Below are 57671 nucleotides of genomic sequence, written 5' to 3'. Positions count from 1 at the left end.
TTCTTCTTCTCGTCGAGCTTGCGGAAGGTGCCCGCCTCGACGAGCTGGGTGGTGAGCCGATCCCATTCGGCGTCGGAACCGTCCGCCCAGACGACTCGATCCGGCTGAGTCAGTTCGGCGACCTCCTGAACCCAGGCGAGCAGTTCGCTGTGTTCGGTCGGCGCGGTGCCGTCGGATCCACGAAGACCGGGAATGGTCGCTGAGGTCATGAAAACTCTCCTGAAATGGGCGACGCCGCTGCCTCCGCCCTGGCCCATGGGCCCGTGACCAGCGCGAAAACACCTAGCGCCACCATTGGCGGGTGAGGCTTCCGCAACGGCCCGCCGTGCGCGCCGCCGGATCGAGGCGGTGCACATAGGGCGGAGCGGACGCCCAGGTTCCTGTCTAGAGATTAACGCGGTATTGCGCCCCCTATGGAAGCGGGTTGCCGATCAATAGGGGTGGACAAACTATTTTCCGGCGGTCGGGGTCCACTGGTCCAGTACCTGCCGGTCACGGGCACACGCGGCGAGTCGGCCGGGCTGTCCGGTGGTGGCCCGGCGCAATGCCACCTCCAGTTCGGCGACCCGCCGGTCCATCTCCACCATGCCGGCCGCCGCGGCCCGCACCATTTCGTCGGAAAGGTCGGATTCCGTCTCCACCAGCGCGGTTACCGCTCGCTGCTCGAGCTGGGCTTTCACATTCGCCACCGCGTCGGCGACCCAGTGTCGCAGATGATCGCGGTCGGCGAGCTGGCGGCGCGCCCGCACCACCCACGCGGCCGCGCCCGCCCCCAGCAGCAGGGTTACCGGCACGCTCGCGGCGTCCAATGCCGGTACCAGCGCGAGCGGCGACACCATCAGCCGTCCCAGACCCACCCCGGCCGAGGCGCCCAGCACGATCATCAGGTGATCTTCGACACCCCCGCGCCGGGGTTGCGGATCCGGACCGAGCGTGGGCGCGGGCTCGTACCGTGGTGCGGGGGTCCCCTCCGCGGGAGGGACGCTCGCCGGGTGCGCGGCGGCCGCCCGCGCCCGCAGTTCGGCCAGCCGGGCGGCGATATCCAGATCCACCGTCCAGGTCAGCTGCCCGACCGCCTGCCGCAGCCGCTCCGGGAAGTCGCGCCGGCCCGGGCGATCCATGCTGTCCAGTTCGGCCCGGGCCTCCGCGTGCAGCGCCCGGACCCGGGAGCCGACCTGGGTGAGCAGGTCCACGCGGGCCAGGTTGATCTGGGCCCGCAGGGTGGACACCGCCACCGCGCGCCCGCCGTCGCGATCGGCGAGCAGCCGGGCCCGTTCCGCCCGCAGCAGCTCCACCTCGGTACCAGACCGGAGCTGCGCTTCCTCCTGCACGATGCGGTCCCGCGTTCCGGCGACCACCTGGGCGAGGGCGGCCGCGCGGCGAGCGCCCGCGGTCGCGGTATCGGTGGTGAGCGCGACCAGCCGGGTGTGCAGCGCGGCCAGCCCGGAACGGTCGAGCAGCGTCGAATCGGCCCCGGGCCGCGCGGCCCGGGCCAACCGGGCCGATACCGGCACGATCTCGCAGTCCAGCTCCGCGGCGGCCAGCAGTTCGGCGCTGCGGTCGCGGACCAGGTGCCAGTCCCTGTGCGCGTCCGTGCCGTTCAGCACCAGCAGGACCCGGGCCCCCTCGGCACACAGCCGGCGCACCGTATCCAGCTCCGCCGCGCCGATCACCACACCGGCGTCGAGGATCAGCAGCACCACACTGCCCGGGGCGGCGCTCACCCACGGATCGGCCGTGGGCGAGCCGAGTTCGATCCGGGGCTCGATCCGGGTCAGTTCGGTGCGCAGCAGCGCGGTGTTCGCGTCGTCGGCGCCGATGAGCCGGACCCCGGCCGCGCCATCGGAGATTGGCATCGTGCGTAACAACGCCATACCCTGCGGATTCCAGCGCGCCACCACCTCGGCCACGGCGTCGGGCAGCGTATGCACCGCCGCGGTGTCCGCGGCCGCCGCGAGACCGGGCGGCCCCGCCGCCGGGCCCGGGTCAGAGTCCGACACTGCTCATCCGCTCCCACATCCGGACGTATCCGTTGTGGACCCGGATGGCCGCGCGACGCGCGCCCGGCGCCATATCCCCGGCCACCACCGCCCGCCACCGGATGGCGCGGGCCAGCGCGTCGTCGGCGTCCTCGGGTTCGGGGCGGGGATATCCCGCGGCCAGATGGGCGACCTCCGGGTCGACCAGCCCGCCGCACAGCGCCAGCCACCTGGCCTCGTCGGTGTCCAGGTATTCGGTGATCAGTGCCCGCGCCCGGCTGCTCCCGTGCGGCACGGCACGCGCCGCCAGCCGGGTCAGTTCGTCGATCAGCACACCCGCCCGCCGTGCTATCGCCTGCCGATAGCGCTGACCGAGCAGCTGGGCCACCGGGTCTACCCCGCTGACGGTGTGCAGGATCTGCAGCACGGTCTGCGGGGCGAGATCCGGGTCGCGTTCCAGGGCGGCCAGTCCACAGGCCAGCCCGTACAGATCCCAGCGTTCGAGCAGTTCCGTGCGTTCGGCGGTATCGGGGCCCACCGTCGGCGAGACGAAGGCCTCGGCGGAGAGGGCCGCCACGATGCCGGACTGCGCCAGCCGGCGCAGCAGCGCCAGATCGGTTTCCTGGAAGGCACCGGAAACGGTCCGCGCGGCCAGCGAACCCACCATGGGGAACGCGGGCAGCCGGAACTCCCGGCCGAACTGCCGGGCCGCGCCCACCGCGTCCGCCCAGCCGGTGCCGATCGCGTCGGCCTTGTTCACCACCAGAATCGTGCGTTCCGGACGCAGCGACCCGAGCAATCGCCGGTCACCCGGCGAGGGGGTGCTGGCCAGTACGTAGACGACGATATCGGCGTCGAGCACCGGATCGGGGAAGCCCGGTTCGTCGACGGGCGCGGTCTCCACCGCCTGCTGCAGTCCCAGTGCCCGGGCCACGGTGGTGCGTCCCGCCCGGGCGCGCCCGGCGACCTGCGCGCGCGGCAGGGTCCGCCAGCGCTGCACCGCCACCTCGATACCGTTCGCGATACCCGCGTCGGCCCCGTCGCCCATCCGGAGCGTGGAGATCAGCCGGTCCAGCGGATCCCCGGCCCCGGCATCCCGCAAATACCGGTCCGATCCCTCGACTGCCGACATGCGCCACACCCCCTTCTTCCGGTGCGCATTCTGTCAGAACCGGGGCCGCTACGCCCGGGTGCGGACCGCGTCCGCCCTACCAACGGGTAGCCCCCTACCGGTCCGTTGCGGCCCGGAACCGGCCATGCTGGACAATAGGGCTGTGAACGACGCTGTGCACCCCGGCTCCGAGTCCGTTCCGGTCGCCCTCTCGGAAAACTCCGGCGATACCGGAGACCGGCGGCGACGGCATGCCGGCTCCCGGCTCTACCCCCGGGTCACCAGCTTCCGGTCCCGGCGCGGCGCACTCACTCCCAACCAGCAGAAATCCTGGGATCGCAGCTGGCCGGTGCTCGGCCGGGAGGTCGCCGACGAACCGCTCGACGCCGCGGCGTGGTTCGGCCGCTCGGCACCCCTGGTCATCGAGATCGGGTGCGGTACCGGAACGGCGACCGCCGCCATGGCGCTGGCCGAACCACAGTTGAACCTGATCGGTATCGAGGTCTACCAGCCCGGCCTGGCCCAGCTCGTGCAGCGGATCGAACGCGAGGAGATCGGCAATATCCGGCTGCTGCGCGGCGATGCCGTGGATGTGCTGGAGAACATGATTGCTCCCGGATCGCTGACCGGTGTGCGCGTATTCTTCCCGGACCCGTGGCCCAAGGCACGCCACCACAAGCGCCGGCTGCTGCAACCGGCCACCCTCGCGCTCGTCGCCGATCGGCTACGGCCCGGCGGAATCCTGCACGTGGCGACCGACCACGCCGGGTACGCCGAGCACATCGCCGAGGTCGGCGCGGCCGAGCCCCTGCTCATCGGCGTGAACGGGACCGTGGGGGGAGCCGGTACCGCGCGCCGCGACACCGCGCCGATCGGTTTCGAGCGGCCGGTCACCAAATTCGAGAGCAAGGCACACACCGCTGGTAGTGCGATCAACGAGTTCATATGGGGCAAGATCGAATGATGAGCGTCAGTGAGATGGCCCCGGCCGGCGACGAGGTTGCCGGAAGTCTGCACGAATCCGGCGACGAGTCGGTAGGGCCGGATACGGACGGTCTGCGGCGGGTCCTGCTGGTCTGGGACGCGCCGAACCTGGATATGGGGCTGGGCGCCATCCTGGGTGGGCGGCCCACCGCCGCCTATCGGCCTCGCTTCGACGCGCTCGGCCGGTGGCTGCTGGCCCGCACCACCGAGCTCTCCGTCGGCGAGAAGAACCGGCTGGAGCCCGAGGCGACCGTATTCACCAATATCGCCCCCGGCACCGCGGATGTGGTCCGGCCGTGGGTCGAGGCGCTACGTAATGTCGGTTACGCCGTTTTCGCCAAACCGAAGATCGACGAGGATTCCGATGTCGATTCGGACATGCTCGGCCATATCGCCCAGCGCACCCGGGGCGCCGGGCTGGCCGGGATCATCGTGGCCTCGGCCGACGGTCAGGCCTTCCGGGAGCCGCTGGAGCAACTCGCCGCCGACGGCATCCCGGTTCAGGTGCTCGGCTTCCGCGAGCACGCGAGTTGGGCAGTAACATCCGATACTCTCGAATTCGTCGACCTCGAGGACATCCCGGGAGTTTTCCGTGAACCGCTGCCGCGGGTGAGCCTCGACTCGCTGCCCGACGAGGGTGCCTGGCTGCAGCCGTTCCGGCCGCTGTCGGCGCTGCTCACCTCTCGCCCCGCACAAGGAGTCGCTTAAGTGTTCACCCGCTGGGGCGATCTGGTCTATCGGTTGCGATTCGCCGTCATCGGAGTTGTCGTCGCCGGGATGCTGGGCCTTGGGGCCTACGGTCTCGGCTTGGCCGACCATCTGAGCTCCAGCGGTCTGTTCGATCCGAATTCCGAATCGGTGACGGCCGCCGAACTGTCCGACGAGGCGTTCGGCCGCGATCACAATGCCGATGTGCTGGTGCTCTACACCGCCCCCGAGGGCCAGACCGTCGACAGCGATCCGGCCTTCCGGGACAAGATCGTCGACAGCCTGAACCGGTTGCCCCGGGAACATCCGGACCGGATCGCCAAGGTGAACGGCGCCTACTGGAAGACCGAGACCGGCGAAGCCCAGCCCGCGGTATTCGGCTCCCAGGACAAGACGAAGACCTTCGCCTCCATCGCGATCGTCGGCGACAACGACACCGATATGGTCCGCAACTATCGCGCGGTCAAGGACGTCTTCGACATCGAGGGCGTGAACGTGCAGGTCGCGGGCCTGCAGCCGGTAGCGGGCACCCTTAACGACACCATGGCCCACGACCAGCACCGGATGGAGATCCTGGCCATCCCCGCCGTGGGCATCTTGCTGTTCTTCATCTTCGGCGGCGTGGTGGCGGCGGCGCTGCCACTGATCATCGGCGGCCTGACCATCATCAGCGCCAACGGCATCATCATGATGCTGACGAAGGTCACCGAGGTGAACACGTTCGTGGGCGCGGTGGTCTCCATGATCGGCCTGGGTCTGGCCATCGACTACGGCCTGTTCATCGTCAGCCGGTTCCGCGAGGAATTGGCCGAGGGGTACGACACCCGTGCCGCGGTCCGACGCTCGGTGGTCACCGCCGGACGTACGGTTGTCTTCTCCGCGACCATGATCATCGCGAGCCTCGGCGGCCTGCTGCTGTTCCCACAGGGCTTCCTGAAATCCATGGCCTACGGCACCATCGCGACCGTCGCGCTGGCCGCCCTGGCCTCGATCACCCTGCTGCCCGCCATGCTGAGTGTGCTGGGCAAACGGGTGGACATGCTCAGCTTCAAGCAGATCCGCAAGACCAAATCAGCCGAGGAGGTGGAGGCCAGCTTCTGGGGCCGCGCCACCACCTGGGTCATGCAGCATCCGCTCAAGATCGCCATTCCGATCTGTGTGCTGCTCCTGCTGCTGATCATCCCGGTGAAGAACCTGGCCTTCGGCGGTATGAGCGAACGCTATCTGCCGCCGGACAACGACACCCGCGTCGCGCAGGAGGATTTCGACAAGACCTTCCCGCTACGCCAGTCCGACCCCATCCAGCTGGTGTTCGTCGGCGAGGACACCCGGGCCATCGCGAAGGTGGTGCGCGAGGCCGACAAGGCGCCGGGCCTGGCCGACGCGTCCGGTTTCTCGGTGCCGTCGGAGTCCACAACCCATTCCGGGGTCTTCCGCAGCAGCGCGACACTCCTCGATTCCGAGGACTACCGGCCGACCGTGGAGTATCTGCGGGCGATCGAAGCACCCGACGGCGTGACCGTGTACGTCGGCGGGCAGCCGACCCTGCAGGGCGACAGTATCGACGCGCTGCTGGACCGGATGCCGTTGATGATCGCCATGGTGCTGCTGGTCACCACGGTGCTGATGTTCCTCACCTTCGGCTCCCTGGTGCTGCCCATCAAGGCCGCGCTGATGAGCGCGCTCGGCCTCGGCTCCACCCTGGGCATCCTGACCTGGATCTTCGTCGACGGCCACGGTGCCGGGCTGCTGAACTTCACGCCGCAGCCGATCATGTCGCCGGTGCTGGTGCTGATCATCGCGATCATCTACGGCTTGTCGACCGACTACGAGGTGTTCCTGCTCTCGCGCATGGTCGAGGCCCGGGCGATGGGCGCCTCGACCACCGAGGCGGTGCGGATCGGCACCGCGCACACCGGACGGATCATCACCGCCGCGGCGTTGATCCTGCTGGTGGTGACCGGCGCGTTCGCCTTCTCCGATCTCGTGATGATGCAGTACATCGCCTACGGCATGATCGCCGCGCTGATCATCGACGCCACCATCCTGCGCATGCTGCTCGTACCGGCGACCATGAAGCTGCTCGGCGACGACTGCTGGTGGGCCCCGGCCTGGATGAAGCGGATCCAGCAGAAGATCGGCCTGGGCGAACCGATCCTGGACGATGAGCGTCCTGGCGGCGGCGATGTGGTCGACCTGGTCAAGACCACCCCGGTCACCGATCCGGTCACCATGCAGATGCCGGCGCTCGGCACCGAGAAGCAGCGCAAGACCCCGGTGCTCAAACGCACCCGCGAGGAGATCGAGGCCGCCGCGCCCACCGCGCATATGCAGGCGGTGCCCAAGGGGCCCCGCAAGGCCGGGGGCAAACAGCCGCCCGCCGCCCCGTCGGCACCCAAACAGCAGATGCCCACCCCGCCGGACCCGACCCGCCCGCGCGCCAATCCACCCGCCGACGGCCCGGCCGAACCCGGCCGCGGCACCGCCGAGGATTCCGGCCGCGGGCCACGACCCGCGGCGGCGCAGCCGCCCGCGGAGAGCCCGGCGACGCCGAACCGGACCCCGCAGCAGCCGGGCGCGGAGCCCGGCCCGACACCGTCGTCCGGCCCGGTCCCGGGCCGTCTCCCGAGCCGGGCTCCCGAACCCGGCCGCGGTCCGGGTGGCCCTGCCGCCGAGCCGGGCCGTACTCCCGGCCCGCGCAACGACTTCCGGCCGCTGCCCGGCCGTACCCCCGGCGGTCGGCCCGGGCCGGGCCGTCCCCAGCCGAATCAGCCCGGCCCGGAGCAGCCCACCCCGCCGCCGAACGCGCAGCGCACTCCGCCCGATCCGGGTGGTCCGGCCGGCTCGCCCCGGCCCGGTTTCGCCACCCCGAACCTGCGCGGTCTGTTCGCCTCCGAACCGACCGAGGACGGCGAGACCCAGGACGCCGGTGGCCGCACCGTCTACCCGAGCCCCGCCGATGCTCCCCCGGCACCGCCCACCCCGCAGCAGGCCCGGACCACCGGCGGCGCGGGCCGCCCCCGGCCGGACAGTTCACCGCGGCTCCCCGGACAGCCCGGCGGTGCCGCCCGCCCGCCCGCCCCGCCGCGTCCCGCGGCGCCCGAGGGGCGGCCGCCCGGTCGTCCCGGTCCCGGACAGCCGGGCGGATGGGCAGGCGACGGAAATCGTCCGGCACCCGGCCAGGGGCCGGCGCGACCGCCCGCACCGCCACGCCGCCCCGGACCGGACGGACAGCCGGGTCCGGCGGACGCGCGCCCGCGGCAGGACCAGGGTTCGCAGCCGCGGCCGATTCCCCGGGCTCCCGAACCCGGCAGCCCGGGCCCGGCCGCCCGACCCGCCTCGGGTCTGCCCGAACTCCCGCGCCGGGTACCGGGCGCTCAGCCCCCGGCGGTACCCGGCCTCTACCCCGCGCCGGAACCGCCTACCCGGCCCGCCGAACGTCCGGCCCCCACCGGATCGCGGCCCGACAGCCTGGCGCAGCAGTCCGCCGGCGGGGCCGGCCCGCAGCAGAACGCGGACCCGCGCGAACGCAACAGCATCGAATCGTGGATGGCGGGGCTGCGGTCCGCGCGGCGCCGGCAGGCCGGGATGCCGGCCGACGACTCGGGCCGCCACCAGCAGAACGAGGGCCGTTCGGTCAGCGTCAACGAACTGCTGCGCCGGCGCGAGCAGGATTGACGCCGCCGGGCAGCCGGCTCAATGCCCGAGCAACCGGCGCCAATGGGCAGCGAAAGGTTGTTTTGCGGTGACCGAGCCGAACCGGACCCGGCCGTGTACCAGCAGATGCAGCGGTCCGATCGGCGGACCGCTGCGCACTTTGTTGTTCACGCTGGACCCGACCAGTTCGAGGCCGTCCAGGTCGACCGTGGCCTCCTGCGGCACCACCAGGGTGAGGGAACTGGCGTAGTCGTCGACCTGGATCTCCACCACCTGGGTGGTCATGATCGCCTGGGTGAAATCCAGAGTCACCCCGGACAGCCAGCTGTTGACCCGCAGCATCGGGGCGACCTGCCAGTTGCCCCGGCGGTACAACCCCGACATCCGTGGCCGGATGACCCCGCCCTGCACCATCCCCGACAGTCCCGCGCGGGCGGCGTCCCCGGGTCGCGGTAGCGGTACCGGCTTACCGTGACCGGTCCGCTCGGTGGTGGGTTCGCCGATCAACCGGACCCCGGGCAGGTCGACGAGCACCGAGTTCAGCTCGCCGCGGGTCTTGGCGACCAGCGCGGTGTCCATCCGCTCGGTGAACTCACCCAGGGAGAGCATGCCCAGACCCACCGCGCGCTGCAGGAGCTGCCCGACATGTTCCCGTTCGGCGTCGGATACACGCAGGTCCCGGTTGCCCACCTGGCTACCGGAACCCGCACCGTCGAATACCGGATCGGGGCCGTTCATAGGACCGAGATTACCCAGCACAGCCCGGATCCCGCATCAGGGCATTCCCGGATGCGGGGGTGGCAGGCACCACGTCAGCCCTGCTCATCTCCGGTTTCCCGGCGGCTGGCGGAGATGCTCGGCCCGGGGTTCGCACCGTCCCCACGCGGCTGCGGATCGGCGGTCCGGGCCAGCGCCAGCCGGCGTTGCGCTTCGGCGAGCAGAGCCCCGATATCGAAACGGCCCAGTACCTGGGGACCGCTCACGGAATGCTCGCCGTCCTCCGCTGAATCCGGTTCGGCCACATAGATCCCTTTACGATCGGGTGCCGGTTCGCCGAGCAACTCCTCGGGGTCCGCGGCGAGCAGTGAGCGGATCGCGGTGTTCAGCACCGCGACCAGCGGTACCGCGAGCAGACCGCCCGCGATACCGCCCAGCACCACACCCGCGGCGATCGCGAGTACCACCGCCAGCGGATGGATCCGTACGGCACGCCCGAGCAACAACGGTTGCAGCACATGCCCCTCCAGCTGCATCACCGCGACGATGATGCCGAGGACGATGAGCGCGGTCACGAAACCCTTGGTCACCAGTGCGATGAAAACCGCCACGAAACCGGCCAGAAACGCACCGATGATCGGGATGAACGCGCTGATGAACACCAGCGAGCCCAGCGGCAGCGCGAGCGGCACACCGAGCAGGGCCAGCCCGGCGCCGATCCCGATCGCGTCCACCGCGGCGACCACGACGGTGGCCCGCACGAAGCCCACCAGCGAACCGAACCCGAGTTCCCCGGCGGTGCGCACCCGTTCCCGATGCTCGGTCGGCACGACGCGGGTGACGAAACGCCAGATCTGGTCACCGCTGTAGAGCAGGAAGATGAGGATGAAGAGGGTGAGGAAGGTGCCGGTCAGGATGTGACCGATCATGGTCGCGGTGGTCAGCGCGCCGCTGGTCAGCGTGTCCTGGTTGGACTGGATGGCCCGGACGGTGGCATCGCCGGCATTGCGGATCTGGTCGTCGCTCAGGTGCATCGGACCGTTGATGGCCCAGTCCTGGACCTTGTGGATGCTGTTGGTGAACTCGTCGGACAACTGCGGCACACCCACCACGAACTGCTCCACCACGAAGGTCACCACGCCGGCGACCAGCCCGAGCGAACCGACCAGCGCGACGAAAACCCCGAGCCCGCGCGGCACCCCGCGGCGCTGCATCCAGTCCACCAGCGGCGCCAGCAGCGCGGCCGCCAGCATGGCGATGGCCAGCGGGATCACCACCGTGTCGAGTCGCCGCACCGCCGCCGCCAGCACCGCGACCAGGGCGAAGATCACCAGCAGCCGCCAGGCCCATTCGGCGGTCTGCCGGACGATGGGGTGAACGGCGTCTGCGGCAGATGGTTTCGGCTCGGTCACTCCGCCGAGCCTAGTGAGGGCAGCGGGCGAAGCCCACCAACAGGCCGCGCACGGCCGGAGCGGAGGCGGAGGTGCGCGTACCTGCGCAACCCGGGAGGACTGGACGGTCGGCACCGGGCGCTAGATTGGTACACGTGTCAGCGCCATTGGAAGCGGTCAAACAGACCATGCATACGCGCTGGCCCCTGTACCTCACCTCGATGCTGCTCGCGAATGCTTTCGGCGCCGTATTGGTGTGGGCGTTCATCCAGTACGGACTGCCGGTTCCCGAAGGGGAGGAGCCCGGTACCCGGCAGGTGGGACTGCTGGTCCCGGCCATCGTCTTCCTCACCGGCGGTTTCCTCAGTGTGGCGGCCTCGGCCCTGATGCTCCGGCCGGTGATGCGCTGGCAGGTGCGCGGCGGTCCGCCCAGCCGGCAGGAACAGATGGCCGCCCTGCACGCGCCGCTGCGGCAGGCGATTCTGCATCTGGCCCTGTGGATTCTCGGCGGCGGGGTGCTGGGCGCGGCGATCATCTCCGAGACCCCGGCCCTGGCCGGTACCGTGATCATCACCGAATGTATGGCCGCGACCATCGTGTTCGGTTTCACCTACATGCTCGGTGAACGGATTCTGCGCCCGGTGGCGGCCGAGGCACTCACCGCCGGACGTTTCGACCACACCCTGACTCCCGGTGTCGGTACGCGGATGGCAATGACCTGGGGGCTGGGCACCTTCGCCCCGACCATCGCCATCGTGCTGCTGTGTGTCACCCAGATCTCGTCGGATGTGAAGTTCTCCGCGCAGTCGCTGGCGGTATCGATCCTGCTGCTGTGCGGGGTGGTGATCATGCAGGCGCTGGCCCTGTCCATGCTCACCGCGTCCAGCATCTCCGACCCGGTCCGCCAGCTCAGCCAGGCCATCGACCAGGTGCAGAACGGTGCCCGCGATGTGCAGGTGGAGGTTTTCGACGGAAGCGAGATCGGCCTGCTGCAGGTCGGTTTCAACCGGATGATGGAGGAGGCGGCCACCCGGCAGCGGCTGCAGGAACTGTTCGGCCAGCATGTGGGCGCCGAAGTGGCCCAGCGCGCGCTGGACTACGGCACCGAACTCGGCGGGGAAACCCGATTCGTGGCAGTCCTGTTCGTGGACATGGTCGGCTCCACCGCGACCGCCGCGGAACATCCGCCCACCGAAGTGGTGAGCCTGCTCAACGAATTCTTCCGGGTGGTGGTGGATGTGATCGACCACCACCACGGGTTCGTCAATAAATTCGTCGGCGACGCCGCGCTCGCGATTTTCGGCGCGCCGCTGGACCGCCCGGACGCACCGACGGCCGCGCTGGCCGCCGCCCGCGATCTGCGCGAGGCATTGCGCGCGGTCGCCGGACTGGATATCGGTATCGGAGTTTCCGCGGGCCTGGCGGTCGCGGGGAATATCGGTGCCGCCAACCGCTTCGAATACACCGTTATCGGCGATCCGGTGAACGAGGCGTCCCGGCTCACCGAACTCGCCAAGGACCACCCCGGCCGGGTACTCGCCTCCGGTTCGGCGCTGTATTTCGCCGAGGACGGCGAGCAGCGGCACTGGACGGCCGGCGAAGAAGTGCAACTACGCGGCCGCCGCCGCAAGACGAGGCTGTCCTGGCCGAGCGAAACCGTGGACTAGGCGTACCTCCGCATTCGCTCCGGCCGTGCGCTCCGTGCGTACCTCCGCATTCGCTCCGGCCGTGCGCGTCACCATACCGACCGACCGCCCACCACACCGACCCGAGCCGACCTCGCCCGCTCACGGCGGTATCGGACCAGGCAGCGGACTTCTGCGGGAGGTGTCCATTAGGCTGGGCCCGTGACGGCCAACGGTGATGCAGCGGGCACCGCTGCTGTGCCCGGGGCCGGGGCATCGGAACACATCGAGAATCGCCGCCGCAAATTCCGCTGGCTCAAATGGCTGGCCGTTTCGATCGTGCTTCTCCTGCTGATAGGTGAAGCGTTTTATCTGTGGCCGCGATTACACGAGTCGTGGCAAAAACTCACCGAAATCCATTGGGGCTGGGTCGCGCTGTGTATCGCGGCGCAAATGCTGTCCATGACCGGGTTCGGCCACGTCCAGAAACAACTGCTGCGCGCGGGCGGCGTCGAGGTGAGCCAGCATCGGTCGGCAGCGGTCGTCTACGGCGCCACCGCCATGTCGGTGACCCTGCCCGCCGGCCAGGTGTTCTCCACGGCGTTCACCTATCGGCAGACCCGGCGCTGGGGCGCCAGCCCGGTGGTCGCGTCCTGGCAGCTGGTCTTCTCCGGTGTGGTCTCCGCCGCGGGGCTGGCCCTGATCGGCGTACTCGGCACCGTGCTCGCGGGTGACCGGGTGGGTCCGGTGAATCTGATCGTCTCGGTGGCCGCGGTGGTGGCGCTGGTCTGGGCGGGGAACTACGCCTCGCGGCATCCGGGCACGCTCGAGAAGCTGCTGCACCGCGCGCTGCTGCTGGTGAACCGGGCACGCAAACGGTCCGCGGAGACCGGTATCGACAAGATCCGGGAAATGCTCGACCAGGTCGAATCGGTGAAACTGGGCACCCGGGACGGCGCGTGGGTCATCAGTTGGGCGGTGATCCACCGGCTCGCCGATATCGCCTGCCTGGGCGCTGCCTGCTATGCCATCGGCGGCGACCCCCGGTGGGCGGGGCTGCTCATCGCGTTCGCGGCGGGTAAGGCCGTCGGTTCGATCCCGTTCGCGCCGGGTGGGATCGTCTACGTGGACGCGACCCTGATCTACGGTCTCACCGCGGCCGCCGGGCTGCCCGCGGCCCAGGCGGTTGCCGCCGCGTTCGTGTACCGGCTGGTGAGTTTCGTGCTGATCGCGATCATCGGCTGGATCGTCTTCGCGTTCCTGTTCCGCACCCGCAATGCCGAGGACGACGAGTACGAGATGGAATTCTCCCAGCGCAACGCTTGAGCCGGCAGCGCACACCGTGGCCGCGGCGCCGACGCCGCGACTAGGCTGCTCGGAGTGAAATGGATCGTTGCGATCGGTGCCGACTTCGTCCTGGTGGTGCTGTTCTGCGCCCTCGGCCGCCGCAGTCACGACGAGGCCGTGCTCACCGGCCTGCTGCACACGGCGTGGCCGTTCGTGGCCGGGCTGGCCGTGGGCTGGGTCGCGGCGGTGCTGCTGGAGCGCCGCCGGACCGGTACCGAACCGCCCGACGGCTCGCGCCTGTGGCCTGCCGGTGTGGTGATCTGGTTGTGCACCCTGGTGATCGGCATGCTGCTGCGGGTGGTCGCCGGTCAGGGCACCGCCTTCAGTTTTATCGTGGTGGCGGCGCTGGTGCTGGCGTTCTTCCTGCTGGGCTGGCGCGGAGCCGTCGCGGCGATCAGGTGATCACCCGGCCGCCGCTCATTCGTCCGGCTTGGCCAGCGCCTGCAACATCCGCTCGCCCATCCGGACGACCATATCGCCGCTGTCGACATCGGCGATATGGATGGCGAACGACAGATCACCCATGCTCGCGATCAGCCAGCCGTCGTCGCCGGCCTTCGCCGAGAACCCGGTGACGTCGCGGAATCCGCGCAGTCGCGCCATCTGCGGCGCGTTCATCCCGTCCCGCATCGCCGCGCGCAGGGCCGCGTCGACAGGCCCCGGCAGCGGGCCCATGGGTGCGTCGGTCTCGCTGGGCCGGCCCCGTTCGAGCATCGGCGGGCGAGCCGTACCGTTGGTGATGGCCGCCGCCGCGATCGCCATGCCGAACGGGCTGACCAGCAGCGCGTCCGTGCCACCGCCCTGGCGAACCGGTTCCGCGCCGCCCGCCCCCGCCGGGCGCCCGGTCACTTCCTCGAGCCCGGGGACCCGGAAGTCCACGCCGACGCCGAGCATGGCGGCCGCCTCGATCACCTCCTGGTCGGTGACGTCCTCGGGTGCTTTGCCCTTGGCCGCCCCGGCCGCCTTCTTGAACAACTCGATGGCGCCGCCCACCGGGTACAGCCCGGTGAACGCGACCGGACCCTGTGCGCTCGAATAGTTGTTCTGTGCCGCCGCCACCACGGCTCCGGTGGAGGGCTGGGTGACCACGATGGAGGCGGGCGAACCCACGCTGACCACCGCGTCCTCGGCGGCACGCTGCAACCGCTGGTCCATGGTGCCCGCGATATCCGGACCGGCCGGACCCTGGCTGCCCGCCAGTTGTTTGACGAAGCGGCCGTTCTCGAACAGTTGCACACCCCAACCGGAATGCTGGTCCTGGCTCTGTTCCCAGACCTTCTTCATGGCGTCGAGGATCGGCGAGAAGATCCGGCGATCGGTGACGATGAGCCGCGGCTCCTGTTTCATCACCACGCCCGGGATCGGCGCCATCCGCGGTTCCAGAATCGCGAAATCGCCCTCGCGCAGGCTGACCGCCGTGATCGGCTTTCCGCCGGCGGCGGCCAGGTCGTCGCGGAGCGAGGCGCCGGTGATCAGGGGCGCCACCGGTTCGATGGCACGGGCCAGCGCGTCGGTGGAGGCCACCGGATCCGGCATCCGCGACGGATCGAGTTCGACGACATTGATGATCTGCTGGGTCATCAACGGTTTACCGATATTGTCGACGACCTTCGGCGGCGGGTCCGGGGTGGTGCGCACCAGCCGCACGGTGCGGTTCTGGCTGAGCTCGGGCATGACCACGGCCGGATCCCAAGAGATCCGCCAGCCGTTCGCGAGTTTGCGGACGGTGCCCTCCAGCCCGTAGGACCAGTTCTTCTGCTCGCCGAAGCTCCACTGCACATCGAGACTGAAGATGCCGGATTCGGCATCGAGTCCGATGAATTGCGCCTTCTCGTAGTCGACGGTGCCCGATTCGAGCCCCTCGAACATTTGCTGAAGGGTTGCTGAAGCTGCGGAGGGGTAGGAGGTCAACTCCGCCGCGGCGGCGTAGTCGTGCTCGTCGAGTCGTTCGGTGAATTGGTCGACGACCGCTTCGGGTCCGGTCGCCTCGGTCCCGGACCCGCACGATCCCATCGCAATTGCCAGCGCCGCCACCCCCATAAGGGCTATTGCGCCCCGGAAGCGAAAGCGGCGGGATCCCCTCACGTCCATGTCGCCCACTCTTCACTCTTGTCACACCGGTAACAAGACCACCGTACCTGAAAAATGCCTGCTTGCGAGTGATCGCAAACCCGAAACCATACCTTGTCCCACCGTGTGCAGTTGCGGCCGAGCCCAACTCGTCGCACGGCGGACCATGATCAATTATCGGGGCGCCCGAGAACACCCGGCGACGCTACGCTACCGATCGATCAGAAGCGGTGCGCCGTTACCCCGCAAGTCCGCATTCATCTAAGAGATACCCCGCCACGGTAGCTCAGAATCATCCGCCCGCGCGGGAGGTGTCGGTAGGGTTGCTGTCATGTCCGATGCCGCCGTCCCGCAAACCTCGAGCAGCCCGATTCTGGTCCTCAACGGGCCCAACTTGAATATGCTCGGCACTCGGCAACCCGAGATATACGGGTCGGAAACCCTCGACGATGTAATCGAATTGTGTCGTCGGGCCGCAGCGGCGCACGGGTGGGAGATAGCCCATTTCCAGTCGAATTCCGAGGGCGCGCTGATCGACCGGATCCACGAGGCGCGCGGCACGGTGTCGGCCATCGTGATAAATCCCGGCGGCCTGACCCACACCTCGGTGGCGCTGCGCGATGCGCTGGTCGTTCCGGAGGTGCCGATCGTCGAGGTGCACATCAGCAATGTGCACGCCCGCGAGGAGTTCCGCCGGCACTCCTACATCTCCCCCATCGCCGACGCGGTCGTCGCCGGGATGGGTATCCAGGGCTATGCCGCCGCGATCGAATACCTGCTGACCCGGCGGTCCTGACGCCCGGTTGCCGGCCGCTGCCTCATCTCGCGCTCTCGATCCGGAAAACCGGGAAGCCCGGGGCGATTTCGGCGAGTTCGGCGTCGGTGGAGTCCTTGGTGATGCCCTCGAAGAAGCGGCCGACCTCCCAGCCCCAGCGCTCGAGGTAGAGCCGCAGCAGCGGCACCTTGTCCGCGTCGGCGACCTCGATCCCGGTGAAGGCCTCGGTGCGCCGGCCCAGCCGCAGCTCGCCGGTACCGGCGACCCGCAGATTGCGCACCCACTGCGTGTGGCCGCGCGGTGCCACGAGATAACGCTGTCCGTCGGCGGCGGTCATCAGGTTCACCATGGTGGTCCGCCACTCCCCGGACTTGCGCCCGCGCACCGCCAACAACCGGGAACCGGCGACGCTGATCCCGAGCTTGGGCAGCAAGTTGGCGAGCCGGTTGAAGATCGGGTCGAAACCGGTGGGGGCGAGGTAACGGGTCGCGGCGGTCATCGTTTTCTCCTTTGTGAGCGATGCTCTCTGTTGTGAACAACAATCACACCTTTCGGCATCAATGTCAAGAGCAGTGCTCTCGTTTACACGAATCCGCAGGTAGAGTCCATACCGAAGCGCGCAGATGCGACGGTTCGGGCGGCAATTTCCGGCCGGACGGCCGAACCGGCTCCCGGCAGCACCTTTTTCTGAGACGGTGGTCGGGCCCGGCTGTTCCCACGCGGACATCGGGCGCGTGTGCCGGAACGAACGACGGAGGAGAGTGGCGTGCGGGCCGCAGTTTTCCACGGAACCGAACCCCGATTGGTGATCGAGGACATCCCGGTGCCGGTCCCCCGGCGCGGCGAGGTCCTGTTGCGGGTCACCGCCTGCGGGGTCTGCCACACCGACCTGCACGTCCTGCGCTCCGAGGTGAAATTCCCCGCGCCCGCGGTACTCGGCCACGAGGTATCCGGCGTGGTCGAACAACTCGGCGAAGGCGTGGAAACCGTCGCGGTCGGCGACAACGTGGTCTGCAGCTTCATCATGCCCTGCGGCGACTGTCGTCACTGTGTCCGCGGCGCCGAGGACCTGTGCGAGAAATTCTTCGCCCACAACCGGCTCAACGGCACCCTCTACGACGGCACGACCCGTCTCGCCCGTGCCGACGGAACCCCGCTGGCCATGTACTCGATGGGCGGACTCGCCGAATACTGCGTGGTGCCCGCCTCCGATGTCTTCGCCGTACCCGCGGATGTCGGCCTCGAGGCCGTATCGATCCTGGGTTGTAGCTCCTTCACCGCGCTCGGCGCCGTGCACACCGCCGAACTCGCACTCGGCGACCGGATCGCGGTGGTCGCGGCCGGTGGCGTGGGGTCGTCGATCGTGCAGTTCGCGGCGGCGGCCGGGGTCGCCCGGATCATCGCGATCGATATCAGCGACGACAAACTGGCCGCAGTCGCGAAACTCGGTGCCACCCATACGATCAACTCCCGCACCGAGGACGCCGCGGCCCGGGTCCGGGAGCTGACCGAAGGGCACGGGGTAGACGTGGCGTTCGAGGCGCTGGGCAGCGCCGCGACGTTCGCGACGGCCCTGGACGTACTGGACGACGGCGGCCGGGCGGTGGTGGTGGGCATCGCGCCCGCCGGCGCCACCGGCGCGGTGGACCTGGCCCGCCTGGTGCGCCGCAAACTGCAGATCCGCGGCTCCTACGGCGCGAAGGCGCGCACCGATATGCCCGCGCTACTGCGGATGGTCGCGGCGAATACGGTCCGACCGCAGGAGGTCATCACCCGCCGCTACTCGCTGGACCGGGCCGACGAGGCCTACGGCGCGCTGGCCCGCGGCGAGATCGTCGGGCGGGCGATCATCGAAATGGACTGACAGCCGCGCGTATCGATGCGAAAATTCACCGCCGAACGAGTAACGTCGAGCCATGCCGACGGAGGTCCGCAACAACACCGCACTGGAACGCTTCGAGATCACGGTCGAGGGCGAGGTCGCGGGATATACCGAATATCAGGACACCGTCGGCGAGCGCGCATTCGTGCACACCGAGGTCGACCCGCGATTCGACGGCCCGGATTACGCCCGGATCCTCGTCGAGTCCGCCTTGCATGCCACCCACGCCGAAGGGCTGGGTGTGTTACCCATGTGCCGGGTGGTCCAGCACTTCATCGAGACCAGACCGCAATACCTGTCGCTGGTACCGCACTGGGCCCGCGACCGCCTGGGGCTGCCACAGTAGGGTCGCGCCGCTGAGTCCGCAGGGGGTTCGCGGAGGGGGTTTCAGTAGGCGGCCACGGCGCCGTCGAGGGCCTGCTGCAGGTCGGTGCGGACCAGCCGGGCGATTTCCGCGGGCCGGGTCGGCAGCTCGGTTCGCGGCATACCGAAGTAGAAGCTCGCCGACTTCGCCTGCTCCTTGGTCGGCTCGACCGCCGGGTCGGTGCGTGGGCCGTAACTCAGGCCGAGACCGACCAGTGCGGGCCGGGCACCGAGTTTGGTGGTCCGGAACGCGATATGCCCGATACCCGTTCCGACCGCCTGCACCTGCGCCGGGTCGACATCGTTGCAGGTGCCCTCCGGGAAGATCGCCAGGCTGTCCCCATGGGCCAGGCGTTCGGCGCAGATATCCATCATCCGCTGCCCCGCCGCGTTCACCGCGCGCAGCCCGTGGTCGCTCCCACGGAACACCGGGATACCGCCCATCATGTCGATGCGGCGGCGCAAGGTGGCCTCCTCGAACAGCTCGTCCTTGGCCAGCACCCGGGTGCGGCCGATGATCGGCCGTAGTTCACTGCGCCAGGCGGCGGCCGCGAGGGTGTAGGGATCCAGCCGCGACAGGTGGTTCACCGCGATCAGCAACGGGGTCCGGGAGCGGATGAGGGCACCGATCGCCTCGCGCGCTCCGGCCGCGTAGCCGATCCGCGGCCGGTAGCGCCGCCCGAGCAGGGCGTAGGCACCCATCGCCTGCAGGCGGTTCTGCCGGTGTTCGCGGTAGAAGGCGTACACATCGTCGCTGTTGTCCAGGAGCACCTCGGGGGGACGCATACGGCTGACTCTACGAGGCTGTCGCGGTATGTCCAGATGGCGCGGAAACGGCGCCCGAGCGAACTTCGCGCGAAGTGAACAGTTGATCAGAGCGGCACAGTCGCGCAATAACTGCGATGATGGCCAGGTGGCGCAGGCAGATGACCCCGATGATCGCAAGACCCGGGGCGGCCGCGGTGACGGGCACGAGCCCGAACCTGGTCGTCGCGGCAACCGGCAGAGTGAGCAGACGGTGCGGGCCGGGACACTACTCGTTTCCTCGACCGACCTGGCCGAGCCCACGTTCCGCCGCACGGTGGTCTACATCATCGAGCACAACGACGCGGGAACGCTCGGGGTGGTGTTGAACCGGCACAGCGACACCCCGGTGCACGATGTGCTGCCGCAGTGGGCGGAGCTGTCGGCCCCGCCGCAGACCCTGTTCGTGGGCGGACCCGTCAAACGGGATGCCGCGCTGTGCCTGGGCACCTTGCGGGTGGGCGCGTCCATCGACGGGGCGCCGGGGCTGCGCCGGGTGGACGGCCGGGTGGTGCTGGTCGATCTGGATGCCGAACCGGACCGGATCGGCCCGCTGGTCGAGGGTGTCCGGATCTTCGCCGGGTACGCGGGCTGGACCTTCGGCCAATTGGACAGCGAACTGGCCAACGACGACTGGATCGTCGTATCCGCCCTGCCCAGTGATCCGATCGCCGGGCGGCGCGCCGATATGTGGGCGCAAGTGCTGCGCCGGCAGCCGTTGCCGCTGTCACTGCTGGCCACCCATCCGATCGAGGTCGAACGCAACTAGCGCGCCGAGAACCCCGCCGGCGAACCGGCGGGAATCGGCACGGGCGGCGTCGGATCGGTGGCCGGGTCGTGTCCGCCGACCCGGATATCGCCGGCGTCGGCGGCGATCAGGGTGCTCGGGATCTGCACGATGCTGGTCTCGGCGGCGCCGTTGGGGCCGAGCAGAGAGTAGATGGCGCCCTCGGGGACGGTGATGTCGACACCGTCGAGCACCACTTCGTCCCCGTAGGACTTGCCCAGGCCGGCCGCGCGGATGGCCGGGCTGCGTCCGTTGTTCATGGTCTTCGTCAAATATCGAGTTCTTCCACGGGTGGACGATCGGCGACCCCGGAAATCCGCCGGTAGAGCTGGTCCGGAATCTTGTCCCGCAATTCCTCCAGGGTGTCCACGACCGTGAAAACATAGTCACCCCAGTCGTGCTCGATACCGAGCAGGCGGCGCCAGTTCTTCAGGTCGCGCAGCCAGTTCGCCGATTCGGGATAGTCCGACCAATTCGAATACTGCTCGTGCAGCGCGTATTTCCCCTTGCGACCCCGGAACACCCGGATGTGTTCCATCCGCTCCTCGCCCACGTCCCGATGTTCACCGAGCAGGGCGCCCTGGAAGCGCACCTGCCGGGCACCGTTGTGGCCGACCCGGAGCACGATTTCCTCGTACCCCTCGACCTTGCCCTCCTCCAATTCGATGAAGCGCTTGAGCGCGGTGACCACCGCGCCGGACAGATTGCCGCCGACCAACTCCTGCGCGCGCTGGAACAGTGGCAGGTCGTCGTCGGCGACGTAGATGGTCTTATTCGGCATGAGCCAACTATACGTAGACATATACGTATAGGCAATAACCGACGCGCTCCCGGTTCGCAGCACCCCGGAGTGGGGCCGATCACCCCAATTGACGGCTATCTATTGAACGTGCCGTTATTTAGCGGTACGGTAGGTGATGTTCCAATAAAGCACTCCAGCGAGTGCGACCGCCCCAGATCCCCCCACCGGGGCGCGACCGAGTGAGGACCCTCCGATGAACACGAACCCCGCACAGCGCACCCGCCGCCTCGCCGCGCGAATCGCCGCGATCGCGGTCATCGCCCTCACCCCACTGGCCGTCACCGCCGGCTCCGCCCTCGCCGACGCCGGCCAGGCGACCCAGATCAGCGATTCCGGCGACAGCTTCGGCGATAGCGACAGCTGGAACGGCAACGGGGATTTCGGCTGGGACGACAACGGCCAGTACGGCTACGTCGATCACAACCAGCAGAACTACGACGGGTACGAAGACCACCTCAACAGTGGCGGCAACCAGTACCCCGACCGCGATTCGCACAACGACAACGGCGGCTACGACCAGCCGGCGGATTGGGACCGGGCGAATCACGGCGGCGGCTCCCAGAGCCCGGCCGCCTGGAACACACCCAACCCCTACATCCCGGCACCGGCGCCGAGCCTGCTGCCGGCGGTCCACCTGCCGGGCCTGCCGCAGCTGCCGTTCGCGCTGCCGGGCCTGCCGCCTCTCGCCTGAGCCGACGGCACCTATTGGGACGCCACCAAGTTGCCGTTGGATAGCGGTGCGTTATTCGGTGGATCGTTGTTGCCAAACCATAGCGAGTTCCCGCGCCGACGCGTCCGGCTCGAACACCGGCCATGGAGTGTTCGGACGGACCGGCCGAATCGGCCCGCGGCACCGGGCCACGGTCGTGGCCGGGCGCTGACCCCGGGGTCACCACGGGCGAAGTCGCTGAAGCAGCCGGGACACCGCGGGGCGGAACCCTGGACGCGACGCCGGCCATGGGACACCGCGCTCGCGGGCGAAACGCAGGGCGTCGGCCGTGGTCCCGTCCTTCGGCCGGTTCCGCGCCCATTCGACGAACCGCTCGGTGAAATCCGGGCCGGTGGCGTACACCAGGTCGGGATGGCGGGCCGCGACTTCCCGGGCCCGTTTGTGCAGCAGTGCGTGTGCCACCGCGCCCACCACGGCCGGATCGAAACCCGCCGGAACCGGCTCCCCCGCCACCAGGGCACGCACCAGGGCCGCCTGCCGATCGGCCAATCCGGGCACCTGCGCGTCCGTCACCGCAATCCCGCCCGGGCGGCCGTGGTGACCGGCGCACGGGCCGCGGCGTCGGCTATCGCGTCCAGCTCGTCGAGCAGCTCGTGGGCAGGCGGATAGTTACCGTCCCGTTCGAGCATGAGCGGAACCGGGTGATCGTGTACGAACTCGGCGACCAGCGCGAGCACCTCCGCGGGTATCGGATGCAGATGGGTGTCGTGGTAGCGACCGCCGGATTCGTGGCCGCCGGCGATATGGCAGTAGGCGATCCGCTCGGTGGGCAGGCGCCGCAGTTCGGTGCGCGGGTCACGGCCCCGGTTGCGCGCGTTCGCGTACATATTGGCGATATCGAGCAGCAGATACACCCCGGTGCGTTCGACGATCTCGGTCAGGAACTCCGCTTCGCTGAATTCGTCGTCGGGCCAGTCGAACAGCGCCGCGATGTTCTCCACCGCGAGCGGCACGTCCACACCGGCCCGGGTCCGGGTGATATTCGCGGACAGTACATCGAGCGCTTCCCGGCTGCGCGGCACCGGCAGCAGCTGACCGGCCTCGAGTCCACCCGCCCGCACGAAGGCGATGTGCTCACTCACCAGCGGCGCCGATACCGCCCGCGCGCAGGCGGCCAGATGTTCGATGCGGCGCCCGTCCACCGGTTCGGCACCGCCCAGCGACAGCGAGATGCCATGCGGGACAACAGCGGTACCCCGGTCGCGCAGCGCCGCCAGTTCCACCGGTACCTCGACCCCACCGCGGGCGCCCGAACGTAGCGATTCCGCGATGACCTCACAGAAATCGAGCCCGTCCAGCCGGTCGATCACACCGCAGATCTCCGGTCGCCAGCCGATCCCGAGCGCGGTTTCCGGTAGCGGGCCGGTCACCGGTCAGCCACCGCAGCCGCCCCCGCCACAACCCCCACCGCCACCGCAGCTGCTACCACCACCGCAGCTGCTGCCACCGCCCGTGTCGCCCGCACCGGAATCTCCCCCGGATACACCTTCCGCGCTGTACCCGGACATGGCGGTGTTCAGCGCCGGATCGAGCAGCACCAGCGCCTGCACTCCGAACAGCGCGACCGCCAACCCGGCGGCCCCGGGTCCGTAGGTCTGGTACGACGGCGAGTTCGCCGGGCGCAGATAGCGGTTGCCGCCGGTGGCCTCGGCCAACGCCGCCCGGCCCGCGGGCGTGACCCGCACCGGGGCCGCCACCCGCCATCCGGCAATTCCCAGCGCGATCAGCACGAGCAGGAGGAAGAGCACCGGCTTGCCGTTGACCAGGCCGGTGACCAGCCGGGCCACCCCGAACAGGCCGACGACCAGAATCGGCAGTGCGGCCTCCCGCAACTGCCCGGTGTACCGGCGGTTGGCCAGATAGCCGCGATCGACGAGTGTCTCACGCATCCGGTCCAGTTCGGGCCGGAGCCGAGCGGTCATCAGGGTGATGCCCGCCGTCGACTCGCCGAGCCGGTCGCGGACCGCGACGGTGAACGGATCCAGCGCGACCGTGGCTGCGGCGTTCCCGGCCGGACTACCACCGGCGTCGATGAGATCGTGACCGCGCAACAGTGCGACCGAAGCCATCACCGCCCGCCGATCGCTGGTCAGCAGACCGAGTTCGGGTGCGGTCAGAGCACCGGGCGGAGCCGACGCGGGCGCGTGCACGATCCGGTACCGCAGCCGCCGTCCGATCACCACGGCGACAACCGCGATCGGTAGGTAGAGCAGCAGGAACGCGGGACCGGAGACACCCCAGGTCTCTCCCGCGAACAGCTGCCATTCCGCCGCCGACCATCCGACAGTGCGCATAACCCACCTCCGGCTCCGCACAATATTGAAACCAGTATCCGGACCGGATCCCGGTCACGCCACGACGATTCGACACTTGTTCGTCCCGCCTACGGCGGGCCGGCTCGGGACCCCGGTGACCCCCGGGCCTTCCTCCGCCGGGCGGTCCGGACACGGGGCGGGCCCCGACCATCGATGCCGGCCATCCGTATTCGGACCACCGCGGGATCTCCGGACACGGCGGTGTAATACCGGGGAGTGCAGGTCCGCGTGCCTAGGGTCGGGACCATGACAACTGCCCGATTGAGATCGACCGTACGAAAGTCCGGCTCGCGCTTGGGGCCGGGCAGCTTCGTTCGCGGCCGCCGCCGGCCCACCGTCCTCGGCATGCTGGCATTCGCGCTGGTGGCGGGCCTCGCGCTCGTTTCCGCACCCGCGCACGCCGAACCCACCGGCCCGGATGTCTCGTCCTGGCAACACGGCGGTGGACGGCCCATCGACTGGTTCTCCGTCCGCGCGGCGGGTCACCGTTTCGCCATGGTCAAGGCCACCGAAGGCCTGGACTACGTCAACCCGTTCTTCGTTCAGGACAGTCTGCAGATGCGGTTGGCCGGGATGGCGCGCGGTACCTACCACTACGCCCGCCCGGAACTCCCGCCGGAACCGCAGGCGGCCCTCTACGCGACGATCGTCCTCGGCCAGAACGGCCCGCTGGACCTGCCGCCGGTACTGGATATCGAGCATTCCGGCGGGCTGGCGCCGGGCGCGCTGATCGATTGGACCCACCGCTACCTCAATACCGTGCAGACCCTCACCGGGCGTGTGCCGATCGTCTACACCTACCCGCGGTTCTGGCAGACCGCGATGGCCGACAGCGACCAGTTCCACCGCTACCCGCTGTGGATCGCCGACTATCGGGACCGCGCCGAACCGGAGGTACCCGGGCGCTGGCCCGCGTGGACCTTCTGGCAGCAGACCGACTCCGGCTCGATCCCGGGTATCCACGGCAACACCGATATCAACGTGTACAGCGGCGCACAGGGCGATTTCGCCCGCTTCGCCCGGATGGGCGGGCTCACCGGCAGCGGATAGCCCCGTACGCCGCGTACTCCGAGGCCAACACCCCAACCGAGCTGTGGCCGAACGCCCCGACATACGGACGCGCACGGCCGGAGCGAACGCGGAGGTACGCACGGAGCGCACGGCCGGAGCGAACGCGGAGGTACGCCTATACGCCGATCCGGCCGCCCCCGGACTTCCAGACCGCCACCACGGCCGGGCGCGGCTGGGTCGTTCCGCCGTCCGGCCAGTGCGAGGCCGGGTTCTCCACCGAGGCATCGTCGGTTTCGCCCGGATGCTGAACACACACCATGACCCGCTCCTCGGTGATCACCGGACCGCAGGTCTCGGCACCGATCGGAACCGACAGGAACTGTTTGGTCTCGCCACGCCGGTCACCGTCGAGCACCACCGCGAACAGTCCGTCGTTGGCGTCGAGGGCATTGCCGTCGGTGCTGATCCACAGGTTGCCGTACGGATCGAAGGCAAGGTTGTCGGGGCAGGAGATGGGGCTGACCTCGGTTTTGTCGTATCCCGCGAAATAGGTGTCGGCGGCGGCCGGGTCACCGCAGACCAGCAGCAGGGTCCAGGTGAACGAGGTGCCGGCGTGATCGTCGGTGAGCTCGAGTACCTGGCCGTTCTTGTTCTTGTTGCGCGGGTTGGCCTCGTCGACTCCGGCTTTGCCGTCGGTACCGCGCTTGTCGTTGTTGGTCAGCGCGACATAGACCTTGCCGGTCTTCGGGTTGGCCTCGAAGTCCTCGGGACGGTCCATCTTGGTGGCGCCCACCTTGTCACCGGCGAGTCGGGTGAACACCGCGACCTCTTCGGCGGTCATCCCGTCCACCAGCGATTCGCCGCGGCCGTCCGCGGCCGTGCGCAGGATCGGGATCCACTGCCCGGTGCCGGTGAAACCCTGATCGGAGGGGACGGTGCCCGAGCCGTCGATCCGGTCCGGGTGGTCACCGGTGAGTTTCGCGACGTAGAGGGTGCCGGCGTCCAGGATGGTCATATTGTGGCGGCGGCTCGCGGCGCCGGTACCGGGCTCGACCTTGCGCGAGGAGACGAACTTGTACATGTAGTCGAATCGCTCGTCGTCACCGGTGTAGGCGACGACGGTGCCGTCGGCGGCGACGTGGATGTTCGCCGCCTCGTGCTTGAACCGGCCCAGTGCGGTGTGCTTGACCGGGGTGGAGGCGGGATCCCACGGGTCCACTTCGACCACCCAGCCGAAGCGGTGGGATTCGTTGGGTTCGGCGGCGATATCGAATCGCTTGTCGAACTTCTCCCAGTAGTGCGGAGCGTCGGATTCGCCGATGCCGTAGCGCTTCAGCCGCGCCGCCGCCACCGGATCGGCGGATTTGCCGATGAAGTAGGCGTTGAAGTTCTCCTCGCCGGACAACACCGTGCCCCACGGGGTCACCCCGCCGGAGCAGTTGTTGACCGTACCGAGGACCTTCGTGCCGGTGGGGTCGGCGGAGGTCTTCAGCAGCGGGCTGCCGGCCGCGGGTCCGGTGAGCCGGAACTCGGTGGTCGCGGTGATCCGCCGGTTGTACTTCCCGAACGCGGGCTGCAACCGGCCGCTCCCGGGATCGCCGTGTACCTCGACCACGGAAAGACCGTGCGCGGCCATGGCGATCTCGACCTGCTCCCGGGTGATCGCCTCGGGCTTGTATCCGGGGAACATGAACTGTTCGGTCGTGTACTCGTGGTTCACCACGAGCAGGTACTTGCCCGGCTGTCCCTCGATCGGCAGCAGTCCGGCGAAATCGTTGTTGTAGCCGAACTGCTTCAGCTGCGCGGCCGGGGTCTGGCCGAAGAAATCGAATTCGGGCGCGTCCTCGAACAGCGGATCGCCCCACCGGATGACGACACCCTGTTCGTAACCCTCCGGGACGACGAGCGCGTCCTCGGTGTTCGGCGCGACCGGCGCGAACCCGGTCCCCGTGCCCCCGGAATTCGCGGCCGGACCGACCTCGGTCCCGTCGCCGCAGGCGGCGAGCGCGCTCGCCGCGCCGATCGCGACCACCGCGGCCGCACTGCCCTGCAGCAGGCGCCGCCGGGAGATCCCCGCGACGATATCCCCGAAGTAGGTGTTCGACGAGGTGTTGGGCACCTCGTGGAAGCAGGCGTTTCCGCATTTGTACTGACAGGTGACGCGAGCCCGCGATCCCGCGGGTTCGTGGGCGACAAAGAGCGCTAGAGGTTTCACAGTGGACTCCTGTTCCGGGCTGAACGCACGCACGCTAGCCCACCCAGGCGAGTCTCAGGAGACCGACGGATTAACGACCGGCCAACACAGGGACCTGGGAAAGCCCAGGCCACCGTGTCGACCGTCACCGTTACGCGACTATGTTGACCAACCGGCCGGGGACCACGATCAGTTTGCGCGGGGCCTTGCCGTCGAGCAGGGCGGCGATCTTCTCGTCGGCCAGCGCGGCCGCTTCGATCGCGGACCGGTCGGCCTCCGGATCGACCTGGATCCGGCTCCGGACCTTCCCGTTGACCTGGATCGGGTACTCCACCGTTTCCGCGGTCAGCAACGCCGGGTCGGCCACCGGGAACGGCCCGTGGGCCAGCGAGTGGGTGTGCCCCAGCCGCTCCCACAGCTCCTCGGTCATATGCGGGGCCAGCGGGGCCAGCATGAGCACCACCGGTTCCACCGCCGAACGCGGCGCGCCGCCGGGGTAGGCCTTGGTCAGGTGGTTGGTCAGTTCGATCAGTTTGGCGCCCGCGGTGTTGTCGCGCATGGCCGCCAGATCCTCGTCGACGCCGGCGATGGTCCGGTGCAGCAGCCGCAGCGTCTCGTCGGCGGGATTGCCCTCGGTGACCCGGGTCGTACCGGTCTCCTCGTCCACCACCAGCCGCCACACCCGCTGCAGGAACCGGTGCGCGCCGATGACGTCCTTGGTCGCCCACGGCCGGGAGGTGTCCAGCGGGCCCATCGACATCTCGTAGAAGCGGAACGTGTCGGCCCCGTACAAATCACAGATCTCGTCGGGGGCGATCGCGTTCTTCAGCGATTTGCCGATCTTGCCGTATTCCTGCTGCACCTCGACCTCGGTGCCGGTGGCGTCGGTCCAGTAGAACCGGCCGTCGCGTTCGGTCACCTCGGCGGCGGGCACGTAGGCGCCGCGCGCGTCGGTATAGGCGAAGGCCTGGATGTAGCCCTGGTTGAACAGCCGGCGATACGGTTCGCTGCCGCTCACCTCACCCAGATCGAACAGGACCTTCTGCCAGAACCGCGCGTACAGCAGATGCAGCACCGCGTGCTCCACCCCGCCGACATACAGGTCGACCCCACCCGGATCATCGGCGCCGTGCTCGGCGGGCCGCGGGCCCAGCCAGTAGGTTTCGTTCTCCTTCGCGCAGAACTCCGCGGAGTTGGTCGGGTCGGCGTAGCGCAGCTGGTACCAGGAGCTACCCGCCCAGTTGGGCATCACATTGGTGTCCCGGCGGTACCTGCGCGGGCCGTCGCCCAGATCCAGCTCGACCTCCACCCAGTCGGTGGCCTTGGCCAGCGGCGGGGACGGCTCCGAGTTCGCGTCGTCGGGGTCGAAGGTGACGGGCGCGAAATCGTCGAGTTCGGGCAGCCGCACCGGCAGCATCGATTCCGGCAGCGCGTGCGGCGCGCCGGCCTCGTCGTAGACGATCGGGAACGGTTCACCCCAGTACCGCTGCCGCGCGAACAGCCAGTCCCGCAGCTTGTACTGGACGGTGCCCGCACCGTGGCCGTCGGCCTCCAGCCGGGCGATCACGGTGGCTTTGGCATCGGCGATGTTCAGGCCGTCCAGGTAATCGGAGTTGATCGCCGGCCCGTCACCCGCGTAGGCCTCGCCGTCGAAATCCGCGGGCGGTTGCACGGTCCGGATGATCGGCAGGCCGAAGGCCGTCGCGAAATCCCAGTCGCGCTGATCCTGGCCGGGCACCGCCATGATCGCGCCGGTGCCGTAACCGCTCAGCACGTAGTCGGCGATGAAGATCGGGATCTGCGCGCCGTTGACCGGGTTGGTGGCATAGGCACCCAGGAAGACGCCGGTCTTGTCCTTGTTCTCCTGGCGCTCCAGATCCGATTTCGCGGCAATGGATTTTCGGTAGGCCGCCACGGCTTCGGCCGGCGTGGCACTACCGGCCGTCCAGCGCGAATCGGTGCCGTCGGGCCAGGCGGCGGCGACCAACCGGTCCACCGTCTCGTGCTCGGGGGCCAGGACCATATAGGTCGCGCCGAACAGGGTATCGGGGCGCGTGGTGAAAACCTCCACATCGCCTGCCGCGGTAGCGAACTCGACCCGCGCGCCGCGCGAGCGCCCGATCCAGTTTCGCTGCATGGCCTTGACGTTCTCCGGCCAGTCCACCCGGTCCAGATCGTCGATCAACCGGTCGGAGTAGGCGGTGATCCGCATCATCCACTGCCACAGGCGTTTACGGAACACCGGGAAGTTGCCGCGTTCGCTGCGGCCGTCGGCGGTGACCTCCTCGTTGGACAGCACCGTACCCAGCCCCGGGCACCAGTTCACCACCGAATCGGTCTGGTAGACCAGCCGGTACGAGTCGAGCAGGGCATTGCGTTCGGCGGCGGGCATACTCGCCCAGTCCTTACCGTCCGGGGCCGGGCGGGCCCCCGTGGCGAACTGCTGTGCCAGCTCCGCGATCGGACGGGCGCGGCCGATCTCCTGGTCGTACCAGGCGTTGTAGATACGCAGGAAGATCCACTGCGTCCACCTGTAGTACTCGGGGTCGGTGGTCGCGAACGAACGCCGCCGGTCGTGCCCCAGGCCCAGCCGGTCCAGCTGCCGCTGCATGGTGGCGATATTGGATTCGGTGGTGTCGCGCGGATGCGCACCCGTCTGCACCGCGTACTGCTCGGCGGGCAGACCGAACGCGTCGTACCCCAGCGCGTGCAGCACATTGCGGCCCCGCATCCGGTGGTAGCGGGCGAACACATCGGTGGCGATATAGCCCAGCGGATGGCCCACGTGCAGCCCCGCTCCCGACGGGTACGGGAACATGTCCTGGACGAACAGCTTGTCGGCCGGGACCTCGCCCGCCAGCGGACCGACCGGGTTCGGGGCGAAGAAGGTGCCGCGCTCGTTCCACCGCCGCTGCCACCGGCGCTCGATCTCCCCGGCGAGCTCGGCGGTGTACCGATGGGCGGGCGTATCACCGGCGCGACCCTGGGGTGCGCCGTGGTCTACCGAGCTCGGCCCGGCCGTCTCGGTTGCGCGGGAGTCCTGCACGGTCCTGCCTTCTCTAGCTGCTGGTGGAAAAATCCGTCTCGATAGCCTAAGACTTACGCCCTGACAAGCCCAAAAGGGTAGGGAGGCGAGCCCGCCTCCGGAATGAGATCACAATTTTTCTACCTACCCCGGACGGTCGACATCCGTGGTCGGGGCCCGCCCCCGGTTCTGGACCGACGGAGCGAAGGAGCGGAGGAGGGAAGAATCGGGGTCACAGGGCCCCGACCCGACCCACCGCAGGCGGGGCCAATCAACAGAGCTAGGCTCGGCTGGTGTTCGTTGTCGCAATTCTCCTGTTCGTCCTGGCCGTGGTGGCCCTGACGACGGGTGTGCTCGGCCTCATCGGCCGTCTGCCCGGCAACCGCTATATCGGTGTCCACACCGAGGCCGCGCTGCGGGACGAGACCGCGTTCCGGACCGCCAACAGGGTGGCCGCGCCCCCGCTGATCATCTCTGCCGCGTTGCTGTCCGCGGGCGGCCTGGTGGTCATGGCCGCCGGCGGCTTCACCGGCGTACTGGTGGCAGTGGGTGTGCTGGTCATCGCGCTGTTCACCCTCGGTGCGGGGGCGAACGCCGGCGCCCGGGCGGCCGAGGCCGTCGCGCCGCCGCCGGAACCGGCCGGGGGCTGCGGTGGGTCCTGTGGCAGCTGCTCGCTCAAGGAGATGTGCGAACCGGCGGCCGGCTCCCAGCCGGTCTGAACCGGTCAACCCAGCCAGTCCAGTACCGACGCGGCCGTCCAGGACTGCTGCATACTGCCCAGCGGTTCCCCGGTGAACGGTTCGTAGTACTCGGCGAAACTGCCGTCGCTGGCCTGACGCAGAGCTTCGGCCCGAAGCATGAACGAGCGTTCCGCCCAGCCGCGGTGGGCGAAAACCCAGGAGAACAGCCAGCTCATCACCGGCCACACCGGGCCGCGCCAGTATTCGCGCGGCCGGAAATCCTTCGACACCGGCGAAGTGGAGGGCGGGAGCGCGTAGCGCAGATCCGGGTGACCGCAGAAGCGCGGCCCCTCGAACAGGCGCAGCAGGTTGCGTTCGGTGGCCCGCGGCAGGCCGCCGCTGATCAGCGGTGCGAACATGGCCAGCGTCTCGGTGGTGATCCAGCGCTGCAGGCGGGTGTCGTAGTCGCGCGCCGCGCCGGTGCGGGCATCGGTGGTCGCGACCACCCCGGCGCGGAACCGGTCGGCCCAGCCGAAGAGTTCGCGGATATCCGATTTGGCCTGGTGGTACTCCTCACCGATCTGTCCGAGCACCTCACAGGCCAGGGCGAAGATCGCGGTCACGAACACATCCTCGACCGCGAAGTCCATCGCCGCGCTGAGGGCGTCGTCGTCGTAGCGGGCGCGGCGCATCTGCTCCACCAGCCACAGATACCGGTCGTATTCGCGATCGGTGGGCCGCTGGGTGGGGTCGGCGACGACGAGGACGTCCTCGCGCCGGTAGGGCGGCAGATCACCGGGCACCACATGCTCGTAGGCCCGGTCCCAGCGCGGAGAGTTGTCCATCCCCGATTCCCAGCCGTGGTAGAGCGTGATGCGCCCGCTGCCCAGCGGGTCGCGGGCGTGCGCCAGCCAGCGATGCCAGCGCACCAGATCGGCCCAGCGCCGGTTGAGGAATTCTTCGGCGACCGCGCGCGTACTGCGGCCGTGCCGGCGCGAATGGTCCAGGATCCGCTGGACGGCGATGGCGTGGACCGGCGGCTGGGTGATCCCGGAGGTGTCCGGGCCGTCGGGCGCGTTGGCGGCCAGCAGCCGGCATTCCCAGCGGGCCGGGCCGGGGAAGTAGCCGTCCACGCCGTTGGCGAAGACGATATGGGGGATCATGCCGTTCTTCCACTGCGCCGAGAGCAGGGTGTCGAGTTCGATCACCGCGCGTTCCACGCTCAGCGGCGCCAGCCCCACCGCCACGAATGCCGCGTCCCAGCTCCACATGTGCGGATACAGGCGGGGCGCGGCGCTGGTCATGGTTCCCAAATCGTTGCCGCGCAGCAGATAGGCCGCGCGGGCGGCGAGCTGCGTGGGAGTGAAACCTGGGTGTGCCATCTCTATATCTTGCTGGTTCGGACCGGATACGCGCTGCATCGGTGCGTGTGAACGCAATATCTACCGAGCCCCGGTTTCGCTCCGGTGTGCGGCATATTTCGGATGCGCTACACGAACTTGCCGAACCCTCGCGCCACTCCCCGGCGGGGGTGCGGTGTGTGGCACGCTGTCCGGCGGACCGCCCGGCAGGCAGCGGACCGGTGGGCGCGGTGGACGACGATACCGAGGAGTGGCGATATGCAGCAGGAAGCCGACCGCGCACCGGACGAGCAGCGGGTAGCGCTGGTCACCGGCGCCGGACGTGGCCTGGGCGCGGCGGTCGCCCGGGAGCTGGCGCCGGACCACCGGCTGTTGCTGGGCGCGCGTACCCCGGCCGGTCTGGAATCGATTCTGGCCGAACTGCCCGGGGCCACCGGATGGCCGGTGGAGCTCACCGACTACGCGGCGGTAGCGGCCGCGACGGAGCCGATCGACCGGCTGGACGTACTGGTCCACAACGCGGGTACCGCCGATCTGGGCACCATCGCGGAATCCTCGGTGCGGCAGTGGCGCGAAACACTCGAGGCCAACCTGATCGCCGTCGCGGAACTGACCCGCCTGCTGCTACCGGCCCTGCGGGCGGCGGGCGGCCATGTGGTGCTCGTCAATTCGGGTGCGGGTCTGCGTGCCAACGCCGGCTGGGCCTCGTATGCGGCCAGTAAGTTCGGTCTGCGGGCGTTCGGCGACGCACTGCGGCTGGAGGAGCCGGCGCTACGGGTGACCTCGATTCATCCGGGCCGTATCGATACCGATATGCAGCGCGCGATCGTGGCCGGAGAGGGCCGGGCCTACGAACCCGAGCAGTTCCTGCGCCCGGAGACGGTCGCGCGCGCTATCCGGACCGCGATCGATACACCACGCGACGCCCACCCCACCGAGATCGTGCTGCGGCCCTGGTGACCGTAGCTGTGCGCCGGCCCGACCGCCTCGTCGCGCGCCCCATGACCTCCGGCGACGCGCGGCCGGTCGCCGCGTGGCGTTACGACGGCCCGTGGGCTGTATACGACCCGGCGCCCGCCTGATCGAGCGGCACGACGAGGCGACTGTCGAGACGGATACGCCCGGGGCGGGTATTCCCGCGCGAAACCCGCTGTACGCCAATATTCTCGACGTCATGGGATCAGGGGAGAACAGCAGTACCTCGTCGAATCGCCGCTCGATCGTCGTGGGCTCCGCCCTGGCCGCCGCGGGCCTCGGTCTCGGCGCCGGTGTGGCAGTCGGTAAGTCGAGCGGACACGAAAGCGATACGGCGGCGGCCGAGGGATCGTTCACCGTGGTGGACCGCCGCGGCAGTCAACGCCTCTTGCTCTCGACGACGAAGCCGCCGATCGTTCTCGGCGGTAGGACCTTTCCGGCGCATGAGCGGCAGGGCCCGGACGCCACTTATCTGATCTTCAACGACGAGAAAGGTGACGAGAAGGGCGGCATCATAGCCTCGAGCGAAGGTGCCCAGATATCCCTCGACTACCCCAACGGCGATGCCGTTCATCTGCGCGCCCAGTGGGAGGGCAAGGTGGGCGGCACCGTCCTGGCCATGCGGCAGATGGGGGATCCGGACGCACCACTCGAGGAGGCACGGCATCCAAACGGTGTCCTGCTGTCCACCCATACCGAGCAGGGCACGAGCCTGATGCTGTGCGATCCCCAGGGCCGCCCGCGGATTCGGTTACAGGTGGCGACGGACGGAACTCCGTCGATCGCGATACTCGACGAGCAGGGATCGATCGTCCGGGAACTCTGACGCGAGAGATCGGCGGGCGCGCAGTGGCGCCCGCCGACGCACTTTCCGGCAGCGGTCGCTCAGTGCTCGTCGTAGTGTCCGTCGTGGGCGGCGTGCCGATGCCCGTCGTGGATGTAGTCGACATGATCGCCGTGCGGCACCGCGACATGACCGCAGCCCTCACCGTGGACATGGTTGTGCGAGGCGACCTCGGTGTGTCCCTGGCTCTCACACTCGTCGAAGTGCCCCTCGTGGGCTCGGTGCAGGTGTCCGTCGTGGACATAGTCGACGTGATCACCGTGCGGGACCGCGACATGACCGCAGTCCGGCCCGTGTACATGCGTGTGGTCGGTATGCTGATCGTGTGCCGTTGTCATCGGTGTTCCCTCTTTTCTCGAAGCGGTTGCTCTGCTCGAAACGGTCACCTGGAACTACGCACATAATTACATTACCAAGTGCGCATCAATGCAGGTAGCTACTTATGCGCTGAGCCCCGAAAATGCGGCGGTTCGCGGGAGCGTCCCCCTCCACTTCCCGCTATAGCAAACCTTGATATCTACCCGAATCATCCGATCTTCAAACAGGTTTCGGGAATTTTTCGCGCGGTTTCTATGTCTTTCGGATACCAACCGCGTAACGTCGATGGAGTTCGAAACCGCCGGGCGGCAGCGTTTATGCCCGGCGGCAATAGCTGCGCGACAGTTCTGGCTGGTTAATCCACTGGCAACACCGTGATGAAGATCGGACACGAGACCTCATGATGATCCGCAAGATCGTTGCGGCCCTGGTGCCGCTGCTCGCCACCACTACCGTGGGCGCGGCAGTCGTGCACGCAGAACCCGCGACCCCCGAGATCGGCTACCGCGCCGAGCTCATCGGTAACAGAGTGGTCACCACCCTGACCAACGGCACCTTCGAGGTCGCCGGCGAAACCGTCGAGATCCTGGACAACTCCGGCACCACCGTGGTGGCGCTGCCGCTCGCGGTACGCGAGGGCGCCACCGAGTACCCGCTCCCGCACGCGGTGCGTGACGAGGGCCGGGTGCTCGAGCTGACAGCAGTCAAGGATGTCGCCGCGGCCCGGCCCGCCGCGCAGCCGGTGGCCTCACCGCAGGAGAACTACGCGGCGCAGAGCAACTTCGCCTCCCAGTTCGGTCTCGCCACCGCCATCGGCGGCTTCATCGGTACCGCACTCGGCGCGGTTGTCGGACTGGCCACATGGGCCGGCGGGCCGGTGACCGGCATACCTGGAATCGTCACCGCAGCCGCTCTCGGTGGCATCATCGGGACCATCGTCGTCGGCGGACCGACGCTGATCATCGCGGGCATCGATCTGATCAACACCCTGGCCGCCGCCCCCGGCACCACGCAGTGGGCGCCGCGTCAGCAGGTCCAGCCGGCGAACTGAACCCACCCCGGCGGATCGGTGAACACGGGTCGGTGACCCGATCCGCTCGGCATACGAAACCTCTCGGGCCCGGTCTGCCATGGCAGGCCGGGCCCGGTTTGCTGTGCCGGTGGTCAGGCGATACCGCTGACCGGCTCCGGGTTGATCTCATCGCGCCAGGCGGTGGCCTCGCGAACCTGGGACAGGTCGTAGTCCGGGCCGGTGATGCCGACCGTGAACAGGGTGGCTCCGGCCTTCAGATAGTCCGGCGCCTTCTCGGTGCCCGGCCAGGCCACCGAGCGCTCGATCCGGCCGGTTTCGGTACCCACCCGCGCGCAGTGTTCGTCGAGCACCTGGCTCTTGTGGGTGAACACGTCCAGCTCGCCGAAGCTGTGCCAGATATGCGCGTACTCGGCCACCAGGCGCAGCGTCTTCTTCTCCCCGCCGCCGCCGATGAGCACCGGGATCTCGCGCACCGGCTGCGGGTTGAGCTTCGCCAACCGGCCGGTGATGCGGGGCAGGTATTCCTTGAGCAGGTTCAGGCGGCTGCCGGCGGTGCCGAAGTCGTATCCGTACTCGTCGTAGTCACGCTCGAACCAGCCCGAGCCGATGCCCAGGATGAGCCGACCGTTACTGATCCGGTCCACGGTGCGGGCCATATCGGCGAGCAGATCCGGATTGCGGTAGCCGCCGCCGGTGACCAGCGCACCGATCTCCACCCGTTCGGTCTGTTCGGCGAACGCGCCGAGCATGGTCCAGCATTCGTAATGCGCCCCATCGGGGTCCCCGTACAGCGGAAAGAAGTGGTCCCAGTTGAAGACGATGTCCACACCCGCGTCCTCGGCCCGCAACACGGCGTCGCGGATGAGTCCGTAATCGGGCGCATGCTGGGGCTGGAGTTGGACTCCGATCCGAACTGGTCGGCTCATCTTGTTTGACTCCTCGTCGTCGGGTGATCTCCCGGCCCCGAGGCTACCGGGGCCGGGGAGCCCGGGCCGGGCGGAAACAGCGGGGAAGCGGACCGATCATCGACGCGGATCGATACGGGCGCCTGTTCCGGTCGCGCATGGATTGCGTAACGGATGAATACAGCCCCTTTTCCGGGCCGCTCCGTCGGTAGCATTTCGGGCGGCGTCTCGTTGTCACGACCCGCTACCGGTCGGCGAATCACGCACAGAAGGAGGCTCCGCCATGCCTGTGTGCACGACCCGCGACAAGGTGAACATCTATTACAAGGATTGGGGTAGTGGTCGCCCGGTCGTATTCATCCACGGCTGGCCGTTGAACGCCGACGCCTGGGAAGACCAGATGAAGTTCGTCGCCGATAACGGTTACCGCGGTATCGCCCACGACCGGCGCGGGCACGGGCGCTCGGACCAGCCGTGGCACGGCTACGATTTCGACACCTTCGCCGACGACCTGAACGATCTACTGACGAGTCTCGATGTCCAGGACGCGACGCTGGTGGCACACAGTATGGGCGGCGGTGAGCTCGCCCGCTATATAGGCCGGCACGGGACCGGGCGGGTGCACTCCGCGGTGCTGCTCTCGGCCATCCCGCCGCTGATGAGCAAGACCGAGAGCAACCCCGAAGGGGTGCCGGACGAGGTTTTCGACCAGATCAAATCCGGAATCCTCACCGAACGTTCGCAATTCTGGAAGGACACAGCGGAAGGGTTCTTCAGCGCGAATCGCCCGGGCAATAAAGTGACCCAGGGAAATCGCGACGCCTTCTGGTTCATGGGTATGCACGAGAGCATCCAGGCCGGCGTGAAATGTGTCGACGCGTTCGCGTACACCGATTTCACCGAAGATCTGAAGAAGTTCGATATTCCCACTCTGATCGTGCACGGAGACGACGATCAGGTGGTGCCGATCGATGCGACCGCACGCAAATCGGCGGAGCTGATCCGGGATTCGACGCTGAAGGTGTACGAGGGCGGCTCGCACGGTATCGCACTCGTCCCGGGGGACAAGGAAAAGTTCAACGCCGACCTGCTGGAGTTCCTCGACCGCTGACGGCACCGGGCACGGACCGCGTGCCGTCTCCGCCGACCGGGCGCGCGATCGACGGTGCTGTCCCGAGGCGTGTAACGCCCAACCGTTGTATCGGCCGTCGCGGAGATGGAAGAACCCGTGGATCCCGGGGTACCGGGAAACCACAGGGCTCTTCCGCTATTGCCTGCCGAGTCCGGGAGCGGCGGGTTCGCTACCGCCACCGGACCGGGTGACCGGTTCTGGAGGGGGTCAGCCCCGGACGAGCGACATGAGACTGTCCAGCGATCCGGCCGACGGCAGTGCGAGCGCACGCTCGGCGACCGTCCCCGCCTGCACCGTGGAGAGGTGACCTTCGACGTTCAGGTCGAACTTGAGCGTGAGTTCGTCATCGGAGAGCGGGTTCGCCGGGCCGCCGCGATTATGGTCGACACGCGCCTCGTGCCATTGCCCGTCGTGGGTGCGCACCCGCAGCACGGCCGGGAACTGGTGCGGGTAGATCTCGTCGCACCGGGCGTCGGCGTGCGCGGCCACGAGCGCGGCCAGTGCCAGCGTGCGCGGGTCGCGTGCGGCTTCGTCGGTGAAATCGGCATGTCCCACGCCCAGCCCGGATCCGCCGAGCAGTGCCCGTGCCACCGTGAACGGGCCGGAGAAGGCCGCGTGGTAGCCGGACTCGGGGGCGGCTTTGGCGGCGGGTGGTTCGGCGATGGTGCGCAGCACCGGTGTGGGCACGCCGAGTTCGATCTCCACGATCGCGTCCGGATCGAGGCCGTCCGCTCGCAGCACGCGGGCGGCATCGATTCCGGCGTGGGTGAAGTGATTGCACGGATAGGGCTTGAAGAAGATCCCGGGCAGTTCCCAGTGCTCGCCCAACCGGTCGACGACCTTGGCCGTATCCGCCCGGTCCCCGCAGAAGGCGTGCAGGAACCCGAACCGGCCTTCGATCACGGTGGGCGGTCCGGTGAGCCCGTGCCGGGCGAATTCCGCCGCGGTGACCCCCGAATGCGCGGCCCAGCCGCAGTGCGCGCGCTTCACCGTGCCACCGGTCCGGTTGGCCTCCAGCAGTCCGGCGCCGAAGCTGGCGGCGATACCCATCGCGTCCGCGATACCTTCGGCGTCGAGGTCGTAGAGCATCGCCGCCGCGGCGGCGGAGCCGACGGCGCCGCAGATGGATGTCGCGTGCTGGCCGCGTTCGAAGAATTCGGAATTACCCAGTTCTTCGTCGTAGCCGCCCATGCCCAGGCGCACCGCGATCTCGATACCCACGCCCGCCGCATCCAGGACCGCGGCACCCGAGGCGCCGGTGGCCTCGCCGACCGCGAGAGCGGCCGGGACCACGGACGCGGAGGGGTGCAGTACAGAAGGCAGATGGGTGTCGTCGGAGTCCATCGAATGCGCCAGGGTGCCATTCACCAGCGCGGCGGTGGCGGCGGGGAAACGCTGTCCGGTGCCGATACCGGTGGCCGCGGCAGCCCCGGCCCAGCCGCGCGCCACAGCCGTGACGGCCTGCGCCGAGGGCTGCCCCTGCGCGGCGAGGGAGTTGCCGAGTACGTCGAGGACCCGCCGTGCCACATCCCTGCGCAGGTCGGTGGCGAGCCCGGCGGTGCGGGTGTCCGCGGCCAGGGCGGCGAGCCGGCCGACCACGGTTCCGGTGAGGTCGTGACGGGCGGTGGCGGCCGCGGCGCTCATGCCGTGCCGTCCGGGCATGAGCGAGGGCCCTGCGTGGTCACGCTTCGCTACCGCCTCCGGGCCTGACTCGCTCATGCCGTGCCGTCCGGGCATGAGCGAGGGCCCTGCGTGGTCACGCTTCGCTACCGCCTCCGGGCCTGACTCGCTCATGCCGCCACCACCGCGACCGGGCGCACCGGCGAACCGGTACCACCGGTGATGCGCAGCGGCGCCATCACGAAGGTGAACTCGGTCAGGCCGCGGGCGCTCGCGTCCTCCAGGTTCAGGTGCTCGATGATGTGGATACCGTTCTCCACCAGCAACACCCGGTGCACCGGCAGCACACTGTGCCCCTTGCCGGGCGGAATATGTTCGAAGGCGGTGGTATCCGCGCCCGCGGCCACGATGCCGGCGGCGGCCAGCCACTGCGCCGCGCCCACATCGGCGCCCGGCACCCCGTCCTGCTGACCGAGGTAGCGCTGGGCGTCGTCGAAATGCCGGGCCCAGCCGGTCCGGATGAGGACGACATCCCCGCGCCGCGGGGTCACTCCGGCCGCGTCGGCGGCGTCGCGCAGATCCTGCTCGGTGACGGCCTGGCCGGCTTCGAGGGCTTCCACGCCGCGCACCCGCGGCACGTCCAGCAGCAGTCCGCGCCGGAGCATGAACGGAATGGTTTCCGCGCCGAGCTGGGAGAACCGTCCGCCGCGTTGGGCTTCCTCGGCGTCGATATCGCCGTGTAGTTTGCCGCAGTGGCTGACATGGGACAGGGCGTCCACATGGGTGCCGACGTGCCCACCGGTCACGATGATCTCATTGGACGCCGATCCGCCGTCCGGGCGGATCATATCGCCGTGCCGGCGGATCAAGGTCATCCGGAACCCCGGGTGGTTGGGTGAGCAGGGCATACCCGTCGTGTACGGATGCCCGAGCTCGACGACATCGACGTCGCTGTTCACCACGGCGTGCAACAGCGCATCCGGCGCGGCGGTCACGGTGTGTTCGGTCATGCTTTCGCTCCTCGTACTGCGGTGGCCTCTGCCCGGTCGAGCACCACGCGGGCGTTCGCGACGACGGCGGGGTCGATGAATCTGCCGTTCTCGTCGAGAACCGCGGACTCCCCCGCCGCCTGGGACGCGGCCGCGCACTCCACGATTCGCCGGGCTCGGCTCTGTTCCTCCGGCGACGGTGTAAAGGCCTGGTTGACGATGCCGATCTGGTTGGGATGGATGACCGAGCGCCCGAAAAAGCCCTGGGCGCGGCCGGTGCGCGAAGTCTCCGCCAATCCCACCGAATCCTCGACCGCGGTCCAGACGCTCTGGACCGGTGAGGACAGTCCGGCGGCGCGCGCCACGGTGACGATCCAGCCGCGCGCCCACGCCAGGCCGTCGGCCTCGGTGCGCAGATCGGCGGCCAGATCCGCTTCACCCAGCGCGATACCGGTGAGCCGCGGATGACATTTCGCGATAGCGGGCGCCGCGAGCAGGCCCGCGGCCGATTCGATGATGGCATGCACCTGGCAGGTGAGCCGGTCGGTCGTGGCCGCCACCGATTCGGGCGTTTCGGCCTTGGGGAGCCGAACCCCCGCGGGCGGGGTCTGCGCGGCGGCCAGCTCGGTGAGTTCGTTGTCCAGCCAGGACGACCCGATGGCATTGAGCCGCAACCAGATCCGGCGCTGCGGTGGTGCCGTGCGCAGGGCGGCGACGGCATTGGCCAGCGCGCGCTCCTTCGCGTGGACCGGTACGGCGTCCTCCAGGTCGATCACCACGGCGTCGGCGGCGCTGTCGATCGCCTTGCCGATCCGGTCGTCGCGATGTCCGGGCACGTAGAGCCAGCTGCGTGGAGTCATTTCGCCGCCACCGCAATCGGATTCGGCGCCCGGTACCCCAGCGCTCGCGAAACCCGTTGCGCCGCCTCGACCAGTGCACTCTCGTAGCGATCGCACGCTTCCTCGGTCATCCGGTAGCTCGGTCCGCACACCGATACCGACCCGATCACCGCGCCGTCGGCTCCGAACACCGGGGCGGCGATCGACCCCGCGCCCTCCTGGCGTTCCCCGGTCGACCGGCACACTCCCCGTTCCCGCGCCTCGCGCAGCGCGGCGCGCAGCGACGCGGGGTCGATGATCGTGGTGGTGGTCAGCCGGGGCAGCGGTCGCGACAGCAGATCGTCCTGCTCCTCCGGAGAGAGGTGGGCCAGGATTATCCGGCCCGACGAGCCGCTGTGCAGGTCGAACCGGCGACCCAGCTCGACGGTCATCTTGATTTCCTGAGTACTCTCGACCTGATCGAGGTAGACGCGACCTCCCGGTAACCGGCCGGTGACGGTCGCCGTCTCGCCCGTGGCGCGCTGCAGGTCCACCAGGGCCTCGCGGGCCATCCGCCGCAGCGGGGATACGTCCAGTGCGCGTGCGCCGAGCGTCGCCGCCGCCGGTCCGAGCAGGTACCGGCGGGTCGAGGGCTCGTAGAGCAGCAAACCGCATTCGACGAAGGTCGTCAGGATGCGGTGGGCGACCGCCTTCGACATACCGGTCGAGCGGGCGATCTCCGAGACGCCGAGCGCGCTCGACCGGCGGCCGAACTCGAGCAGCACCTCGGCTGCCCGGGCGGCAGACGTGGTGCCTCCACTGGAGGACTCCATCGTGGCTCCGTTTCTGCGGGGTCTTTTCGTTGTTCCGACGGCGACGCTACCGCCGCGACCGACGTACATCTGAACAAAGTTGTACCGCTTAGCGAAACGATTGTCCAGGCCGATCGACCGGATCATGCATGAGTTTCGTCGGCGTTAATCGTTTCTACAGGCACTTGTGTCCAGATTGCCGAACGTGCATAGTGCAGGGGACCACATTCTTGCGTTCCGCTAAGCGGAACAGACTAGGAGGAAGCGTGGACGGTCCGGATTTCGATCTCGTCGTCGCCGGTGCGGGCGGCGGCCTGGTCGCTGCGCTACGCGCCGCCGAACTCGGCGCGAACGTGCTCGTGGTCGACGCCGACGAGCACTTCCAGCGCGGGAACAACACCTCGATGTGCACCGCGATGATCCCGGCCGCCGGCACCCGCTGGCAGCAGGCCGCGGGCGTCGCGGACAGCCCGGACCGGTTCCTCGCCGATATCGACCGCAAAACCGGCGGTACGGCCGATCACCGTCTGGCCCGGGCCCTCGCCGAGTCGAGCGCGCGGCTGGTCACCTGGCTGGCCGACGCCCAGGAACTCGACCTCGAACTGGTCACCGACTTCCGCTACCCCGGCCACAGCGCCGACCGCTGCCACACCATCCCCGGCCGCCACGGCTCCCGGCTGCTGCGCCACTTCGCCGAGCGCGCCCGGGCCCATCCCCGCATCGAACTCATCGCCCCGATGAGTCTGCGGGAAGTGCGGACCACCGACGGCCGGGTCACCGGGGTCGAGATCGCCACCCCGGACGGAAACGCCGAACACCTGACCACCCCGGCCGTCCTGCTCGCGACCAACGGCTTCGGCGCCGACCGCGACCTGGTCCGCCGGTGGATCCCGGAGATCGCCGATGCCCACTACCACGGCGGTCAGTTCAGCCGTGGCGATGCGCTGCGGATCGGCCGGGGTCTGGGCGCCGACACCGGTTTCCTGGACGCCTACCAGGGGCACGCGGCGCTCTCCGCGCGCAGCCAGACCCTCATCGGCTGGGCCACCGTCGTGCACGGCGGTGTCATCGTGAACAGCGAGGGACACCGGTTCGCGCCCGAGACCACGGGTTATTCGGAGTTCGCGGCCATTCTCGCCGCGCAGCCCGGCGGTACCGGCTGGATCGTCATCGACGAGCACATCGAAGGGCTGTGCTCGGTATTCGACGATTTCCGCACGGTCGCCGAGAGCGGGTCCCTGGTCCGCGCCGCGACCGCCGCCGAGCTGGCCGCCCGGATCGGCGTACCGGCCGAGAAACTGTCCGACGAACTCGCCGCCGCCGGCCGTGCCGCGACCGGCACGGAGCCGGACCGGCAGGGTCGCACCGACGACCGCCATCCGCTCACCGCACCGTACGTGGCCATCGCCGTCACCCCCGCCCTCTTCCACACCCAGGGCGGTCTGGTGGTCGACGAACACGCGCGGGTGCTGGCCGGCGGCTCGCCGGTCCCGGGCCTGTACGCCTCGGGCGGCGCGGCCATCGGTATCTCCGGGCACGGCGCCGGCGGCTACCTCGCCGGTAACGGCCTCATCACCGCGCTCGGGCTGGCCTTCCTGGCCGCCGAGCACATGCACAGCCCGGTCGCCGCCTGACCCCGGCTTTCACCTATCGGATATTCGCCAGGAGAAGAAATGACCTCGTACCTGATCAAGAACGGCACCGTGGTGCGCACCGACAACTCGGCCCCCGAGGAGGGCGAATCCGCGGACATCCTGATCGTCGACGGCAAGATCGCCGCCATCGGCGCGAACCTGGAGTCCGCGGATGCCGAGATCGTCGACGCATCCGGCAAGCTGATCTTCCCCGGCGTGGTGGACGCCCACCAGCACTGGGGCATCTACAACCCGCTGGCCGAGGACACGCAGACCGAGTCCCGCGCGAGCGCCCAGGGCGGTGTCACCACCGCGCTGACCTATATGCGGACCGGGCAGTACTACCTGAACAAGGGCGGCGCCTACGCCGACTTCTTCCCGGAGGTGCTGGACGCCTCGGCCGGTCGCAGCTACATCGACTACGCGTTCCACCTGGCGCCCATGTCCAAGGAACATATCGGCGAGATCCCCGCGCTGGCCGCCGATCAGGGCGTGACCTCGTTCAAGATCTTCATGTTCTACGGCAGCCACGGCCTGCACGGGCGTTCCACCTCGCAGAGCGATTTCCTGATGATCCCCGAGGACGAGCGCTACGACATCGCGCATTTCGAGTTCGTGATGCGCGGCGTGCAGCAGGCGCGTGAGCAGTTCCCCGAACTCGCCGACCACATCTCGCTGTCGCTGCACTGTGAGACCGCCGAGATCATGAGCGCCTACACCAAGATCGTCGAGCAGGAAGGCACGCTCAGCGGTCTCGCCGCCTACAGCGCCTCACGCCCGCAGCATTCCGAAGGCCTGGCCGTGACCATCGCGTCCTTCCTGGCCGACGAGACCGGACTGCCGAATATCAACCTGCTGCACCTGAGCTCGGCCAAGGCACTGAAGGCCGCCATGAAGATGGCCGAGGCATTCCCGCACGTGAACTTCCGCCGCGAGGTCACCATCGGTCACCTGCTCACCGATATCGACAACGCGAACGGCCTGGGCGCCAAGGTGAACCCGCCGATCCGCCCGCGCGAGGACGTCGAAGCGCTGTGGGAGCACCTGCTCGCCGGCAATATCGACTGGGTCGTCTCCGACCACGCCTGCTGCAAGGACGAGGTGAAGTTCGGCGAGGACCGCGACGATGTGTTCGCCGCCAAGTCCGGTTTCGGCGGCACCGAGTACCTACTGCCCGGGCTGGTCACCGAGGGCCGCAAGCGCGGTCTGTCGCTGCGCCGCATCGCCCAGCTCGTCGCCTCGAACCCGGCCGACCGCTACGGCCTGCCCGGCAAGGGCCGGCTCGCCGAGGGCGTGGACGCCGATATCGCGATCGTCGACCCGAACCGCACCTGGACCGTGCGCGCCGCGGACTCCGAATCCACCCAGGAGTACACGCCGTTCGAGGGCTTCGAGCTGACCGCCGCGGTCACCGACACCTTCGTGCGCGGTAACCGGGTGCTGGCCGACGGCGTGGTCACCGGTGCGCCCGAGGGCCGCTACATCTCGCGTCCGTACTGAGGAGCCCGGTGTTGAACGACGAGTTGCAGCCGACCGGTCCGCTGCGCGGAATCAAAGTCCTGGATGCCTCCACCATTCTGGCCGGACCACTGACCGCCCAGATCCTGGGTGATTTCGGCGCCGAGGTCATCAAGATCGAGCATCCGCAGAAACCGGACGGGATGCGCGGCCACGGCCTGGACAAGGACGGGATCCCGCTGTGGTGGAAGATGGTCGCCCGCAACAAACAGACGGTCACGCTGGACCTGAGCACTCCCGACGGACAGCAGATCTTCCGGGATCTGGCCGCCGAAGCGGATGTGGTGATCGAGAACTTCCGTCCGGGCACCTTCGAACGCTGGGGTCTGTCCTACGCGGAGCTCTCGTCCGGTAACCCCGGGCTGATCATGCTGCGCGTCACCGGTTTCGGGCAGCACGGCCCCTACGCGAAACGTCCCGCGTTCGGCACGCTGGTCGAATCGATGAGCGGGTTCGCCCACCTGACCGGGCAGCCCGACGGGCCGCCCACCCTGCCGGCCTTCGGGCTCGCCGATTCCATCGCCGGTGTCGCCGGTTCCTCGGCGATCTCGATGGCGCTGTTCGAACGCGAACGCAACGGCGGCACCGGGCAGGAGGTCGATCTCGACCTGCTCACCCCGATCATGACCGCGGTCGGCCCCGGGGTGATCTATGCCGATCAGCTCGGGATCGACCAGGAGCGGACCGGTAACCGGTCGCAGAACAACGCGCCCCGCAACCTGTACCGCACCAAGGACGACCACTGGGTCGCGATCTCTACCAGTGCCCAGGCCATCGCCGAACGGGTGATGCGGCTGGTGGGGCATCCCGAGGTGATCGACGAGGAATGGTTCGCGACCGGGCGCACCCGCGCCGAGCACGCGGACCTGCTCGACACATACGTCGGCGGCTGGATCGCCGAACGAACTCGTGACGAGGTCACGAGCGTTTTCGAAGAAGCCGGCGCGGCCGTCGCGCCGGTCTACCGTCCGAGCGACCTGCTCACCGATCCGCAGGTCGTCGCCACCGACATGGTCACCACCGTCGAGGACAGCGAGCTCGGCCCCATGCGCATGCAGAACGTGATGTGGCGCATGACTCGATCGCCCGGGGCGATCCGGCACACCGGACGACCCGCCGGTGCCGACACCGACAAGGTCCTCACCCAGCTCGGGCGCAGCCCCGAGGACATCGACGACCTGCGGGCACGCGGGGTCATCTGACCCGCGGCAGCTTTATCCGAGGAGTTCGCTATGAAATCGCGTTGGTGGACAATCGCCATCATATTGGGCCTGGTGGTGGTGAATTATGTCGATCGCAGCGCCATCTCGTTCGCAGCAAGTCATCTGCGGGACGAGTTCGGTATCACGACAGGCCAGTACGGCCTCATCAGTTCCGCATTTTCGATCGGCTACATGCTGTTCGCCCTCCTATCGGGGCCGCTGGTCGACCGGTACGGTTCCCGCCGCGTCCTCATCGTGGGGATGTTCATCTGGGCCGCGGCCACCGCGCTGACCCCGTTCGCGGGCGGGTTCATCGGTCTGATCCTGCTGCGCATCCTGCTCGGAGCCGGTGAGGCACCCTGCTTCCCGGCGGCGACGCGGCTCGCCAGCCGGTGGTTGCCGGCGCACGAACGCGGTAAGGCGCTCGCTCTCATCGGCGGCGTCGCCGTCTCCGGCAGCCTGCTGATCGGCGGACCGATCCTGACCCAGCTGATCGCGCTGGTCAGCTGGAAGGGCATGTTCTTCGTGCTCGCGGTCGCCGGACTGGTCTGGGTGGTCGTGGCCTACCCGTTCCTGAAGAATTCGCCGAGCGAAGCCTCCTTCGTCTCGGACAAGGAACTGCGCTACATCCGCGCCGGACAGGCCGAAGGCGAGGACAGCGGCCACGAGGAGAAGGTCGACTGGGGCGAGATCCTGCGCAACCGCAACCTGTGGCTCGTCGGACTCGGCTACTTCGCCTGGGGATTCATGTTCTGGGCCTTCATGTACTGGCTCCCCCAGTACCTGGAACACGAATTCGGGCTCTCCATCAAGGAGGTCGGCGGCTTCTCGGTGGCACCGTGGGCGGCCGGTGTGGTCGGCGCGCTCGCCGGCGGCATCCTGGTGGACCGCGTGTACAAACGCACCGAGAGCATCCGGTCGCGATTCCTCATCATCGGCGTGGCGCTTCTGCTCGCCGGTGCCTCGATCGCCCCGATCCTGTTCTTCCCCGGCAACCTCACCGTCGCCCTGATCTGCATCTCCGCGGGTGTCGGCTTCGGCTTCATCACCGGCGGGATCTGGTGGGTGGCCTCGATCGACGCGGCCCCGACCCAGCCCGGTACCGCGGCCGGTTTCGCCGACGCGTGCTTCGCCCTCTCCGGGATCGTGGCCCCGTCGGTGATGGGTTTCATCGTCTCCGAAACCGGCACCTACGACGGCGGCTTCATCGTCATGTCGGTGCTGTGCCTGATCGGCTCGGCGGCGATGCTGTTCTTCACCAAGGAACCGGAGCGGCCGGCGCACCCACCGGTCCGTCCGGGAGAACCCGAGGGCGAACTCACCACCGCGAGCTGACCCAGCCGGAATCCTCCGGCGCCGCCACGACGCACCGCGTAGCCCGATGAGGGGGTTACGCGGTGCGTTCGCTGTTCACCCCGCCGGACAACGGTGCGGCGCACGCGGGTGCTCGACGATGAGCACCCGCGCGGTGTCCGGGGCCCTCGCACATCTGTGGTGGAGATCCGGCCGGACGGTCCCGGCCGGCGTTCTCCGCTCACGCGGCGTCGAGAGCCGCGGTGATCTTGCGGGTCATATCGGTCAGGATCGGGCTCCGATCCGCCGTTCCGCGGGCTACGCGCGCGCGGAACGCCGATGACCGCAGGAACGCCGGGCGGTGGCGGCCGGTCACGGGTGGTTCTAGGCTCGCCGGGTGTCGAGTGGAACGGATCACCGCGATGGCGGGTCGGAAGTGTCGTCTCCGCGGGTTCCGGTGCCGGCGGCGCGGGCGGTCGTGGACTGCGGAATCTATCGCGACGGACAGCGGCTGCCGGGGCGGTTCGGTTTCGCCGAGGCACTGGCGGAGGTACGCGACGGTGGCGGGTTCGTGTGGCTGGGCCTGCACGAACCCGATCTCGACCAGATGGGTACGGTCGCCGAGGTATTCGGCTTGCACCGGCTGGCCGTGGAGGACGCGGTGGCCGGGAGGCAACGCCCCAAGCTGGAACGCTACGACGACACTGTGGTTTTCGGTATGCGGACCGTGGCCTATATCGAGCACGATATGCACAGCGTCAGCGAGATCGTGCTGACCGGGGAGATACTCGTCTTCCTCGGCACCGACTTCGTCGTCGCGGTCCGGCACGGCGAACACTCGGGGTTACGGCAGGTCCGCGCGGAACTGGAAGCCGACCCCGAGCGTCTGCGGTTGGGGCCGGGCGCGGTGCTACACGCGATCGCCGACCACGTCGTCGACGCCTATCTCGATGTTGTGCAGGAGATCGAAACCGATGTCGAGGAGATGGAGCAGGAAGTCTTCACTCCCCGCTCCCGGCTCACCATCGAATCGATCTATCAGCTCAAACGCGAGATCGTGGAACTGCGCCGCGCGGTGGTGCCGCTGGCCCTCCCACTGCAAGTGCTCACCGGGCCCGAATCCGGCCTGAACAAGGAGATCCGCCGGTACCTACGTGACGTCACCGACCACCACACCACCGCCGCCGAACGGGTCCACGACTTCGACGACGTGCTCTCCGCGCTGATCAGCGCGACCCTGGCCCGGATCACGGTCCGGCAGAACACCGATATGCGCAAGATCTCGGCTCTGGTCGCGCTGGCCGCGGTCCCCACGATGGTCGCCGGAATCTACGGTATGAACTTCGAGCACATGCCCGAATTGAAGCAGGTCTGGGGCTATCCCGTCGTACTGGCGGTAATGATCGCGGCCTGCGGCGGATTGGTCGTCGTATTCCGCCGCAACGGCTGGCTGTAGCGCACCCACCGTCGCCACCGCGGCGGTTCACGCGGAGTCGGACCGCCGCGGCCGATCCGCTGCTGGACGCTGCCCATCCGGTCCGTAGAGCAGCCGGTTCACCTTGACCAGGACGTCGAGCTGCGCCGGGTTGTACAGATCCCGCAGCGCCTTGCCGACCGCTTCGGTTGCGCGTTTTGCCCCCACCGGCGAATCGTTCGGCGGTGCGCTTATCTCGGGATACTCGGAGGTCACCTCATCCACATACGGGGCCAGTCGTTCGGCCAGTTCCGCCCGGGTGGGTTCATCGGCGTCGCGCGGCAGGTTGTCGAAGTCCGTCGTCGCGGGGATATCGCGCTGATCGTTCAACAGCTCCCGGAGCGCGCCCAGGCCGGAGGGACCCAGGACGCGGGTGAGGATGAGGGTGAAGGCACGATCGGCATCGGTGAGTACCGAGGCCGCCGGACCGATATCGGGGGGCAGGTCGGTAGAGGTGCCCTGTCGCAGGATCAGCGCCAGCTCCACCCGGATGCGCTGCAGCCGTTCGATGGTCGTGGCCAACTCGGCGTCCAGGGTTTGTAGCGCGTCGCGGGGGAAATCGTCGCCGTCGCCCATTTCGGCGATCTGTGACAGCGGTATTCCGAGGTCGGCGAGCCGTTTGATGCGCAGCACCCGCAGCAGATGCGCGACGCCGTAGCGCTTGTAACCGTTGGAGGCGCGTTCGGGCTCGGCGAGCAGTCCGATGTCGTGGTAATGGCGTACCGCCCGCACGCTCGTGCCGGCGAGTTCCGCGAGCTGACGGGTGCTCCACGTCATATCCGGCTCCTCCGCTAGGTTTCCGCCGCCGCGAACGCACCGGCAGGATACCCACCCTGAACTGTGCCGCAGCGGCACAGTCAAGTGTCCCTGCGATCCTTCATCCCGGCACAGCCGCATATCCGCGGGGCATCCGTTCACGCAGCCGCTCGACCGGCGTGCGCACCGCGCGGCGGGCGGGTGCGCCGCGGCTCCCCGCGGGCCGCCCCGGCGCGTCACCCGGACCGCCTGGGGCCGTCGATTCGCGAGACCGCGGAGACCCGGGCCGGCACGTCGCGGGGCGCCGGCGGGGTGGACAGTCGGTGCGTTCACTGGCACGATACGCACCGAAAACGTACAGACCATGCGGAGCTCGAGAACACCAGCGGTAGCCTCTGACGCCATGACCACGCACATGTTGCGAATTCGCTCCACTTCGCGTGTTCCAACCGGTGAAGGGAAGTGAACAAGCCGTGGCCACGGTGACCTTCGATCGCGCCACCCGGCAGTACCCGGGGGCCAAGACACCCGCTGTCGATCAGTTGCAACTCGAGATCGCCGATGGTGAGTTCCTGGTGCTGGTCGGCCCCTCGGGATGCGGGAAATCGACTTCACTGCGCATGCTCGCCGGACTCGAGGAAGTATCGGGCGGCCGCATCCTGATCGGTGACCGCGATGTCACCCATTCCGACCCCAAGGATCGCGATATCGCGATGGTCTTCCAGAACTATGCGCTGTACCCGCATATGACGGTGGCCGAGAACATGGGTTTCGCACTCAAACTGGCCAAGGTCGGTAAGGACGAGAAGCAGCGCCGGGTGCTCGAGGCGGCCCGTCTGCTCGATCTGGAACCGCTGCTGGACCGCCTGCCCAAGGCGCTGTCGGGTGGTCAGCGGCAGCGGGTGGCCATGGGCCGGGCCATCGTGCGTGACCCGCAGGTCTTTCTGATGGACGAACCGCTGTCCAATCTGGACGCGAAACTGCGGGTGCAGACCCGCACCCAGATCGCCCAGCTGCAGCGCCGGCTGGCGACCACGACCGTCTATGTCACCCACGACCAGGTCGAGGCCATGACCATGGGCGACCGGGTCGCGGTGATGCGCGACGGGCTGCTGCAGCAGTGCGCCGCCCCGCGCGACCTCTACCGGGAACCGGCGAATGTGTTCGTCGCCGGGTTCATGGGGTCACCGGCGATGAACCTGTTCACGCTCCCGGTCACCGACGGTACGGTGCGGATCGGTGGGTACGCGCTGCCACTGCCGCGATCGGTGGTCGATGCCGCGGGCGCGACAGTGACGGTGGGTATCCGCCCCGAGCATCTGGAAGCCGGTGATTCCGGGATCGAGATCGAGGTGGATGTGGTCGAGGAGCTCGGCTCCGACGCCTTCATCTACGGCCGGCCCACCGAGGACACGCAGGGCGCGGACACGATCGTGGCACGTACCGATTGGCGCAACCCGCCGGCGAAGGGCAGCCGGGTGCGTCTGGCCACGGCCACCGAGCACGTCTACTTCTTCGCGCCCGACGACGGCCGCCGCCTGAGCTGAACCCAACCGGCTGCCGACCTTGCGCCGGCAGAAGACCGGTACGTACAACTCTGAGTACGTCAGAGAAACCGGAACCCTTGAAGCACGGTTTCCGCGGCTCTGGTCACGCCGGATCAACGACTGGTGTGCAAGGTTGTGGACGAAGACATTCGCATCGCGGCCTGCCGTTGTCACTACGGGTGATCGGTTGCCGTCGACCCGGCGGCATGCCGCCGGGTCGCCCGCCACTGTTCGTTGAGCCGGACGCCGAGTTCGTCCATGCCTATCTCACGGCCGGATTCGCTGCGCACCTGTACCCGGACCGGGTCCCCGGTGGCCGCCTCGACCAGGTCCAGCGGGGGTGGTCCGGGTTGCAGGTGGGCATTGCCCCACTGCATGAGCGCCAGCACCACGGGTAGCAGATCGCGGCCTTTCGCGGTCAGCACGTATTCGTGACGGGTGCGTTTTCCCTCTTCCCGGTACGGCTGCCTGGTGAACAGTCCGGCCTGCGTGAGCTTGCGCAACTGGCCGGCGACGGCGGCGTCGGTGATCCCCACCCGGGCCGCGAAACCGTCGAACCGGGTGGTGCCGTAGTAGGCCTCCCGCAAAATCAGGATCGCCGAGCGGGTGCCGACCACCTCGAGCGCCATCGCGATCGAGCAGTGGTCGGGTTTCCACGAGTCGAGATCGGCCAGGGGGCCTTCCATCACCGCTGCCATCCGCCCATCATATCGACCCTGACTTGCCTCCACTGATGTCAGCGCCTAATCTGGCTTTAGATAACTTTAGCCAGGGTTCGCCCCGGCGGCGGAAGGAATCGATATGCGAGACGCGGTCATCGTCGATGCGGTACGGACACCCATCGGACGCGGCAAGCCCAACGGCGCCCTGCACGGCATCCACCCGGTGGACCTCATGGCCCACAGCCTGAGCGCGCTGATCACCCGGACCGGGGTGGACCCGGCCCTCATCGACGACGTGATCGGCGGCGTGGTGAGCCAGGTCGGCGAACAGGGCGTGAACATGACCCGGCGAGCGGCGCTGGCGGCCGGTTTCCCCGAGTCGGTGCCGGCCACCACGGTCGATCGCCAGTGCGGCAGCAGCCAGCAGGCCGTCCACTTCGCCGCACAGGGCGTGCTCGCCGGCGCCTACGACATGGTGGTGGCCACCGGAGTCGAATCCATGAGCCGGGTCCCGATGGGCGCGAGCGCCCGAGGCGCCGATGACATCTCCGGGGTGGGTTTCACCCGGCGGTATCCGGACGGGCTGGTCCCGCAGGGCATCAGCGCCGAACTCATCGCCGCGAAATGGGGACTGAGCCGGGCGCAGCTCGACGAATTCGCGCTGAACAGCCACGAGAAGGCGGCACAGGCCACCAAGAACGGGCAATTCGCCGCCGAACTCGCCCCGCTGGCGGGCCTCGACACCGACGAGGGCATCCGCACCGGTTCCACCCTCGACACCCTGGCCGGGCTGAAACCCGCCTACTACGACCCGGCCATGGCCGAACGATTCCCGCAGATCGGCTGGAACATCACCGCGGCGTCGGCGAGCCAGATCAGCGACGGCAGCGCCGCCGTGCTCATCACCACCAGTGAACGGGCCCGCGCCCTCGGCCTGCGCCCGCTGGCCCGGCTGCACAGTTTCGCGGTGGCCGGAGACGATCCGCTGCTCATGCTGACCGCGGTCATCCCGGCTACCCGCAAGGTCCTGGACCGGGCCGGGCTCACCCTCGCCGATATCGACCTCATCGAGATCAACGAAGCGTTCGCCTCCGTGGTGACGGCCTGGGAACACGACACCGGTGCCGATCCGGAACGGGTCAATGTCCACGGCGGCGCAATCGCCCTCGGCCATCCGCTCGGCGCCTCCGGGGCCCGGCTGATGACCACCCTCGTCCACGCCATGCACGACCGCGGCGCCCGCTACGGCCTGCAGACCATGTGCGAGGCGGGCGGTCTGGCCAACGCCACGATTCTCGAACGGCTCTGATCGCGGGGTACGGACCGGGTGGTGGCCCGCCGCCACCACCCGGCCGGCGCCCGCTCGTCCTCGGCCGCGCGCACGACCTGGCCTAGTGTGGTTCCGGTGAGCGAACTGCCCCGGATCGACGAGGTGCACGTCTACGCGATCCCGCTGCGGTCGAAGTTCCGCGGGATCACCGTGCGCGAAGGGGTGCTGCTGCGCGGACCCCACGGCTGGGGCGAATTCTGCCCGTTCGCCGAATATGCCGACCACGAGGCCGCGCACTGGCTGGACACCACCCTCGAACAGATCACCGTCGGCTGGCCCGAACCGGTGCGGGACCGGATCCCGGTCAACTGCACGGTGCCCGCCGTCGACCCGGATCAGGCATACGAGATCGTCGCCGGGTCCGGTTGCCGCACGGCGAAGGTGAAGATCGCCGACCATCCCGGCTCACTGCCGGAAGACCTGGCCCGGGTGGAAGCCGTACGGTCGGCGCTGGGCCCGGGGGGTGCGCTCCGCGTCGACGCCAACGCCGTCTGGGATGTCACCACCGCCGTCCGGAACATCCGCGAGATCGACCGGGCCGCAGGCGGTCTGGAGTACGTCGAGCAACCGTGCCGCACGGTCGAGGAGCTCGCCGACGTACGTCGCCGGGTCGAGGTACCCATCGCCGCCGACGAGTCCATCCGCCGCGCCGAGGACCCGCTGCGGGTCGCGGTGGCCGGGGCCGCGGATATCGCGGTCCTCAAATGCACTCCGCTCGGCGGCGTGCGGCGGGCCCTGCGGGTCGCCGAGGCCGCCGGACTACCGTGCGTGATCTCCTCCGCCCTGGAGACCAGCGTCGGACTGGCCGCGCAGCTGGCCCTGGCCGGCGCCCTCCCGGAACTCGATCACGCGTGCGGCCTCGGCACGGTGAACCTGTTCGAGGGCGATATCGTCACCGAATCCCTGCGCCCGGTGGACGGTTTCCTACCGGTCCCGCGTACCGCCCCCGCACCGGATCCCGCCCTGCTGGAGAAGTACCGCCACCCGGATCCGGAGCGCACCGAATGGTGGATCGCCCGCATGCGACGGTTGCTGGAGTCGCGGCACACGCAAGTCTGAGGTCCGCCGGGCGCCGCCACCCGGATCCGCGGCCCGGGCCACCGAAAGCCCGGTCGAGTCGCGCCGGACTCGCCCTGGCCGACAGCGCTCGGCGAACGTCGCGCCGGGTTGTGGCGGGACCGGGCGCCGTGCGCGCATGACACGGTAAAGCCGTGGCCGCCGGGCGGAGTGTGCGCCGAGCACCGATTCACAGCTCGGCAGTCATCGACTCCGCCGCGGGCGCGCAGAGGCGCCGGCCGTCGTCGCGCACCGCCGCGCCTGATCGGCGGTAGGCCACGACTTCGGTGCCCCGGCCCCATTCGGCGGCATCTCCTCCGGCCGCGGCCGCCCACAGAACCGCCGGAGGGTTCACGTTTTCGGTCGCCGGGCCGAGTTCCCCACCACTGAGCGCACCATTTTCAAGCAGTGCACGGCGAGATGGCCGCGTCGTGCGTCATGGCGTCGGAGGCCGGCGCGGCGGTACCGCATCCCCCATCGCACCGGTTTCCTCTTGGTCGACCAGCTGTTTTCCCGCTTTCGGCGCACCCTTCCCGCGCGACCGGATCAACACATTTGTTGGTAACACCAACATTTGATATCGTTGGCAACACCAACAAAAGAGTCATATGGACGGTCTCGTTCGATACGCCGCCCTCGCCGCGATCGCCCTCACCCTGACGGGATGTACGTCACCCACTCCATCTGCCGACCATCGACCCACTCCCACGCAGGAGACCACCGTGAACCCGACCGCCATCAGCGCTTTCGAGATCGATATCCCACAGGCCGACCTCGACGACCTGACCGACCGGCTCGCCCGCACCCGCTGGCCCGACGAGATCACCGACGCCGGGACGGATTACGGCTTCCCGCTGGCCCGGCTGCGGGAACTCGCCGAATACTGGCGCACCGGCTACAACTGGCGCGCACACGAAGCCGAACTCAACGAACTCCCCCACTTCACCACCGAAATCGACGGGCAGAACATCCACTTCGTCCATGTCCGATCGCTGAAACCGGCTGCGCTGCCGCTGATCCTGACCCACGGCTGGCCCGGTTCGTTCCTGGAGTTCCTCGACGTGATCGAACCGCTCTCCCGCGATTTCCACCTCGTGATCCCCTCCATCCCGGGCTTCGGTTTCTCCGGGCCCACCCACGAGCGCGGCTGGGACCTCACCCGGGTCGCGGGTGCCTGGGCCGAACTGATGCACCGTCTCGGCTACGAGCGCTACGGCGCGCAGGGCGGCGATTTCGGGTCAGGTATCTCCCAGGCGCTCGGCGCGCTGGCACCCGAACACGTCGTCGGTGTGCACGTCAACTACCTACCGACCCGGCCGGACCTCGCCGCCGGCCTCGAACTGTCCGAAACCGATCGGGCCCGGCTCGACAAGGTGCAGTACCTGATGGCGAACCGGCCCCCCTACCAGGCGTTGCAGGCCACCGCCCCGCAGACCATCGGCTACGCGCTGACCGACTCCCCGGTCGGCCAGCTGGCCTGGATCGCAGAGCGCTTCGCCCAGTGGACCGACCCCCGCACACCCGTCAGCGATGAGCGGATGCTCACCGATGTCTCGCTGTACTGGCTGACCGCCACCGCGGCCTCCTCCGCACGACTGACGCGTGAGTCCACCCGGGGGTCGGCACCGTGCCCGGTGCCGCTCGGGGTGGCGGTGTTCACCCACGACATCACCCAGTCGGTGCGACCGCTGGCCGAACGGCTCTACGACATCCGGCACTGGTCGGAGTTCGACCGCGGCGGCCACTTCGCCGCCATGGAGGTCCCCGAACTACTCGCCGCGGACATCCGGGCCTTCTTCCTCATCGGCCTCCGGACCGGACCGGACGCGGCGCGCTGAAACCGCCGGCCGCGGACACCCGGGGCGAGACCGGAGTCTCAACCCAACCGCACACCCGAGTCGTGGAAGGTCAGGCGCAACAGTAGTCCCGCCTCCGGCCCGATCACCCCATCGGCCAGCTCCACATACCGCGAACAGAATTCGGGGCCGTGTGCGGCCACCGCCTCCGGCCGTGGTTCGAGATGGTGTGCCAATTCGTGCAGCACGACCAGTTCTCGCAGCGCCCACGCGGCCCGCCCGCGCGCCGCGGGCTCCGCGTGCAGGGGTACTGCCAGTACGGCGTGCCCGGATTCGTAATGAGCGGCCACATTTCCGGCGCGAGCGCGCACCCGGATCGGCACACCCGCCCGCTCCCAGGTAGTCGCGACCCAGCCGAGCGCGAGCACCCGGTCGCAGTACTGCTGCACCGAATCCACCGAGGCGAATTTCCGCTCCACCGGCAAGGTCAGCCGCGACCCGTGCACTTCGACCGTGCGCTGCCCGAAGTCCGCCGCCCGGTCGAAGACCGAACGCACCAGCTGCTCGGCGTCATACACCTTCACACGCTGCGTATCCCGCACGGCCGGCTATCCGGGGAGCTGCCCGCGCGCGCCGTCCAGTTCCCGCGCCGGCCCGAGCCGGGCCGCTCGCCCGGCCCGGTCCCCCGCGCGCCGGGCGTCCGGGGCGTAGCCGGTGGAGGTGCGCGGTCCGCGCCAGGTGCCGCGGGCCTCCGAGTTACGGGTGTAGAAATCGGAGAGTTCGATCTCCTTGCCGCGCAATGCCAGCGCCGTTTCCGCGGCCCGGTCCGCAGCGCCCGGCCCGGCGGCCCGGTTGTCGCGGCCGGTCGCGGACCGTTCGACGTCCGCTCTGGCCTCGGCGAGCCGGATTCCGATGCGCTCGGCGAACGCCAGCTGGAAATTCAGCCTGGCCGTCACCCCGGCTACCGGCACCCGCACCACCCGGCGCACCCGCCGCCCGGCCCGGCGCTCGGTGAGGACCTTCTCCATGGTCGCGGCCCGGTGATCGCCGGACTTGATGTACCGGTCCGACGCCCGCACCATCTGCACCAGCAGGCTGGAGTAGAGCGCTTCGCAGACGGCGATATCCGCCGCGAACCCGTAGGCGTAGACCTGGGTCGAGGTGCGGGCCACATCACAGCGCACATCGTTGGCGGCGGCGATGGCCACGAACAGCTGCACATAGGTGCGCAGACCCCTGCGGCCGGGTTCACCGATCGGGATCATCCGCTGGATCAGCGCGCTGGGCCGTTCCCGATCCCGGGTGTGCGCCCGCGCCACCGCCAGGTCGATCGAAGACCGGGTCGCCAGCCGCTGCGCCGCGGCCAGGAATGCCTCGGCCTCGTGCTCGTTGTCGGTGGCTTCGGCTTTGCGCAGCAGTCCACCGATCCTGGTGAGCAGGCGATCGGAGACTGCGTTGGCGGAGGACATCGGGCATCAGCTTAATCGGCGCGGCCGGGCGGAGCCCGCCCCCGGCCCGCACACGACCACAGCAAAGGCGGAGGTACGCCGGTCCAGAGCAGCCGGGCGCAGCTCCGCGCACAGCGGGAGCGGATGCGGAGACACGCCCGATCGGCGCAGCCCGTCCTTGGTCCGCGCAC

At 68.9% G+C, this 57671-nt stretch carries 53 protein-coding genes (1 of these 53 only partly in view); 26 read left to right on the top strand and 27 right to left on the bottom strand.

Annotated features, from left to right (window positions below; genetic code table 11):
• The 3 genes from AB0H42_RS11280 to AB0H42_RS11270 all read right to left on the bottom strand — a co-directional run.
• Positions 1-209: the 5' end (the start) of a phosphoenolpyruvate carboxykinase (GTP) gene (locus tag AB0H42_RS11280; protein ID WP_357053297.1), read on the bottom strand. The gene continues 1624 nt to the left of window position 1, outside the view; 209 of the gene's 1833 nt are visible here — the first part of the coding sequence; it begins with the start codon at positions 207-209; its stop codon lies off the left edge, out of view.
• A gap of 240 nt (positions 210-449) precedes the next feature.
• Positions 450-2000, bottom strand: coding sequence for a hypothetical protein (locus tag AB0H42_RS11275; protein WP_357053294.1), 1551 nt, complete (start codon positions 1998-2000; stop codon positions 450-452).
• A complete protein-coding gene (locus AB0H42_RS11270; protein ID WP_357053291.1) occupies positions 1987-3111 on the bottom strand; it encodes a hypothetical protein in 1125 nt (374 codons plus the stop codon). The genes AB0H42_RS11275 and AB0H42_RS11270 overlap by 14 nt, the downstream gene beginning before the upstream one ends.
• Before the next feature lie 124 nt (positions 3112-3235).
• Here AB0H42_RS11270 and trmB point away from each other — a divergent pair, with 124 nt between their 5' ends.
• Genes trmB through AB0H42_RS11255 form a run of 3 tightly spaced genes read left to right on the top strand, consistent with a single transcriptional unit; the run spans position 3236 to position 8460 of the window.
• Entirely contained in the window at positions 3236-4054 is an 819-nt protein-coding gene (gene trmB / locus AB0H42_RS11265; protein ID WP_357053288.1) for a tRNA (guanosine(46)-N7)-methyltransferase TrmB, read from the top strand.
• Positions 4054-4782: an NYN domain-containing protein gene (locus tag AB0H42_RS11260; protein WP_357053286.1), complete on the top strand. Its 729-nt coding sequence runs from the start codon at positions 4054-4056 to the stop codon at positions 4780-4782. Before trmB ends, AB0H42_RS11260 begins: the two co-directional genes overlap by 1 nt.
• Positions 4783-8460: an MMPL family transporter gene (locus AB0H42_RS11255; protein ID WP_357053283.1), complete on the top strand. Its 3678-nt coding sequence runs from the start codon at positions 4783-4785 to the stop codon at positions 8458-8460.
• Positions 8461-8478: 18 nt separating this feature from the next.
• Here the strand turns inward: AB0H42_RS11255 and AB0H42_RS11250 are convergent, their stop codons facing one another.
• Together AB0H42_RS11250 and AB0H42_RS11245 are read right to left on the bottom strand one after the other, a co-directional pair.
• Positions 8479-9129, bottom strand: coding sequence for a DUF1707 domain-containing protein (locus tag AB0H42_RS11250; RefSeq protein WP_357053394.1), 651 nt, complete (start codon positions 9127-9129; stop codon positions 8479-8481).
• Between the two features lie 122 nt (positions 9130-9251).
• Positions 9252-10568, bottom strand: coding sequence for an AI-2E family transporter (locus tag AB0H42_RS11245; RefSeq protein ID WP_357053280.1), 1317 nt, complete (start codon positions 10566-10568; stop codon positions 9252-9254).
• 167 nt (positions 10569-10735) lie between these two features.
• On the opposite strand from AB0H42_RS11245, the gene AB0H42_RS11240 reads away from it, so the two are divergent.
• The 3 genes from AB0H42_RS11240 to AB0H42_RS11230 all read left to right on the top strand — a co-directional run bounded on the left by AB0H42_RS11240 (position 10736) and on the right by AB0H42_RS11230 (position 13921).
• On the top strand, positions 10736-12214 hold the full coding sequence (locus AB0H42_RS11240; RefSeq protein ID WP_357053391.1) for an adenylate/guanylate cyclase domain-containing protein: 1479 nt from the start codon (positions 10736-10738) through the stop codon (positions 12212-12214).
• 216 nt (positions 12215-12430) lie between these two features.
• Positions 12431-13498, top strand: a complete 1068-nt coding sequence (locus AB0H42_RS11235; RefSeq protein ID WP_357053388.1) for a YbhN family protein — start codon at positions 12431-12433, stop codon at positions 13496-13498.
• Between the two features lie 54 nt (positions 13499-13552).
• The gene (locus AB0H42_RS11230) at positions 13553-13921 is read left to right on the top strand and encodes a DUF3054 domain-containing protein (RefSeq protein WP_357053278.1); all 369 of its coding nucleotides are present in this window, start codon (positions 13553-13555) and stop codon (positions 13919-13921) included.
• Between the two features lie 15 nt (positions 13922-13936).
• On the opposite strand, the gene AB0H42_RS11225 is transcribed toward AB0H42_RS11230, so the two are convergent.
• Positions 13937-15610: an NTF2-like N-terminal transpeptidase domain-containing protein gene (locus AB0H42_RS11225; protein ID WP_357053275.1), complete on the bottom strand. Its 1674-nt coding sequence runs from the start codon at positions 15608-15610 to the stop codon at positions 13937-13939.
• Between the two features lie 310 nt (positions 15611-15920).
• On the opposite strand from AB0H42_RS11225, the gene aroQ reads away from it, so the two are divergent.
• A complete protein-coding gene (gene aroQ, locus AB0H42_RS11220) occupies positions 15921-16385 on the top strand; it encodes a type II 3-dehydroquinate dehydratase (RefSeq protein WP_030524894.1) in 465 nt (154 codons plus the stop codon).
• Positions 16386-16407: 22 nt separating this feature from the next.
• Here the strand turns inward: aroQ and AB0H42_RS11215 are convergent, their stop codons facing one another.
• Positions 16408-16863, bottom strand: coding sequence for a nitroreductase/quinone reductase family protein (locus tag AB0H42_RS11215; protein WP_357053272.1), 456 nt, complete (start codon positions 16861-16863; stop codon positions 16408-16410).
• Positions 16864-17130: 267 nt separating this feature from the next.
• Between AB0H42_RS11215 and AB0H42_RS11210 the strand changes: the two genes are divergently transcribed.
• Together AB0H42_RS11210 and AB0H42_RS11205 are read left to right on the top strand one after the other, a co-directional pair.
• On the top strand, positions 17131-18228 hold the full coding sequence (locus AB0H42_RS11210; RefSeq protein WP_357053269.1) for a zinc-binding dehydrogenase: 1098 nt from the start codon (positions 17131-17133) through the stop codon (positions 18226-18228).
• A gap of 52 nt (positions 18229-18280) precedes the next feature.
• Positions 18281-18592, top strand: a complete 312-nt coding sequence (locus tag AB0H42_RS11205) for a GNAT family N-acetyltransferase (protein ID WP_357053266.1) — start codon at positions 18281-18283, stop codon at positions 18590-18592.
• Between the two features lie 41 nt (positions 18593-18633).
• Here the strand turns inward: AB0H42_RS11205 and AB0H42_RS11200 are convergent, their stop codons facing one another.
• Positions 18634-19395, bottom strand: coding sequence for a 1-acyl-sn-glycerol-3-phosphate acyltransferase (locus tag AB0H42_RS11200; protein ID WP_357053263.1), 762 nt, complete (start codon positions 19393-19395; stop codon positions 18634-18636).
• 127 nt (positions 19396-19522) lie between these two features.
• Between AB0H42_RS11200 and AB0H42_RS11195 the strand changes: the two genes are divergently transcribed.
• Positions 19523-20182, top strand: a complete 660-nt coding sequence (locus AB0H42_RS11195; protein ID WP_357053260.1) for a YqgE/AlgH family protein — start codon at positions 19523-19525, stop codon at positions 20180-20182.
• Here the strand turns inward: AB0H42_RS11195 and AB0H42_RS11190 are convergent.
• Positions 20179-20472, bottom strand: a complete 294-nt coding sequence (locus tag AB0H42_RS11190) for an ATP-binding cassette domain-containing protein (RefSeq protein ID WP_357053257.1) — start codon at positions 20470-20472, stop codon at positions 20179-20181. The genes AB0H42_RS11195 and AB0H42_RS11190 overlap by 4 nt on opposite strands.
• Positions 20469-20981 carry an EXLDI protein gene (locus AB0H42_RS11185; RefSeq protein WP_357053254.1) on the bottom strand — a complete coding sequence of 171 codons (513 nt, stop codon included), beginning with the start codon at positions 20979-20981 and terminating at the stop codon, positions 20469-20471. The genes AB0H42_RS11190 and AB0H42_RS11185 overlap by 4 nt, the downstream gene beginning before the upstream one ends.
• A 214-nt stretch (positions 20982-21195) precedes the next feature.
• On the opposite strand from AB0H42_RS11185, the gene AB0H42_RS11180 reads away from it, so the two are divergent.
• On the top strand, positions 21196-21693 hold the full coding sequence (locus AB0H42_RS11180; protein WP_357053251.1) for a hypothetical protein: 498 nt from the start codon (positions 21196-21198) through the stop codon (positions 21691-21693).
• Between the two features lie 198 nt (positions 21694-21891).
• Here AB0H42_RS11180 and AB0H42_RS11175 read toward each other — a convergent pair whose 3' ends face one another.
• From AB0H42_RS11175 to AB0H42_RS11165, 3 genes are read right to left on the bottom strand one after another with little or no spacing between them, the layout of a single operon-like run.
• On the bottom strand, positions 21892-22245 hold the full coding sequence (locus AB0H42_RS11175; RefSeq protein ID WP_357053248.1) for a hypothetical protein: 354 nt from the start codon (positions 22243-22245) through the stop codon (positions 21892-21894).
• Positions 22242-23102 (bottom strand): DUF692 domain-containing protein, encoded by an 861-nt coding sequence (locus AB0H42_RS11170; protein WP_357053245.1) that lies wholly within the window; start codon positions 23100-23102, stop codon positions 22242-22244. The genes AB0H42_RS11175 and AB0H42_RS11170 overlap by 4 nt, the downstream gene beginning before the upstream one ends.
• A gap of 3 nt (positions 23103-23105) precedes the next feature.
• Positions 23106-24026 (bottom strand): TIGR04222 domain-containing membrane protein, encoded by a 921-nt coding sequence (locus tag AB0H42_RS11165; RefSeq protein ID WP_357053242.1) that lies wholly within the window; start codon positions 24024-24026, stop codon positions 23106-23108.
• A 366-nt stretch (positions 24027-24392) separates the two neighbouring features.
• Between AB0H42_RS11165 and AB0H42_RS11160 the strand changes: the two genes are divergently transcribed.
• Positions 24393-25097: a glycoside hydrolase family 25 protein gene (locus AB0H42_RS11160; protein WP_357053385.1), complete on the top strand. Its 705-nt coding sequence runs from the start codon at positions 24393-24395 to the stop codon at positions 25095-25097.
• A gap of 136 nt (positions 25098-25233) precedes the next feature.
• Here AB0H42_RS11160 and AB0H42_RS11155 read toward each other — a convergent pair whose 3' ends face one another.
• Both AB0H42_RS11155 and leuS read right to left on the bottom strand, forming a co-directional pair.
• Positions 25234-27273, bottom strand: a complete 2040-nt coding sequence (locus tag AB0H42_RS11155; RefSeq protein WP_357053239.1) for a PhoX family phosphatase — start codon at positions 27271-27273, stop codon at positions 25234-25236.
• Positions 27274-27403: 130 nt separating this feature from the next.
• Positions 27404-30298, bottom strand: coding sequence for a leucine--tRNA ligase (gene leuS, locus AB0H42_RS11150; protein ID WP_357053236.1), 2895 nt, complete (start codon positions 30296-30298; stop codon positions 27404-27406).
• Positions 30299-30570: 272 nt separating this feature from the next.
• Between leuS and AB0H42_RS11145 the strand changes: the two genes are divergently transcribed.
• Positions 30571-30996 carry an SdpI family protein gene (locus AB0H42_RS11145; RefSeq protein ID WP_357053233.1) on the top strand — a complete coding sequence of 142 codons (426 nt, stop codon included), beginning with the start codon at positions 30571-30573 and terminating at the stop codon, positions 30994-30996.
• Between the two features lie 5 nt (positions 30997-31001).
• Here AB0H42_RS11145 and AB0H42_RS11140 read toward each other — a convergent pair whose 3' ends face one another.
• Positions 31002-32339 (bottom strand): glycogen debranching protein, encoded by a 1338-nt coding sequence (locus AB0H42_RS11140; RefSeq protein ID WP_357053230.1) that lies wholly within the window; start codon positions 32337-32339, stop codon positions 31002-31004.
• Between the two features lie 237 nt (positions 32340-32576).
• Here AB0H42_RS11140 and AB0H42_RS11135 point away from each other — a divergent pair, with 237 nt between their 5' ends.
• Positions 32577-33278 carry an SDR family oxidoreductase gene (locus AB0H42_RS11135; protein WP_357053227.1) on the top strand — a complete coding sequence of 234 codons (702 nt, stop codon included), beginning with the start codon at positions 32577-32579 and terminating at the stop codon, positions 33276-33278.
• 91 nt (positions 33279-33369) lie between these two features.
• Entirely contained in the window at positions 33370-34119 is a 750-nt protein-coding gene (locus tag AB0H42_RS11130) for a hypothetical protein (RefSeq protein ID WP_357053224.1), read from the top strand.
• 59 nt (positions 34120-34178) lie between these two features.
• On the opposite strand, the gene AB0H42_RS11125 is transcribed toward AB0H42_RS11130, so the two are convergent.
• Positions 34179-34475, bottom strand: coding sequence for a hypothetical protein (locus AB0H42_RS11125; RefSeq protein WP_357053221.1), 297 nt, complete (start codon positions 34473-34475; stop codon positions 34179-34181).
• 380 nt (positions 34476-34855) lie between these two features.
• Between AB0H42_RS11125 and AB0H42_RS11120 the strand changes: the two genes are divergently transcribed.
• A complete protein-coding gene (locus AB0H42_RS11120; RefSeq protein ID WP_357053218.1) occupies positions 34856-35506 on the top strand; it encodes an ammonium transporter in 651 nt (216 codons plus the stop codon).
• A 113-nt stretch (positions 35507-35619) separates the two neighbouring features.
• Here AB0H42_RS11120 and AB0H42_RS11115 read toward each other — a convergent pair whose 3' ends face one another.
• Positions 35620-36414, bottom strand: a complete 795-nt coding sequence (locus tag AB0H42_RS11115) for an LLM class F420-dependent oxidoreductase (protein ID WP_357053215.1) — start codon at positions 36412-36414, stop codon at positions 35620-35622.
• Positions 36415-36676: 262 nt separating this feature from the next.
• On the opposite strand from AB0H42_RS11115, the gene AB0H42_RS11110 reads away from it, so the two are divergent.
• Complete coding sequence (locus AB0H42_RS11110; protein WP_357053212.1) at positions 36677-37504, top strand: alpha/beta hydrolase; 828 nt, start codon at positions 36677-36679, stop codon at positions 37502-37504.
• A 228-nt stretch (positions 37505-37732) separates the two neighbouring features.
• Here AB0H42_RS11110 and AB0H42_RS11105 read toward each other — a convergent pair whose 3' ends face one another.
• From AB0H42_RS11105 to AB0H42_RS11090, 4 genes are all read right to left on the bottom strand, one after another.
• Positions 37733-39244, bottom strand: a complete 1512-nt coding sequence (locus AB0H42_RS11105; RefSeq protein ID WP_357053209.1) for an MmgE/PrpD family protein — start codon at positions 39242-39244, stop codon at positions 37733-37735.
• A 71-nt stretch (positions 39245-39315) separates the two neighbouring features.
• On the bottom strand, positions 39316-40155 hold the full coding sequence (locus AB0H42_RS11100) for a cyclase family protein (protein WP_357053206.1): 840 nt from the start codon (positions 40153-40155) through the stop codon (positions 39316-39318).
• Positions 40152-40994, bottom strand: coding sequence for a CoA ester lyase (locus AB0H42_RS11095; RefSeq protein WP_357053203.1), 843 nt, complete (start codon positions 40992-40994; stop codon positions 40152-40154). Before AB0H42_RS11095 ends, AB0H42_RS11100 begins: the two co-directional genes overlap by 4 nt.
• Complete coding sequence (locus AB0H42_RS11090; protein WP_357053200.1) at positions 40991-41785, bottom strand: IclR family transcriptional regulator; 795 nt, start codon at positions 41783-41785, stop codon at positions 40991-40993. Before AB0H42_RS11090 ends, AB0H42_RS11095 begins: the two co-directional genes overlap by 4 nt.
• Positions 41786-42030: 245 nt before the next feature.
• Here AB0H42_RS11090 and AB0H42_RS11085 point away from each other — a divergent pair, with 245 nt between their 5' ends.
• From AB0H42_RS11085 to AB0H42_RS11065, 5 genes are all read left to right on the top strand, one after another.
• Complete coding sequence (locus AB0H42_RS11085; RefSeq protein ID WP_357053197.1) at positions 42031-43398, top strand: FAD-binding protein; 1368 nt, start codon at positions 42031-42033, stop codon at positions 43396-43398.
• A gap of 39 nt (positions 43399-43437) precedes the next feature.
• Complete coding sequence (locus tag AB0H42_RS11080) at positions 43438-44898, top strand: dihydroorotase family protein (RefSeq protein WP_357053194.1); 1461 nt, start codon at positions 43438-43440, stop codon at positions 44896-44898.
• 11 nt (positions 44899-44909) lie between these two features.
• Positions 44910-46118 carry a CoA transferase gene (locus AB0H42_RS11075; RefSeq protein WP_357053191.1) on the top strand — a complete coding sequence of 403 codons (1209 nt, stop codon included), beginning with the start codon at positions 44910-44912 and terminating at the stop codon, positions 46116-46118.
• A 30-nt stretch (positions 46119-46148) separates the two neighbouring features.
• Positions 46149-47453, top strand: a complete 1305-nt coding sequence (locus tag AB0H42_RS11070; RefSeq protein ID WP_357053188.1) for an MFS transporter — start codon at positions 46149-46151, stop codon at positions 47451-47453.
• Positions 47454-47808: 355 nt separating this feature from the next.
• Positions 47809-48867 (top strand): magnesium and cobalt transport protein CorA, encoded by a 1059-nt coding sequence (locus tag AB0H42_RS11065; protein WP_357053185.1) that lies wholly within the window; start codon positions 47809-47811, stop codon positions 48865-48867.
• 27 nt (positions 48868-48894) lie between these two features.
• On the opposite strand, the gene AB0H42_RS11060 is transcribed toward AB0H42_RS11065, so the two are convergent.
• On the bottom strand, positions 48895-49662 hold the full coding sequence (locus tag AB0H42_RS11060; protein ID WP_357053182.1) for a MerR family transcriptional regulator: 768 nt from the start codon (positions 49660-49662) through the stop codon (positions 48895-48897).
• A gap of 452 nt (positions 49663-50114) precedes the next feature.
• Between AB0H42_RS11060 and ugpC the strand changes: the two genes are divergently transcribed.
• Complete coding sequence (ugpC, locus tag AB0H42_RS11055) at positions 50115-51188, top strand: sn-glycerol-3-phosphate ABC transporter ATP-binding protein UgpC (protein WP_357053382.1); 1074 nt, start codon at positions 50115-50117, stop codon at positions 51186-51188.
• A gap of 173 nt (positions 51189-51361) precedes the next feature.
• Here the strand turns inward: ugpC and AB0H42_RS11050 are convergent, their stop codons facing one another.
• Positions 51362-51886 carry a helix-turn-helix domain-containing protein gene (locus AB0H42_RS11050; RefSeq protein WP_357053179.1) on the bottom strand — a complete coding sequence of 175 codons (525 nt, stop codon included), beginning with the start codon at positions 51884-51886 and terminating at the stop codon, positions 51362-51364.
• 103 nt (positions 51887-51989) lie between these two features.
• Here AB0H42_RS11050 and AB0H42_RS11045 point away from each other — a divergent pair, with 103 nt between their 5' ends.
• Positions 51990-53159, top strand: coding sequence for an acetyl-CoA C-acyltransferase (locus tag AB0H42_RS11045; protein WP_357053176.1), 1170 nt, complete (start codon positions 51990-51992; stop codon positions 53157-53159).
• A 105-nt stretch (positions 53160-53264) separates the two neighbouring features.
• Positions 53265-54239 carry an o-succinylbenzoate synthase gene (locus tag AB0H42_RS11040; protein WP_357053379.1) on the top strand — a complete coding sequence of 325 codons (975 nt, stop codon included), beginning with the start codon at positions 53265-53267 and terminating at the stop codon, positions 54237-54239.
• A 187-nt stretch (positions 54240-54426) separates the two neighbouring features.
• Here AB0H42_RS11040 and AB0H42_RS11035 read toward each other — a convergent pair whose 3' ends face one another.
• Positions 54427-54591, bottom strand: a complete 165-nt coding sequence (locus AB0H42_RS11035; RefSeq protein WP_357053173.1) for a hypothetical protein — start codon at positions 54589-54591, stop codon at positions 54427-54429.
• 253 nt (positions 54592-54844) lie between these two features.
• Between AB0H42_RS11035 and AB0H42_RS11030 the strand changes: the two genes are divergently transcribed.
• Entirely contained in the window at positions 54845-56074 is a 1230-nt protein-coding gene (locus tag AB0H42_RS11030; protein WP_357053170.1) for an epoxide hydrolase family protein, read from the top strand.
• 38 nt (positions 56075-56112) lie between these two features.
• Here the strand turns inward: AB0H42_RS11030 and AB0H42_RS11025 are convergent, their stop codons facing one another.
• On the bottom strand, positions 56113-56634 hold the full coding sequence (locus AB0H42_RS11025) for a TIGR04338 family metallohydrolase (RefSeq protein WP_357053167.1): 522 nt from the start codon (positions 56632-56634) through the stop codon (positions 56113-56115).
• A 6-nt stretch (positions 56635-56640) separates the two neighbouring features.
• The gene (locus tag AB0H42_RS11020) at positions 56641-57501 is read right to left on the bottom strand and encodes a DUF2786 domain-containing protein (protein WP_357053164.1); all 861 of its coding nucleotides are present in this window, start codon (positions 57499-57501) and stop codon (positions 56641-56643) included.
• Positions 57502-57671 lie beyond the last annotated feature (170 nt).

Source organism: Nocardia sp. NPDC050799, assembly GCF_040654015.1.
Classification (GTDB): domain Bacteria; phylum Actinomycetota; class Actinomycetes; order Mycobacteriales; family Mycobacteriaceae; genus Nocardia.
The sequence above is the reverse complement of the archived record's forward strand: the minus strand, read 5'-3'. Positions and strand labels throughout refer to the sequence as shown.

Excerpts from the sequence above, each read along its gene's own strand:
- AB0H42_RS11270 (WP_357053291.1), bottom strand. The coding sequence starts at position 3,111 with ATGTCGGCAGTCGAGGGATCGGACCGGTATTTGCGGGATGCCGGGGCC.
- trmB (WP_357053288.1), top strand. The coding sequence starts at position 3,236 with ATGCTGGACAATAGGGCTGTGAACGACGCTGTGCACCCCGGCTCCGAG.
- AB0H42_RS11260 (WP_357053286.1), top strand. The coding sequence starts at position 4,054 with ATGAGCGTCAGTGAGATGGCCCCGGCCGGCGACGAGGTTGCCGGAAGT.
- AB0H42_RS11240 (WP_357053391.1), top strand. The coding sequence starts at position 10,736 with ATGCATACGCGCTGGCCCCTGTACCTCACCTCGATGCTGCTCGCGAAT.
- AB0H42_RS11225 (WP_357053275.1), bottom strand. The coding sequence starts at position 15,610 with ATGGACGTGAGGGGATCCCGCCGCTTTCGCTTCCGGGGCGCAATAGCC.
- aroQ (WP_030524894.1), top strand. The coding sequence starts at position 15,921 with ATGTCCGATGCCGCCGTCCCGCAAACCTCGAGCAGCCCGATTCTGGTC.
- AB0H42_RS11215 (WP_357053272.1), bottom strand. The coding sequence starts at position 16,863 with ATGACCGCCGCGACCCGTTACCTCGCCCCCACCGGTTTCGACCCGATC.
- AB0H42_RS11205 (WP_357053266.1), top strand. The coding sequence starts at position 18,281 with ATGCCGACGGAGGTCCGCAACAACACCGCACTGGAACGCTTCGAGATC.
- AB0H42_RS11200 (WP_357053263.1), bottom strand. The coding sequence starts at position 19,395 with ATGCGTCCCCCCGAGGTGCTCCTGGACAACAGCGACGATGTGTACGCC.
- AB0H42_RS11185 (WP_357053254.1), bottom strand. The coding sequence starts at position 20,981 with ATGCCGAATAAGACCATCTACGTCGCCGACGACGACCTGCCACTGTTC.
- AB0H42_RS11180 (WP_357053251.1), top strand. The coding sequence starts at position 21,196 with ATGAACACGAACCCCGCACAGCGCACCCGCCGCCTCGCCGCGCGAATC.
- AB0H42_RS11165 (WP_357053242.1), bottom strand. The coding sequence starts at position 24,026 with ATGCGCACTGTCGGATGGTCGGCGGCGGAATGGCAGCTGTTCGCGGGA.
- AB0H42_RS11160 (WP_357053385.1), top strand. The coding sequence starts at position 24,393 with ATGCTGGCATTCGCGCTGGTGGCGGGCCTCGCGCTCGTTTCCGCACCC.
- AB0H42_RS11140 (WP_357053230.1), bottom strand. The coding sequence starts at position 32,339 with ATGGCACACCCAGGTTTCACTCCCACGCAGCTCGCCGCCCGCGCGGCC.
- AB0H42_RS11135 (WP_357053227.1), top strand. The coding sequence starts at position 32,577 with ATGCAGCAGGAAGCCGACCGCGCACCGGACGAGCAGCGGGTAGCGCTG.
- AB0H42_RS11125 (WP_357053221.1), bottom strand. The coding sequence starts at position 34,475 with ATGACAACGGCACACGATCAGCATACCGACCACACGCATGTACACGGG.
- AB0H42_RS11120 (WP_357053218.1), top strand. The coding sequence starts at position 34,856 with ATGATGATCCGCAAGATCGTTGCGGCCCTGGTGCCGCTGCTCGCCACC.
- AB0H42_RS11115 (WP_357053215.1), bottom strand. The coding sequence starts at position 36,414 with ATGAGCCGACCAGTTCGGATCGGAGTCCAACTCCAGCCCCAGCATGCG.
- AB0H42_RS11110 (WP_357053212.1), top strand. The coding sequence starts at position 36,677 with ATGCCTGTGTGCACGACCCGCGACAAGGTGAACATCTATTACAAGGAT.
- AB0H42_RS11105 (WP_357053209.1), bottom strand. The coding sequence starts at position 39,244 with ATGAGCGAGTCAGGCCCGGAGGCGGTAGCGAAGCGTGACCACGCAGGG.
- AB0H42_RS11100 (WP_357053206.1), bottom strand. The coding sequence starts at position 40,155 with ATGACCGAACACACCGTGACCGCCGCGCCGGATGCGCTGTTGCACGCC.
- AB0H42_RS11095 (WP_357053203.1), bottom strand. The coding sequence starts at position 40,994 with ATGACTCCACGCAGCTGGCTCTACGTGCCCGGACATCGCGACGACCGG.
- AB0H42_RS11090 (WP_357053200.1), bottom strand. The coding sequence starts at position 41,785 with ATGGAGTCCTCCAGTGGAGGCACCACGTCTGCCGCCCGGGCAGCCGAG.
- AB0H42_RS11080 (WP_357053194.1), top strand. The coding sequence starts at position 43,438 with ATGACCTCGTACCTGATCAAGAACGGCACCGTGGTGCGCACCGACAAC.
- AB0H42_RS11070 (WP_357053188.1), top strand. The coding sequence starts at position 46,149 with ATGAAATCGCGTTGGTGGACAATCGCCATCATATTGGGCCTGGTGGTG.
- AB0H42_RS11060 (WP_357053182.1), bottom strand. The coding sequence starts at position 49,662 with ATGACGTGGAGCACCCGTCAGCTCGCGGAACTCGCCGGCACGAGCGTG.
- AB0H42_RS11050 (WP_357053179.1), bottom strand. The coding sequence starts at position 51,886 with ATGGCAGCGGTGATGGAAGGCCCCCTGGCCGATCTCGACTCGTGGAAA.
- AB0H42_RS11045 (WP_357053176.1), top strand. The coding sequence starts at position 51,990 with ATGCGAGACGCGGTCATCGTCGATGCGGTACGGACACCCATCGGACGC.
- AB0H42_RS11030 (WP_357053170.1), top strand. The coding sequence starts at position 54,845 with ATGGACGGTCTCGTTCGATACGCCGCCCTCGCCGCGATCGCCCTCACC.
- AB0H42_RS11020 (WP_357053164.1), bottom strand. The coding sequence starts at position 57,501 with ATGTCCTCCGCCAACGCAGTCTCCGATCGCCTGCTCACCAGGATCGGT.